Origin of the sequence: Dyella sp. (assembly GCF_035486915.1) — a bacterium.
Lineage (GTDB): Bacteria > Pseudomonadota > Gammaproteobacteria > Xanthomonadales > Rhodanobacteraceae > Dyella_B.
The window spans coordinates 1-43,073 of the sequence record NZ_DATHMR010000133.1 but is presented as its reverse complement, the minus strand read 5'-3'; the positions used below and the strand labels follow the sequence as shown (position 1 = coordinate 43,073).

General features: G+C 59.9%; 48 protein-coding genes, 2 tRNA genes and 1 pseudogene. 28 read left to right on the top strand and 23 right to left on the bottom strand.

Annotated features, from left to right (window positions below; translation table 11 throughout):
• A partial coding sequence (locus tag VK725_RS10705; RefSeq protein ID WP_325318037.1) for a cytochrome c biogenesis CcdA family protein occupies positions 1 to 414 on the top strand: 414 nt, incomplete at its 5' end.
• 57 nt (positions 415 to 471) lie between these two features.
• On the opposite strand, the gene VK725_RS10700 is transcribed toward VK725_RS10705, so the two are convergent.
• Positions 472 to 888 (bottom strand): PepSY domain-containing protein, encoded by a 417-nt coding sequence (locus tag VK725_RS10700; protein WP_325318036.1) that lies wholly within the window; start codon positions 886 to 888, stop codon positions 472 to 474.
• Between the two features lie 296 nt (positions 889 to 1,184).
• Positions 1,185 to 1,409, bottom strand: a complete 225-nt coding sequence (locus VK725_RS10695; RefSeq protein ID WP_325318035.1) for a hypothetical protein — start codon at positions 1,407 to 1,409, stop codon at positions 1,185 to 1,187.
• 712 nt (positions 1,410 to 2,121) lie between these two features.
• On the opposite strand from VK725_RS10695, the gene VK725_RS10690 reads away from it, so the two are divergent.
• Entirely contained in the window at positions 2,122 to 3,240 is a 1,119-nt protein-coding gene (locus tag VK725_RS10690) for a hypothetical protein (protein WP_325318034.1), read from the top strand.
• A gap of 93 nt (positions 3,241 to 3,333) precedes the next feature.
• Here VK725_RS10690 and VK725_RS10685 read toward each other — a convergent pair.
• From VK725_RS10685 to ftsY, 5 genes are all read right to left on the bottom strand, one after another.
• Positions 3,334 to 3,409, bottom strand: a tRNA-Phe gene (locus tag VK725_RS10685).
• A 70-nt stretch (positions 3,410 to 3,479) separates the two neighbouring features.
• Positions 3,480 to 3,758 carry an oxidative damage protection protein gene (locus VK725_RS10680; RefSeq protein WP_126673221.1) on the bottom strand — a complete coding sequence of 93 codons (279 nt, stop codon included), beginning with the start codon at positions 3,756 to 3,758 and terminating at the stop codon, positions 3,480 to 3,482.
• Positions 3,755 to 4,816, bottom strand: a complete 1,062-nt coding sequence (gene mutY / locus VK725_RS10675; RefSeq protein WP_325318033.1) for an A/G-specific adenine glycosylase — start codon at positions 4,814 to 4,816, stop codon at positions 3,755 to 3,757. The genes VK725_RS10680 and mutY overlap by 4 nt, the downstream gene beginning before the upstream one ends.
• Positions 4,813 to 5,901 (bottom strand): membrane assembly protein AsmA, encoded by a 1,089-nt coding sequence (locus tag VK725_RS10670; protein ID WP_325318032.1) that lies wholly within the window; start codon positions 5,899 to 5,901, stop codon positions 4,813 to 4,815. The genes mutY and VK725_RS10670 overlap by 4 nt, the downstream gene beginning before the upstream one ends.
• A complete protein-coding gene (ftsY, locus tag VK725_RS10665) occupies positions 5,902 to 6,972 on the bottom strand; it encodes a signal recognition particle-docking protein FtsY (RefSeq protein WP_325318031.1) in 1,071 nt (356 codons plus the stop codon). It abuts the gene before it with no gap.
• Positions 6,973 to 7,064: 92 nt separating this feature from the next.
• On the opposite strand from ftsY, the gene rsmD reads away from it, so the two are divergent.
• The 8 genes from rsmD (at position 7,065) to bla (ending at position 13,857) form a co-directional block, all read left to right on the top strand.
• Positions 7,065 to 7,622, top strand: a complete 558-nt coding sequence (gene rsmD, locus VK725_RS10660; protein WP_325318030.1) for a 16S rRNA (guanine(966)-N(2))-methyltransferase RsmD — start codon at positions 7,065 to 7,067, stop codon at positions 7,620 to 7,622.
• A gap of 45 nt (positions 7,623 to 7,667) precedes the next feature.
• Entirely contained in the window at positions 7,668 to 8,207 is a 540-nt protein-coding gene (gene coaD, locus VK725_RS10655; protein WP_325318029.1) for a pantetheine-phosphate adenylyltransferase, read from the top strand.
• The gene (locus VK725_RS10650; protein ID WP_325318028.1) at positions 8,200 to 8,706 is read left to right on the top strand and encodes a hypothetical protein; all 507 of its coding nucleotides are present in this window, start codon (positions 8,200 to 8,202) and stop codon (positions 8,704 to 8,706) included. Before coaD ends, VK725_RS10650 begins: the two co-directional genes overlap by 8 nt.
• Positions 8,707 to 8,882: 176 nt before the next feature.
• Positions 8,883 to 9,137, top strand: a complete 255-nt coding sequence (locus VK725_RS10645; RefSeq protein ID WP_325318027.1) for a YfhL family 4Fe-4S dicluster ferredoxin — start codon at positions 8,883 to 8,885, stop codon at positions 9,135 to 9,137.
• Positions 9,134 to 10,849, top strand: coding sequence for a gamma-glutamyltransferase (gene ggt / locus VK725_RS10640; protein WP_325318026.1), 1,716 nt, complete (start codon positions 9,134 to 9,136; stop codon positions 10,847 to 10,849). Before VK725_RS10645 ends, ggt begins: the two co-directional genes overlap by 4 nt.
• A gap of 77 nt (positions 10,850 to 10,926) precedes the next feature.
• Positions 10,927 to 11,778 carry an MBL fold metallo-hydrolase gene (locus VK725_RS10635; protein WP_325318025.1) on the top strand — a complete coding sequence of 284 codons (852 nt, stop codon included), beginning with the start codon at positions 10,927 to 10,929 and terminating at the stop codon, positions 11,776 to 11,778.
• 39 nt (positions 11,779 to 11,817) lie between these two features.
• Positions 11,818 to 12,870, top strand: a complete 1,053-nt coding sequence (locus VK725_RS10630) for a TMEM43 family protein (protein ID WP_325318024.1) — start codon at positions 11,818 to 11,820, stop codon at positions 12,868 to 12,870.
• A gap of 96 nt (positions 12,871 to 12,966) precedes the next feature.
• Positions 12,967 to 13,857: a subclass B3 metallo-beta-lactamase gene (gene bla, locus VK725_RS10625; protein ID WP_325318023.1), complete on the top strand. Its 891-nt coding sequence runs from the start codon at positions 12,967 to 12,969 to the stop codon at positions 13,855 to 13,857.
• Between the two features lie 5 nt (positions 13,858 to 13,862).
• Here the strand turns inward: bla and VK725_RS10620 are convergent, their stop codons facing one another.
• The 4 genes from VK725_RS10620 to cdd form a co-directional block, all read right to left on the bottom strand.
• Positions 13,863 to 14,435 (bottom strand): NUDIX hydrolase, encoded by a 573-nt coding sequence (locus VK725_RS10620; RefSeq protein ID WP_325318022.1) that lies wholly within the window; start codon positions 14,433 to 14,435, stop codon positions 13,863 to 13,865.
• A 21-nt stretch (positions 14,436 to 14,456) separates the two neighbouring features.
• A complete protein-coding gene (locus tag VK725_RS10615) occupies positions 14,457 to 15,362 on the bottom strand; it encodes a 5'-3' exonuclease (RefSeq protein ID WP_325318021.1) in 906 nt (301 codons plus the stop codon).
• A gap of 4 nt (positions 15,363 to 15,366) precedes the next feature.
• Positions 15,367 to 15,936: a nitroreductase gene (locus VK725_RS10610; protein ID WP_325318020.1), complete on the bottom strand. Its 570-nt coding sequence runs from the start codon at positions 15,934 to 15,936 to the stop codon at positions 15,367 to 15,369.
• Positions 15,937 to 16,013: 77 nt separating this feature from the next.
• Positions 16,014 to 16,427: a cytidine deaminase gene (gene cdd / locus VK725_RS10605; protein ID WP_325318019.1), complete on the bottom strand. Its 414-nt coding sequence runs from the start codon at positions 16,425 to 16,427 to the stop codon at positions 16,014 to 16,016.
• Positions 16,428 to 16,529: 102 nt separating this feature from the next.
• Between cdd and VK725_RS10600 the strand changes: the two genes are divergently transcribed.
• On the top strand, positions 16,530 to 17,630 hold the full coding sequence (locus VK725_RS10600) for an NAD(P) transhydrogenase subunit alpha (protein WP_325318018.1): 1,101 nt from the start codon (positions 16,530 to 16,532) through the stop codon (positions 17,628 to 17,630).
• Positions 17,631 to 17,890: 260 nt separating this feature from the next.
• Here VK725_RS10600 and VK725_RS10595 read toward each other — a convergent pair whose 3' ends face one another.
• The 3 genes from VK725_RS10595 to VK725_RS10585 are packed head-to-tail and all read right to left on the bottom strand — an operon-like array spanning position 17,891 to position 19,407.
• Positions 17,891 to 18,409, bottom strand: a complete 519-nt coding sequence (locus VK725_RS10595) for a DUF3106 domain-containing protein (RefSeq protein WP_325318017.1) — start codon at positions 18,407 to 18,409, stop codon at positions 17,891 to 17,893.
• A 3-nt stretch (positions 18,410 to 18,412) separates the two neighbouring features.
• On the bottom strand, positions 18,413 to 18,823 hold the full coding sequence (locus VK725_RS10590; protein WP_325318016.1) for a hypothetical protein: 411 nt from the start codon (positions 18,821 to 18,823) through the stop codon (positions 18,413 to 18,415).
• Positions 18,820 to 19,407: an RNA polymerase sigma factor gene (locus tag VK725_RS10585; RefSeq protein WP_325318015.1), complete on the bottom strand. Its 588-nt coding sequence runs from the start codon at positions 19,405 to 19,407 to the stop codon at positions 18,820 to 18,822. The genes VK725_RS10590 and VK725_RS10585 overlap by 4 nt, the downstream gene beginning before the upstream one ends.
• Before the next feature lie 153 nt (positions 19,408 to 19,560).
• Here VK725_RS10585 and VK725_RS10580 point away from each other — a divergent pair, with 153 nt between their 5' ends.
• Together VK725_RS10580 and VK725_RS10575 are read left to right on the top strand one after the other, a co-directional pair.
• On the top strand, positions 19,561 to 19,869 hold the full coding sequence (locus VK725_RS10580; protein WP_325318014.1) for an NAD(P) transhydrogenase subunit alpha: 309 nt from the start codon (positions 19,561 to 19,563) through the stop codon (positions 19,867 to 19,869).
• Positions 19,869 to 21,347, top strand: a complete 1,479-nt coding sequence (locus VK725_RS10575) for an NAD(P)(+) transhydrogenase (Re/Si-specific) subunit beta (protein WP_325318040.1) — start codon at positions 19,869 to 19,871, stop codon at positions 21,345 to 21,347. Before VK725_RS10580 ends, VK725_RS10575 begins: the two co-directional genes overlap by 1 nt.
• Here VK725_RS10575 and VK725_RS10570 read toward each other — a convergent pair.
• Positions 21,344 to 21,790, bottom strand: a complete 447-nt coding sequence (locus VK725_RS10570) for a hypothetical protein (RefSeq protein WP_325318013.1) — start codon at positions 21,788 to 21,790, stop codon at positions 21,344 to 21,346. The genes VK725_RS10575 and VK725_RS10570 overlap by 4 nt on opposite strands.
• 213 nt (positions 21,791 to 22,003) lie before the next feature.
• Between VK725_RS10570 and sufT the strand changes: the two genes are divergently transcribed.
• Complete coding sequence (gene sufT / locus VK725_RS10565; protein WP_325318012.1) at positions 22,004 to 22,561, top strand: putative Fe-S cluster assembly protein SufT; 558 nt, start codon at positions 22,004 to 22,006, stop codon at positions 22,559 to 22,561.
• 312 nt (positions 22,562 to 22,873) lie between these two features.
• On the opposite strand, the gene VK725_RS10560 is transcribed toward sufT, so the two are convergent.
• Both VK725_RS10560 and VK725_RS10555 read right to left on the bottom strand, forming a co-directional pair.
• Positions 22,874 to 23,368 (bottom strand): asparaginase domain-containing protein, encoded by a 495-nt coding sequence (locus VK725_RS10560; RefSeq protein ID WP_325318011.1) that lies wholly within the window; start codon positions 23,366 to 23,368, stop codon positions 22,874 to 22,876.
• Between the two features lie 60 nt (positions 23,369 to 23,428).
• Complete coding sequence (locus tag VK725_RS10555) at positions 23,429 to 25,072, bottom strand: acyl-CoA dehydrogenase family protein (protein ID WP_325318010.1); 1,644 nt, start codon at positions 25,070 to 25,072, stop codon at positions 23,429 to 23,431.
• A 111-nt stretch (positions 25,073 to 25,183) separates the two neighbouring features.
• Here VK725_RS10555 and VK725_RS10550 point away from each other — a divergent pair, with 111 nt between their 5' ends.
• Positions 25,184 to 25,969, top strand: a complete 786-nt coding sequence (locus VK725_RS10550) for a thioesterase family protein (protein ID WP_325318009.1) — start codon at positions 25,184 to 25,186, stop codon at positions 25,967 to 25,969.
• On the opposite strand, the gene VK725_RS10545 is transcribed toward VK725_RS10550, so the two are convergent.
• Positions 25,966 to 26,322 (bottom strand): DUF2069 domain-containing protein, encoded by a 357-nt coding sequence (locus VK725_RS10545; protein WP_325318008.1) that lies wholly within the window; start codon positions 26,320 to 26,322, stop codon positions 25,966 to 25,968. The genes VK725_RS10550 and VK725_RS10545 overlap by 4 nt on opposite strands.
• Positions 26,319 to 26,918 carry an NAD(P)H:quinone oxidoreductase gene (gene wrbA / locus VK725_RS10540; RefSeq protein ID WP_325318007.1) on the bottom strand — a complete coding sequence of 200 codons (600 nt, stop codon included), beginning with the start codon at positions 26,916 to 26,918 and terminating at the stop codon, positions 26,319 to 26,321. Before wrbA ends, VK725_RS10545 begins: the two co-directional genes overlap by 4 nt.
• A gap of 69 nt (positions 26,919 to 26,987) precedes the next feature.
• Here wrbA and VK725_RS10535 point away from each other — a divergent pair, with 69 nt between their 5' ends.
• The 3 genes from VK725_RS10535 to VK725_RS10525 are packed head-to-tail and all read left to right on the top strand — an operon-like array spanning position 26,988 to position 28,997.
• Positions 26,988 to 28,262: a YihY family inner membrane protein gene (locus tag VK725_RS10535; RefSeq protein WP_325318006.1), complete on the top strand. Its 1,275-nt coding sequence runs from the start codon at positions 26,988 to 26,990 to the stop codon at positions 28,260 to 28,262.
• Complete coding sequence (locus VK725_RS10530) at positions 28,259 to 28,726, top strand: TlpA disulfide reductase family protein (RefSeq protein ID WP_325318005.1); 468 nt, start codon at positions 28,259 to 28,261, stop codon at positions 28,724 to 28,726. The genes VK725_RS10535 and VK725_RS10530 overlap by 4 nt, the downstream gene beginning before the upstream one ends.
• 4 nt (positions 28,727 to 28,730) lie before the next feature.
• Entirely contained in the window at positions 28,731 to 28,997 is a 267-nt protein-coding gene (locus VK725_RS10525; protein ID WP_325318004.1) for an acylphosphatase, read from the top strand.
• Between the two features lie 19 nt (positions 28,998 to 29,016).
• On the opposite strand, the gene ppk2 is transcribed toward VK725_RS10525, so the two are convergent.
• From ppk2 to hemA, 4 genes are all read right to left on the bottom strand, one after another.
• Positions 29,017 to 29,796: a polyphosphate kinase 2 gene (gene ppk2 / locus VK725_RS10520; RefSeq protein ID WP_325318003.1), complete on the bottom strand. Its 780-nt coding sequence runs from the start codon at positions 29,794 to 29,796 to the stop codon at positions 29,017 to 29,019.
• 34 nt (positions 29,797 to 29,830) lie between these two features.
• Positions 29,831 to 31,933 (bottom strand): tetratricopeptide repeat protein, encoded by a 2,103-nt coding sequence (locus VK725_RS10515; RefSeq protein ID WP_325318002.1) that lies wholly within the window; start codon positions 31,931 to 31,933, stop codon positions 29,831 to 29,833.
• A gap of 170 nt (positions 31,934 to 32,103) precedes the next feature.
• Positions 32,104 to 33,183, bottom strand: coding sequence for a peptide chain release factor 1 (gene prfA / locus VK725_RS10510; protein WP_325318001.1), 1,080 nt, complete (start codon positions 33,181 to 33,183; stop codon positions 32,104 to 32,106).
• 72 nt (positions 33,184 to 33,255) lie between these two features.
• Positions 33,256 to 34,530 carry a glutamyl-tRNA reductase gene (hemA, locus tag VK725_RS10505; RefSeq protein ID WP_325318000.1) on the bottom strand — a complete coding sequence of 425 codons (1,275 nt, stop codon included), beginning with the start codon at positions 34,528 to 34,530 and terminating at the stop codon, positions 33,256 to 33,258.
• 74 nt (positions 34,531 to 34,604) lie between these two features.
• Between hemA and VK725_RS10500 the strand changes: the two genes are divergently transcribed.
• The 10 genes and pseudogenes from VK725_RS10500 to VK725_RS10455 form a co-directional block, all read left to right on the top strand.
• Positions 34,605 to 36,362 (top strand): tetratricopeptide repeat protein, encoded by a 1,758-nt coding sequence (locus VK725_RS10500; protein ID WP_414648483.1) that lies wholly within the window; start codon positions 34,605 to 34,607, stop codon positions 36,360 to 36,362.
• Positions 36,359 to 36,967: a lipoprotein insertase outer membrane protein LolB gene (gene lolB, locus VK725_RS10495; RefSeq protein ID WP_325317999.1), complete on the top strand. Its 609-nt coding sequence runs from the start codon at positions 36,359 to 36,361 to the stop codon at positions 36,965 to 36,967. Before VK725_RS10500 ends, lolB begins: the two co-directional genes overlap by 4 nt.
• A 59-nt stretch (positions 36,968 to 37,026) precedes the next feature.
• Positions 37,027 to 38,403, top strand: a complete 1,377-nt coding sequence (gene ispE / locus VK725_RS10490; protein ID WP_325317998.1) for a 4-(cytidine 5'-diphospho)-2-C-methyl-D-erythritol kinase — start codon at positions 37,027 to 37,029, stop codon at positions 38,401 to 38,403.
• 28 nt (positions 38,404 to 38,431) lie between these two features.
• Positions 38,432 to 38,508: transfer RNA gene (locus VK725_RS10485), tRNA-Gln, on the top strand.
• 51 nt (positions 38,509 to 38,559) lie between these two features.
• On the top strand, positions 38,560 to 39,498 hold the full coding sequence (locus tag VK725_RS10480; RefSeq protein WP_325318038.1) for a ribose-phosphate diphosphokinase: 939 nt from the start codon (positions 38,560 to 38,562) through the stop codon (positions 39,496 to 39,498).
• 334 nt (positions 39,499 to 39,832) lie between these two features.
• Complete coding sequence (locus VK725_RS10475) at positions 39,833 to 40,513, top strand: 50S ribosomal protein L25/general stress protein Ctc (protein WP_325317997.1); 681 nt, start codon at positions 39,833 to 39,835, stop codon at positions 40,511 to 40,513.
• Positions 40,514 to 40,569: 56 nt separating this feature from the next.
• Positions 40,570 to 41,151 carry an aminoacyl-tRNA hydrolase gene (pth, locus tag VK725_RS10470; RefSeq protein WP_325317996.1) on the top strand — a complete coding sequence of 194 codons (582 nt, stop codon included), beginning with the start codon at positions 40,570 to 40,572 and terminating at the stop codon, positions 41,149 to 41,151.
• Between the two features lie 82 nt (positions 41,152 to 41,233).
• Positions 41,234 to 42,325 (top strand): redox-regulated ATPase YchF, encoded by a 1,092-nt coding sequence (ychF, locus tag VK725_RS10465; RefSeq protein ID WP_325317995.1) that lies wholly within the window; start codon positions 41,234 to 41,236, stop codon positions 42,323 to 42,325.
• An 89-nt stretch (positions 42,326 to 42,414) separates the two neighbouring features.
• The gene (locus VK725_RS10460) at positions 42,415 to 42,912 is read left to right on the top strand and encodes a GNAT family N-acetyltransferase (protein ID WP_325317994.1); all 498 of its coding nucleotides are present in this window, start codon (positions 42,415 to 42,417) and stop codon (positions 42,910 to 42,912) included.
• Positions 42,913 to 42,952: 40 nt separating this feature from the next.
• Positions 42,953 to 43,073, top strand: a pseudogene (locus tag VK725_RS10455) (acyl-CoA thioesterase); the annotation flags it as partial.

The following is a 43,073-nucleotide window of genomic DNA, read 5'->3' as shown; positions in this document are numbered from 1 at the left end:
CTCGCGAGCTGGGCAGGGGAACGTCAGGCGCGATTGGAGCGATTCGGTTTGGTCGGGCAGGCGGGTATCGGTGTATTGCTTGGTCTGGTCTGGAGCCCTTGCGTAGGACCAACACTCGGTGCTGCGACAGTGCTGGCTGCGCAAGGCAAAAACCTTGGTGAGGTCGCTTTTGTGATGCTGGCTTTTGCACTGGGCATTGCAACGGTGCTGTTAGCGATGGCCATGGCGACACAGAAATTGATGTCGCGCTGGCGCGTCCGACTGATGAATGCGAGCACGCGTGGGCGACGTATATTGGGTGCATTGATGTTGCTGGTCGGCGTGCTGATCATCACCGGTACGGATCGCGCTCTGGAGGCAACCGTCATCGGCATCTTGCCCGATTGGGTCACCAATCTGACGACATCGTTGTGAGATGCAAACAACGCGGGGATCGGTCATCCCCGCGTTGTTAGGAAGTCCGGCAGGCGATCAATTGCTGCCGATGATTCGTCCAGTATCCGGATCGATCTGCAGCTTCACGTCCTTGCCGCTCTGGTTTTCCGCTTTGGCCGTCCAGACGCCATTATTGAAATCGACGTCGTGCACGCGCGTGTAGCCGTCTGTCGAAAGTTGTGCACGAACGTCGGCTTCACTCAGGCGGGAAATCTGCGAGTCGGGGAATGCGCGTCCGGTGGTGGGGTCAATGCGTAATTTCACTTTCGTGCCGTCGCCGCTTTTGGCGCGAGCCGTCCAGACGCCGTCATGAAAGTCCACATCGTGCACGTCGTTGTAACCCTGTTGTGCAAGGTCGGCGCGTACGTCCTGCTCAGTCATGGCCTGTTGCGCCGCGGCGACACCGCATCCCAGCGCTAGCGCGATGGTCAATGAAGTAATCGTCTTGTTCACGGACGGATCCTCGTGGCTTTTCGGAGCCTTGAGTCTTTGTCGCTCGATATCAATCCGAAGTGAAAATAGAACACCGCGATAGGCGTTTATTCATGCTTTGCTAACGAACTATTTATCGAGCCGTATCGTGCATGAACCTTCATGTTTTTGATGCGGACACAACACGTATGGCTTTACATCCACATGCGTCACTGAGGTAATACGTACCACGTGGCGCATGTGTCGCACGCGCTGTGCTCGATGATGTACGGATGAACAGTAGCGTCACCGGTACATCATCGAGATGGACGCCGATGTCATCCAAATCTGCTGAATTGCGGCACCCGAACACGAGCTGCCACAACGGGTTGTTCTTCAACAACCCCGGCCGATATCTCTGAAAGAACCGCGGCCGCCTGCGAGGCAACGCGTTGAGGCCAGCAGTCCTGAATATGCTCGGCAACAAGGCATGGTTCGCCCGCACCACACTGTGGGCAGGTTTTGTTGTGGAGCATCAGTTCTTCTACGACGGTTAAAATCATGGCACACCCCCTGCGATGGCCGCCCCCGGACTTCCCCAAGCCCGGGTGAGAATTGTTGAGTGTTTTATCGGCGAGGCTGGCGGTTACTTGAGCCCGGTCAGGGCAGACGCCGGTCGTCAGTGGCGAACCGTGGTGTTCCAGGCTGGGGCTTCATCGGCGGCCGGCACCAAGCGGCTATCAAACGCCCGCCACTGGCCGTCATTTCCCTCAATGCTGATTACTGCCGAAGGGTCCCCGGACGCCCGAGCCTCCCTGCATCGGTCAATAGCAAACACAAGCGCCTCGCGGCGGGAGTGAAAAAGCTGGGTCTTACCGTTCTCTACCACACGCCATTCCGCAGCCTGGCTTTCACAGTAGGGGATATAAAACGTGCTCATGACACCCGTCCGTCGAATCACACGATTGGGTGAATGTGAATTTTCCTATGTGTGGAATAGGTGCAGACGGCGTCAAGGAGCAGTAGATATGTCCTCGCGTTGGGATTCCCGGACGCATGCGTTTTGAGGTGCCCCGGCCTCGCGTACCGGGTCCGAAGATGCCGTTATGCAAGATATTGCGAACGAGCTCGCAAAAATGATCGGAACGGCATGATTTTACGATAAATTCTGTCGAAGCCTTCGCCTAGCTTTCATCGAAACTTACGCTATTCTTGCGTCAGGCTGACGACGCGACGGGGTGTCGGCTGCTTCCTTTTCAGCACGGGGAAATACGCGTGGCGCACGTTCTTCTTCACATCGGAAGTGAAAAGACTGGGACGACGTATCTGCAGCACACGTTGCATGCGAATGCGAATTTGTTGCGCAAGAAATATGGCGTCCTGTATCCAACAGACAGTTTGCTGTGTCAGCAAAGAGCGCATCATCCCATTGCGGCGGCATTTCTCTCCTCTGATCGATGCGATTTCATTGCGGCATCGTCACAGCAACCCGTTGCTGTGATGATGGATCATTTAAATCGCCATATCGATCGCACACGCAGCGACTGTGTCTTGCTTAGCGCCGAGCATATGTCGTCGCGCTTTGATCGCGCTGCAATACACGAATTGGCTGGGTATCTGTCCGCGCACTCGGTGCATGTCATCCTGTATGCGCGCAGGCAGGACGAGATGGCATTGAGCGCACTATCCACGGATTTATGCTGCGGCAGCCGCGACTGGATACCGATTGATCGTATTTCACCGGACGTTCGCCGTTTCAATCCGTTACAGGTTGTCGAGGATTGGCAGGCCGTATTCGGTAACGATGCGGTGACGGTCAGGTCATACGCAAGCGCATGTCGAAATAGCCTTACCGCCGATTTCTTGCGTTGCGCAGGGCTGGGTCATATCGATCTATCTGAATTCGAGTCGGTAGGTCGCATCAATCAGCGAATCAGCCTGTATGAAGCGCGGGTCCTTCATGGCATCAATCAATTTCTGCCTACGTGGCGCGAAGCCATGCGCGCAGGCGAACCAGACGCTTACCACGAAGCCAATCAGTTGCGCAGGAGTTTGCTTGCGTGGCTTCGGTCCGAGAACGCCGTATCAAGCGAGATAGCGCTGGAGAGTGCGTTGACGCTCCATGAGCGAACAACGTTGATGCAGCGCTTTGCTCACATCAACGACCGGCTTGTAGATACCTACGGTCTGGAAGCTCCCGATTTCGACATGCGATTCAATGAAGCCTCGACTACAACCACCGATGTATTGAAGCCCGAAGAAGAATGCATGTTGATGGCGCAGGTACTTCGCGTGATAAGCCAACGACTCATGCATAGCGAATCGCATGAATCGATCAGGTGGGGAGCGGCGCGCAAGATCGGTGCATGGTCCAGGCGATTGAGGACTCATTGAATTGGGTGTGTCCGACCGCACGACCTGCGATATCGATGAACAGCGAAAAAGAAAAAGCCCGCTTCGATAGGCGGGCTTTTTCATGGAATTCAATGGTGGCCGGGGACGGAATCGAACCGCCGACACGGGGATTTTCAATCCCCTGCTCTACCAACTGAGCTACCCGGCCAGGGTGGACAGCCGCATGGGCCATCGGTGTTGCGTGGAGCCGCACATTAAATCGGATGGGGGGCCTTGCGTCAAGACTTGGACTCGGGCGCCACGTAGCCTTCCGGGGTTTTCACGTCGCCGCCGAAGAAGAATTTTTCCATTTCCTCGCCCAGAAACTTGCGCGATTTGGGATCGAGCGGGTTGAGACGGTATTCGTTGATCAGCATGGTCTGGTGGCTCAGCCATTGCTGCCACGCGGGTTTGGAGATTTCGGCGTAGATGCGCTGGCCTAGTGGACCGGGCCAGGGGGCGAAGTCCAGGCCTTCGGCCTCGATGTCGAGTTTCGCGCAGTGAATGGTGCGGCTCATGATTGTTTCTCTTCTTCGGTGGCTTCCGGCAGCGCCATCAGCAAGGTTCGCACCGGGGCGGGCAGGCCGAGTGCGGGCAGATCGGCGATGGTGCACCAGCGCAGGTCCGCATTATCGGCGATTGCGTGTATTGGCGCTGCGCCGTCGAACAGCAACGGTTGAATCTGAAGCCGGTAGTGGCTGAAGACATGAACGAACGGCGTTAGTGACTGTGCATCGTCGATGCGCGCGTGACGCTGGGCTTCGCGCCATGCGTTGTCGATCTCGTCGGCTTCCGGCAGGCTCCAAAGGCCAGACCACACACCTTGTGCGCCGCGACGCCGCAGAAGCATGCGACCCTCCATGTCGCGCAGGATCAGCATGATCGTGCTGCGCGTTGGAATGGTTTTTCCGGGCTTGGGCGTCGGCAATTGCGTAGTGAGGTTTTCGCGGAACGCGACGCAATCGCCGCGCATCGGGCATGCGTTGCAGAGCGGGCGCGTGCGCACGCATACCGTGGCACCCAGATCCATGATCGCCTGGGTGTAATTGGCCGTGCGTTCTGCGGGCGTGTGTTGGTCCGCGCGAAGCCAGAGTTGCTTCTCGACCTCTCGTTCGCCGGGATGTCCAGCGATGCCGTGATATCGCGTCAGCACGCGTTTCACGTTGCCGTCGAGAATAGGAAAGCGCAATCCATAGGCCTGCGCGAGGATAGCGCCGGCGGTGGAGCGACCGATGCCCGGTAGCGCAGCAAGTGAATCGAAATCGCGCGGCAACTCGCCGCTATGCAATTCAACGCACAGTTGCGCGGCGCGATGCAGAAAACGCGCGCGCCGGTAATAACCAAGGCCGGACCACAACGCCAGGACGGTATCTTCGTCTGCAGCGGCGAGATTGCGCAGTGTCGGCAGTTTCGCCATGAAACGCTGGAAGTACGGAATGACGGTAGCCACCTGCGTCTGCTGCAGCATGATTTCCGAAAGCCACACGCGATACGCATCGCGCGGGTGCTGCCACGGCAAGTCATGACGACCATGACGATCGAACCAGGCGAGCACGGCGGCAGCGAACGCGGTCACTGCGGATTCGGTGCAACAGGTTTGGCAGGGGGCGCAACACTTTCCGCATCGGCAGGCACGGCATTGCCGGTTTGCACGCTCAATCCTTCGATGTGCACTTTGCCGATGTCGAGCGTGGCCATGTCGACTTGTCCATTGCCGGGCGGCGCAGAGAGCCTCGGCCCTTGCGGATTGGCCATCTGATTCCACCAGTGCGCCAATCCCAATGGCGGCAGCTCCAGATCGACATGGTTATTCGTGCCGAGCAGCTTCAGGTGAAGCAGCAAAGGATTGTCTTGGCTCGCCGGTGCGAGCATGACGGCCGCGTCATAGTTGCCTTCATCCTTCTGAGAGAATTTGCCTTGCAGCTCCAGCGTTGCGTTTGCCGCGCCTTTCCAGCGTGCATGACCCGCCAGATGCATCTCGGTGGCACTGCTGTCTGCGGCATGCACGGTGATGTTGTCGAGCAGCAAAACACCATTGTCGATGCTTGGCGTGCTCGAGAGTTGCAGTTGCAAAAGCGTGCCGTCGGCTTCTTTGCCGGACAGATTTATCCAGAATGTCTGATTCGGTGCGAGGCGGCCGGTATCGAGCGATACATCGTTCAACCACTCGCTGTTTCCTTCCACCAGGTTGCCATTGCGAATGCGAACACCTGTTGCAATGCGCGGTATCTGTTGGGGCACGCTGGTCGATTGCGGCGGTAGTGCGAGTAGCCATGCCTGCAACGCATCCAGATCGACGCGTGGCGAATTGATCTGCATACGCGAGATCACCACCGGACCGCCAAACAACGTGCGCCATGGAAGTACCAGTCGGCCGTTTGCAGCGAGCAAGATGGGCATGTTGGTGTCGCGAGAGCCCGTATCGGTCGCAATCAGCGTGATGCCTTCCAGCTGCAGTGCCGGGCGCGGAAACAGCGTAGGGCTGGCGGGACTGGATAGCGTCAGTTGCAGGCCAGCTTCCTTGGCCTGCTCCTGCAACATGGCGGTGAAACGATCGGGTTGCAGCAGCAGATATAGCGATGCGAGTACGCCAAGCGCGATCACACCGAACACGCCGCCCGTGATGATCAGCAACAATCGTAGCGGTCGCGGAAAGGTCATTTAAGTTTTTGCGAATTCGGCAGGAAGCAGACCATCGACATAGGCTTGCGCGTCGAACACGCGCAAGTCCGTCGCGGTTTCACCCAAGCCGACAAATCGAATCGGCAGGCCGAATTCGCGCGCCAAGGCGAATACCACACCGCCTTTGGCAGTGCCATCGAGTTTCGTGACGACCAAACCGGTGACGCCGACAATCTGACGGAACTGACGCACCTGATTCACTGCGTTCTGGCCGGTGGTGCCATCGATCACCATCAGCACTTCATGCGGTGCATCGGCGTCGAGCTTTTTGAGCACGCGCGCAATCTTGCCCAACTCGTCCATCAGGCCTCCTTGCGTGTGCAGGCGGCCGGCAGTGTCGGCAATCAACACGTCTGCGTTGCGTGAGCGCGCGGCTTGAAGTGCGTCGAAGATCACGCTTGCCGCATCGGCATCCTGTCCTTGCGAAATCACGGGCACCTGGTTGCGTTCCCCCCATGTCTTCAGTTGCTCGACGGCTGCTGCGCGGAATGTGTCGCCAGCGGCCAAGAGCACTTGCTTGCCTTCGTCGCGCCAGCGACGGGCGAGTTTTCCGATGGTGGTGGTTTTGCCGGCGCCGTTGATGCCGACCGTGAGGACCACGAAGGGTTTGCGACCTGCAATGTCGAGCGATGTCTGCACCGGCTTGAGCAAGGCGATCAGTTCCTGACGCAACGCTTGCAGTAACGCGTCTGCATCGGCGAACTCGCGCTTGTGCATACGCTTGCGCAACGTCTCCACGAGCGACGTACTCGCTTCGATGCCGACGTCAGCAGTGATCAACGTGGTTTCCAGTTCATCCAGCAAGCCGTCGTCGAGCTTGGGATGACGGGAGAACAACGTTGAAATGCCGCGCGAAAAAACACTGCCGGATAGACGCTCGCGCCAGCTGCGCCGGGCAGGTGCCTCGGCAGATGTTTCGGACGCTGCAACGGGCGCTTCCACGGGAGCGGGCGTTTCCTGCGCAATGGCTTGCGCTGGCGCCTGATCCGTCGCTTCCTCGTTTTCCCCGGCGCCGTTATCGGCAGGCTTCTTCTTCCAGAACTTGAGCATGAGGGGCGTGATTCGAAGACAATAGGCGCCATGCTATCACCCCGACCCGTACTGGCCGCTGAGGACGACCTAGCCGCTGAGGACGGCAGCGCATGACGCCTGCAGCCGGCCGAATCCGCATCATTGGCGGCCACTTGCGCAATTCCCGATTGAACGTGCCGGACCTTCCGGGGCTGCGGCCCACGCCCGAGCGCGTGCGCGAGACGCTGTTCAACTGGCTGGCGCCTACCATTGCGGGGGTGCGGGCGCTGGATCTGTGTGCCGGTACTGGCGCATTGGGTATCGAGGCGCTTTCGCGCGGTGCCGGAATAGTGCAGTTCGTCGAGCCCGATGGCGCTGCTGCGGAGTCACTCCGCGGCAACCTTGCAAGGCTCAAGGCGGAAGGCGGCGCTGTATCCGGCCTTGATGCCGCGCGTTATCTGCAAGGAACGCCGCAGCCGTTTGGACTGGTATTCCTCGATCCACCCTTCGCCTTGAATCTCTGGACGCCGCTGGCGCAGCAACTGGAGCTGCGCGGATGGCTGACGGCATCTGCATGGATTTACGTGGAATCCCCTCGCGCAATGGCACCCGTTGTTCCTGCCAATTGGATGCCGCACCGCGAGGGACAAGCCGGTGAGGTGCGTTACGCGCTCTATCGCCGGACCTAGACCATTCCGTTAAGCTAATGCTTTCCCCCGCGAAAGCCTTTTTTCGTGAACAAGCCACCGGTCAATACACGCCTTGCGGTTTATCCGGGCACCTTCGACCCCATCACCAACGGCCACGCTGATTTAGTGGCGCGAGCGTCGCCCTTGTTCGAGCGCGTTGTGGTGGCGGTTGCCGAAAGTCCGAACAAGGGCAAGGGTCCGGGCTTTACGCTGCAGGAGCGCATTTCGCTCGCGCGTCTGGCGCTGGCCGATCTGAAGAATGTCGAGGTGCGCGGATTCGATAGCCTGCTGGCGCAGTTTGTCGAAGAGATTGGTGCAGGCGTCATCCTTCGCGGTTTGCGCGCCGTGTCTGATTTCGAATACGAATTTCAGCTCGCGAGCATGAATCGGCATCTCATTCCGAAGGTGGAAACGCTATTCTTGACGCCAGCGGAGCAGTACAGCTTCATTTCGTCCTCGCTGGTACGCGAGATCGGTCGCCTGGGTGGTGACATTTCCGGTTTCGTGCATCCCGCGGTCCAACAAGCCATGCGGCAGCGCTGGCATAAAAAGCAACCCGAAACCGAAGGGGATAACTATGCGTAAACTCACTCTCATTGCCACTGCCCTAGCGTTGACCGGCTGCCTGGCTCTGTCCGCGTGCAACAACCAGAGCGACAATGGTCAACAACAAACGCAGCAGGCCCAGCAGCTCACCAAGCCTGCCGATGCGAACGACGGCAAAGCCTGGGGTGCTTACCTCGGCCAGATCGTCCAGCAGAACATGCAGGGCATGACCGCCAGCCAGCCATACGCCTTCATGGTGCCGGCCGGTGACGACGATGCCTCCAACGATTCGCGCGATCGCCAGCTGAGCAACGTACAAGACGATGTCGCCCGCGGCGTGCTGCCCGGCAACCTGCTTGCCTTCGGCGGCCCGAATTCGGGCAAGACCGCCGACTTCGTGACCGACGCCTTCAAAGGCGCCAAGCCCGGCTCCTTCAAGGGCGTTATCGTTTTGGTGATCGGCGATCAGGCCGATGAACAGCGCGTGGAACAGGCTCTGCAGCCGACCGGCGCCACCATCCGCTACAAGACGATGTAAGACATTGCGAAGGCGGCGAGGGCATCCTCGCCGCCTTCACAATACGCCCGGTCGTACTTCAGTACAGATATGCGGGCGATGTCTCCATGCTTTTTCGGCATTCCGCCTATTTGTTTGTGCTTATGCACTTTTGTTGCTTCGCACAATAAGCGCATGCCCGTGTAAACTTGTCCGGCATGTCTCTCAAGATCCTCGACACCTGCGTCAACTGCGACGTCTGCGAACCGGTCTGCCCTAACAAGGCGATTTCGCTTGGCGAGGAGTACTACGTCATCGATCCTTCGTTATGCACCGAGTGCATCGGTCACCATGACGAACCGCAGTGCGTGGTGGTGTGCCCGGTCGAATGCATCATCGTCGACCCCGCGCACACCGAAACGCACGAGCAACTGCAAGACAAATACACCCATCTGATGGAGAGCAAGGCATGAAGGTTGCGTTGCGCTGGCGCGTGTTGCTTACAGGTTTTGTTCTGACTACCGGCGCTGCATTCGCAGCCGACAATCCGACACCTTCCACCAAGGCAGCGCCGCTTGCGTCGCGTCCTGGTCATGCCGGCATCGCAAGCGCCAACGCGCTGGCTACGCAGGCGGGTTTCGAAGTGCTTGCCAAGGGTGGCAACGCCTTTGACGCGGCGATTGCGGTGGCTTCCACGCTTTCCGTGGTGGAACCGGAAAGCTCCGGCATTGGCGGTGGTTTCATGGCCACGATGCACGTGGCTGCCGGCAATCGCGATGTCTTTATCGATGCGCGTGAAGCGGCGCCGGCGGCGGTCAATCCCAAGGATTACCTCAATCCGGACGGCACGCCCAACCGCGATACGGCGTTGAAGGGTCCATTCTCCGCAGGCATTCCGGGCGAACCGGCGGGCTTGGTGTGGCTCGCCAAGCACTACGGCAAATTGACCTTGGCCGATTCGCTTGCACCCGCCATTCGAACCGCACGCGACGGTTTCAAGCCCGATAACCGTTTGCTTGGGTCCATTGAAGACGAACAGAAAAATCTTCAGCGTTGGCCGGCGTCGGCGACCAAGTTCCTGCCCAACGGCAAAGTGCCTGCAGCCGGTGAAATCTGGCGCGACCCCGATCAGGCGCACACGCTTCAATTGCTCGGGCAATACGGTAATGCCGGTTTCTACAGCGGCGAAACCGCGAAGAAGATCGTCGATGCCGTCCACGCAGCGGGCGGCAACTGGACGTTGAAAGATCTGTCCTCGTACAGCGTGAAGGAACGCTTGCCGATCACGCTCGACTATCGCGGCTATAAGATCATTACGGCGCCGCCACCGTCGTCCGGCGGTGTGGCCATTGCTGAAATCCTCAACATACTTTCCGGTTTCGATCTCACCAAACTCGATCAGGTGCACCGTGTGCATCTGGTGGTCGAATCGATGCGTCGCGCGTTTCGCGATCACAACGATTATCTGGGCGATCCGGACTTCGTGAAGATGCCGCTCAATATGTTGCTGTCGCCGTATTACGCCGACGGTTTGCGTCAGACCATCTTGCCCGACAAGGCCACGCCGTCATCGATGCTCGCACCGTCCAGCAGCGAAGATCCCGGCATGCACACCACGCATTTCTCGATCATCGATGCGGACGGCAACATGGTCGCGATTACCGCAACGGTGAACTACGTGCTTGGTTCCACCTTCGTTGCCGATGGCACGGGTGTGCTGCTGAACGATGAAATGGACGACTTCGCATTAGTGCCGAACAAGCCCAATGTCTATGGATTGCTCGGCAGCAAGGCGAATGCGCCGGAGCCGGGCAAGCGCATGTTGTCGTCGATGTCGCCGAGCATCGTCATTGGCCCCGATCGCACGGCGGTCATCGGCTCGCCGGGCGGCTCGACCATCATCACGCAGGTGCTGGAAGGCATTCTTGCCTTTATCGATGGTGGCGATGCGCATGATGTCGCCGCGCACAAACGTTTCCATCATCAATACATGCCCGACGTGGTCATGGTTGAGCCGGGTACCTTCGACGCGTCCACTAGCGATGCGCTAACCAAAATGGGTTATACGCTCAAGCAGCGCGAACCCTGGGGTTTCATGAACGTCGTGATTTGGGATCGCCGCACGAACAAGGTCGATGCAGCCAGCGATCCGCGGCGCGCCGATGGCTTGGGCAAAGTGCAATAACGCGCAGCTGCTTCAAACGCCTTTCGTCATCAGCGAAAGGCGCTTGAGCGCGACATCTTTGATGTGGGGAAGTGGTTATGCAGTTCTGGTCGATCGACGGTAATTCGCAGAAGCTCGATGGCGGCGCGATGTTCGGCAATGCACCCAAACCCATGTGGTCGCGCTGGATTGCGCCGGACGAACTCAATCGCATCCCGCTCGCATGCCGTTGCTTGCTGGTGAAGGATCTCGACGGGCGTAACGTGCTGTTCGAAACGGGCATCGGCGCTTTCTTCGAGCCGGCGTTGCGTGAGCGCTACGGCGTCGTGGAAAGTCATCACGTCTTGCTTGATTCGCTTGCCGAGGCAGGTGTATCCCATGAAGACATCGACGTCGTAGTGCTTTCGCATCTGCACTTCGACCACGCAGGCGGTTTGCTTGCGCCATGGGAGGAGGGCAGGACGCCGAGCCTGCTGTTTCCCCACGCCACATTTTTGGTCGGTGCCCAACACTGGCAGCGCGCGATGAAGCCGCATCCGCGCGATCGGGCTTCCTTTGTTCCCGAGCTGCAGTCGTTACTGCTTCAGAGTGGCCGTCTGGAGCTGGTGGCCGGTGAGCATTCGCAGACGCTGGGGCAGGCTGTCCGCTTCCATTTTTCAGATGGTCATACGCCGGGATTGATGCTGGCGGAATGTGCAGGCGTAGTTTTTTGCGCCGATCTGATTCCGGGCAAGCATTGGGTCCATTTGCCCATTACGATGGGTTACGACCGCTTCCCGGAAGCTTTGATCGAAGAAAAGCGCAGCTTCCTGGACGACAAGCTCGCGCGCAACGTAAGGTTGTTTTTCACGCACGACCACGCTTGCGCCATCGCCCGCGTGACACGCGACGAGCGTGGGCGTTATGGTACGTATGAAGAGCAGCCCCAATTGCGCGGAGCCCTGCTCTAGATAAAGACCGGTATCCCGCGACAACCACCCGGAGGTTCGATGAGCGGCGAGCGTAAGGCCCCTCCATCATTCCGTGAATTGTTGTTGCCCGCTTTGGGAGCGGTGATTCTTCTCATCGGTGTCGGTCTGGCTGCCGTCACCGAAAAAGGACAGATCGACTACCAGACGCAAATGCGCCGTCACGGTGGCGACGTTCTCGATCTGGGAACGGCAGGCCGCCCCGATAGGGACGAGCAGGGCTATATGGTGCGCGTGGTAGGCGATTTGCAGGTGGTCGAAGCACCGCTCGATCAACAATTCAATCAGCAGACCAATCAGCCGATACTGATTCGCCACGTGCAGATGTTCCAGTGGCACGAAACCCAATTCGGCGGGCCGCCCGCTTACGAACTCGATTGGGAAGACAAACCCATCGACTCCAGCCATTTTGTCCATCCCGAAGGACACACCAATCCGGGCCCGTTTCCGATTCAGAGCCAGCAGTTTTATGCGGGAGCCGTTCGACTCAACGACTTCGTGCTCTCAACGACGCTGCTGCACGTGCTGGAAGGTAGCCAGCCAGTGTCGCCGGATCTGCGCAATTTGCCGAGCAATCTCGCGGCGAGCTTCAGTTTGTACGACGGCCATCTCGTCACCAGCGCTGTTCCGTCCAATCCGCAGGTTGGCGACATTCGCGTGGGTTGGGAGGCCGTTCCGACACAAACCGTCACGGTCGTGGCCAAGGTGGATGGCAACAAGTTGATTCCTGCCAGCGATGCGCAAGACGGTGTCGGTTACGCCGTGCAAGTAGGCGATGCGCCACTCGGCGACATCTTTCCGGATTTGCCGATACCGCCGGAATTTCGCTGGCTGCGTGACGTGTTCGGGCTTCTGCTGGCTGTGACGGGTGTGGCATTGCTGGTGCGTTGGCATTACGAATGTATCGACCCGGTTCTGACACCTGCAATTGCCATGGTGGTTGTGGGCGCCGTGGCGGGTGTGATGTGGTTGGGCAATGACAGCACACTGGTGGGTGAGTGGGGCGGCCTGGCACTTGTAGGTGCCGTGTTGACCGCGTGGCGCGTGAAGGCGTTGAGAAGCCATTCGCACTGATGTGAGGTGGCGTCAGCCACGGCGTTGCCTCATTTACGCCCCTGCAAGGACCGCGCGGCGATGGACCATCGCCGCGATCCCACTATGGAGTTCGTCATGTCCGTTCGCTTTTCGCTCAGTGTTGCGCTTGCCTGTTGGGCGATGTGGTCATCGGTAAGTGCGGATGTAAGTGCGCAGGATCGCGCAACCTGGAACGCTCCGCAGACACCCTTCAAGGTTTTTGGAAACGTCTACTACGTTGGCCCGCACGGTTTGTCGTCGATCCTGATCGACACGCCACACGGCCTAGTGCTGATCGATGGCGATTTGCCCGAATCCGCGCCGCTCATTGAGGCTCATATCAAGGCACTCGGATTCCGCGTGAGCGATGTTCATTGGATTGTCAACTCTCACGCGCATTCGGACCACGCTGGCGGCATTGCTGCGCTTCAACACGATAGCGGTGCACAGGTATTGGCGAGTGCACCCGGCGCGCATGCATTGCAACTGGGCGGTGCCGATCCGGAAGATCCCCAATTCGGTCTTGCACCCACCTATGCGCCCGTACATGACGTGCGAACGGTGCGCGATGGCGAAGTGGTGAATTTGGGCGGTGTCGAGATCACCGGGCATGCAACACCCGGACACACACCTGGCAGCATGTCCTGGACGTGGCGCAGTTGCGAAGGAAATACGTGTCTGAACATCGTGTATGCCGACAGTCTCACGGCGTACACCAACAAAACGTTCCGCTACACCGATGATGCGAAGCATCCGCACCGCGTCGAGGATTTCCGTAAGGCCATTGCCAACGTCTCGGCGTTGCCATGCGACATTCTGCTGACGCCACACCCCGATCAAAGCAACTTCTGGGACAAAGTACGGCGACGCCAGAGGGGCGCTCAGCCCGACCCGCTCATCGATACCGGAGCGTGCAAAGCCTATGCCGCTTCGGCAGAGCAAGATCTCGATGCACAGCTGGCCAAGGAAAAAGCGAGACAGCCGTAATCGGATCAGCCGAACAGGTCGGCATGTTCGATAAACCACAGACCTGCGAACAGTTTCGGGTCGATGGAGAAGCCTTCGTTGGCGCGTGCGAGCAACCACGCGCCAGCTTCCTTGCGCGGTACTTCATGCACGATGATGCTCTCGCTTTCATCGCCGCCGCCTTCGCTGACTTTTACAAGATCATGCGCGCGTGCGTAGGCAATGATCTCGCTGCTCATGCCGGATGATGATGGGCCTTCGTGCACAAACGTCACGTTGCCGCAGCGATAACCGGTTTCTTCTTCCAGCTCACGCTGCGCGGCCAGCAACGCGCTTTCGTTGTGTTGGTCGGCAAGGTCGCCGACCAGGCCGGCCGGCATTTCGATGGTGAACTGCTGTACGGCGACGCGATACTGCTGCACGAACAGGATTTTGTCCTCGGGCGTGACGGCCAGAATGATGACCGCGCCGCCCGGGTTGTTGCGCTCAGCGTATTCCCAGCGCCCACGCCGGCGCATGCTTAGCCATCGTCCTTCAAACAAGGTCTCGACCGGGGCGTCAGCGTCATTCGGCTTGCGATCAGCATGCTTTGTCGACATGGTGAGGTATTTCCCTATGGATTAATCCTGCGCACTACACAGTGCACGCAGGCGATTGCGCGTGAGCGGACCGAAACGGAGCTGTTCGCATAGCGATTCAATTTTGTCGGCGTTGCGTTGACGCACTAAGGCTTCAGCGCTTGCTTCGACCGGTGCATCCAGCGCAATACGTGTCAATCGGCGATAAAGTCGCGCCGATTCAGCATGCTCGCGCAGTTTTGCGGCACAGCTTGCGGCGCCGCGTATGCGCAGAAAAGCGACTTCATCGATGCGATCGAGCAAGTCATCCATGTTGCCGAAATGCGCGAGCAGCGCAGCTGCGGTCTTTGCGCCGACACCGGGTACGCCGGGTATGTTATCGACCGCATCGCCGCATAGAGCGAGGAAGTCGGCGACCTGCTCGGGGCGTACACCGAGACGTTCGAATACGCCAGTGGGACCCCAGCGCATGTTGCGTGCGAAGTCCCATTGCTCGTCGTGCTCGCCCAGTAACTGACCGAAATCTTTGTCGGCGGAGACGATCACGCTGCGGAAACCATGCCCGCGCAAGCTCCATAGCATGCTGCCGATCAGATCGTCTGCTTCATACGTGTGATCGATCAGTACGCGTACGCCCAATGCGTCGGTAACCGCGCGGCACTGCACGAACTGCCGTTCCAGATCCGGTGGCGGCAATTCGCGATTGGCTTTGTAATGGGGATAGATCGCATTGCGAAATGATGTGGTCAACGATGCATCGAATGCCACCGCAAGATGCGAGGGTTTTTCGCGCTCCAGCAACTCGCACAGGAAGCGCGTGTAGCCATGCACCGCGTTGACGGGATGACCTTCCGCGTCGTGAAATTCGTCCGGCATGGAATGCCAGGCACGAAACACGTAAAGGCTGCCGTCGATCAGATGCGCAGTGGGATGGCTGGATGCAGGCACGTTGTCAGCCCTGCCACGGGCTTAGCAGATCGTCCACAGCAGGGCGATCGCGATCAGGAATTTCGGTCTGCGGTGTGCCGATGTGCACGAAGCCGATCACGCATTCGTTCTTGGCCAAACGCAACAGTGCGGCCACTTCAGGATCGTACGCGGCCCAGCCCGTGAGCCATTGCGCGCCAAAACCAAGCGCGTAGGTGCCAAGAAGCAGGTTGTACGCCACATTGCCGGCGCAGAGTTTCTGTTCGATTTCTGGAATGCCGGCGTCATCGTTCAATCGGGCCACCACCACGATCACCAGCGGCGCGTACGTGTAGCGATTGCGTTCTTTCTCGCGCTTGGAGTCGGCCAGATTCGGATCGCGGCGAATGGCGCGTTCGGCCAGTTGCGCGCCGAACTTCAGTTTTGCGTCGCCACGCAGTTCGATCAGACGAAACGGAACCAGCTTGCCGTGATCAGGCACGCGGATGGACGCTTCAAGCAATGCACGCAATGTCTTCGCATCGGGCGCAGGCTCGCCGAGCTGGCGGGAGGGCGCGGAGTGACGTTGTTGAAGCAGGGAAAGCGCGTCGTGCATGGGGAGGCCGTCGGGGGACAAACCGCTATCCTACAACCGGTTGCGGCTCCTCTCGACTTTGCTCCTCTCCAATCGGCTCAGCCAGAATGCTTCAGCTGGAACCCATCGGGAAGCAATGCGGCGACGGTCGTGAGCCGTGTGGCGCCGCTCACATTCGCCAGCAGCACCGGCATCGTGCCATCGCACAGTTCGGCAAGTGCCTGCCTGCACGAGCCGCAGGGTGTAACGGGTTCCGGCGTATCGGCGATCACAGCCAGGGCGGTGAAGTCGCCGGGTTTGCATCCGGCGGCAATGGCGCTGAACAGAGCGGTGCGCTCGGCGCAGTTGCATAAGCCGTACGCCGCATTTTCGACATTGCAGCCCGGAAACTGACGGCCGTCCCGTGTCTGCAGGGCGGCACCGACATGAAAGTTGGAATAGGGCGCGTACGCCTTGTCGCGTGTGGTCCGGGCAAGCTCCAGCAAGGCAGTGCTGACTGGCTGCGTCGACATCCGGAACTCCGTGTTGGCGGGCAGGCCAGTCTATCCCAATGGTAGTTCGCCTCGACACGGGCATCGGCTAGGATGCAGAAACGATTCCGCTGGGGAAAACCGATGTCGATCACCGTGTCTGCATTGCGTGAAACGGCCGCCGGCGAGCGGCGCGTGGCGATCACGCCCGAAGTCGCCAAGAAATTGCGTGGCAAAGGCATACGCGTGTTGCTGGAGCATGACGCGGGCAGCTCGTCGGGATTTCCGGATGCAAGCTACGCCGACGTCGAGTTCGCGGGCAGGGATCAGGTTTTGCAACAAACCGATCTGCTGGCATGCGTGTCACCTCCCGACGATGCGTCGATCGATCGCTTGCGCGAAGGCAGCATCGTGGTGGGGCAGTTGCGTCCGCATGGTGCAACAGCGCGAATCGAGGCGCTCGCGCAACGCAAGGTGACCGCGTTCTCGCTGGAGCTGCTGCCGCGTACCACGCGCGCACAGGCGATGGATGTACTCAGTTCGCAGGCCGCGGTGGCGGGTTATCGAGCCATGCTCATTGCCGCCGAGAACTCACCGAAGTTTTTCCCGATGCTGACGACCGCCGCCGGCACCATCCGGCCATCGCGTGTACTGGTCATTGGTGCGGGTGTTGCCGGGTTGCAGGCGATTGCTACGGCGCGCCGTCTGGGTGCGCAAATCGAAGGTTATGACGTGCGCCCGGAAACACGCGAGCAGATCGAATCGCTGGGTGCGAAGTTTCTCGACCTGGGTGTCAGCGCCGCAGGCAGTGGCGGTTATGCGCGCGAACTGACGGCCGAAGAACGCGCCGCACAGCAACAGGCTTTGGCCGATCATCTAAAAGTCTTCGACGCCGTTGTCACCACTGCGGCCATACCGGGTCGTGCAGCGCCCAAAATCCTAACCAAGGTCATGGTGGATGGCATGAAGCCAGGCGCGTTGATTGTCGATTTGGCAGCCGATAGCGGTGGCAATTGCGAACTGACGCAGCCGGGGGAGCGCGTCGAGCACGGTGGTGTGACCATCCTCGGCCCGTTGAATCTTGCCGCGGGTGCGCCACTGCATGCGTCGGAAATGTATGCGCGCAACATCTACAACTTCGCCGAGCTGCTCATTCGCGATAACAGCCTGCAGCCTGACTTCAACGACGAGCTTGTCGCAAAGAGCTGTGTGACGCGTGGCGGTGAAAAAATCTTTGCCGCGTAACGCGGCCGCAGACGCGTTTCCACAAACACGATCACGACCGCGTCGCGGGCGATCAACAGTGGAATGCCCGACGGTGCCGTCGAAACAGCTGCTCTCTCTCGATGCGTAACGGGGTTGCGTTTGTTGCGGTGTCGTGGGCGATCGTGTGGGTGATGGATCGTCAGAAACAGTACGTGTAACTCCAAGACGCACACGCGCTCGCACGCGAACTCAACGCTGATCAGCGCTGAGCTTCAGAAGAGATTCGAGGATCGGAGTCGTCAGCGTCCTGGCATGCCGAAGGCATGCTTGCCGGGAAGCGTGGAATTGGGGCCGAGGTGCCTCAGCCATTGCTGCCTCTGCTCGGGCGACTGCTGCTGCCATTGACGGCGCAACGCGTCGCGCTGCGCCGGTGGCAGTTGCTGGAAGCGCTGGAAGGCGTCGTGCAGCTGTTGCTGCTTGTCAGGCGGCAGCGTTTCGTACAGATGCTGGTTCTGCTGTGCTTGCTGACGCTCTTCCGGCGTCATCTGTTGCCAGCGTTCGATGTTGTTGCGGATCTGCTGCTGACGTTCCGGCGGCATCGATTCCCAATCCCTTTCGCGATCGAGCAGGCGTTCCTGCCTGCGCGGGGGAAAGGAATCCCACTGCGACTGGAACGGGCCGAGCAGACTACGCTGGGTGGGCGTCAGTGAATTCCAGGGATGTACAACAGGTGCGTTCTGCGCATGCGACGGCGCCGCGGCCATGAAACCAAGGGTCAGGATGAACAGGGCGGGCAGGCGAAGTCGACGTGGCTGCATGGCTCAGTTTTTGGGCTGGCTACTGCTGCCGCCCTGATTGGCGGCCAACCAGCTATAGAAGTCGAGATTCTGGTACAGACCTGGATCGGCCTTGTCAGTACCCGGTGGCAATACTTCAGCATCCTGTTCAGAAGCTACGGGGGCGGATGTGACGGCAGCCTGCTGGCTGGACGCATCGTGCGGACCCGGTGTCGGTTGCCAGATCATCAATGCAGCCAGGGCCATGGCGGCCAGCGCACCAACGGGGACCAGCACGCGCGCACGGTGATGCGGCGACGCCTGGTTAGTAGCCGCTTCCAGTGCCGTGCGGCGCGCAGCGCGCAGGCGACCGGCCGTCACCGGATCAACGCGGTGAGCGGCTTCTTGATAGAGCGCGCGGGCGCGCTTTTCAAAATCTTTATCGGACGAGTTCATCGCCACTCCTCCAGTTCCTCTCGCAGGTGCTGCATCGCACGCGAGAGATGCGTTTTGACGCTGCCTTCCGAGCAGCCCATCGCCTGTGCGGTTTCAGCCACATCCAGGCCTTCCAATACTCGCAGCATGAAGGCCTCGCGTTGACGCTGCGGAAGCTTCTTCACGGCTGCTGCCATATCTGCAAAAGACTGTTCGCCGTGCAATTTTTCGAGCGGGTCCGGACCGGTATCGGCCGGTTCCCACACAGGTAGTTCGTCGCCGTCGTCGTCATGACCGCCGCCGAGCCAACCGACCACGATGGAGCGGACCTTGCGTCGGCGCTGAATGTCCACGATGCGCCGGCGCAGGATGCCCCAGAACAGTGGCGTCCATTCCTCTGCCGGTTTGTCACGATAATGCTTGACCAGCCGGAGCATGGCGTCTTGCACGGCATCCAGGGCATCTTCGCGATGGCCCAGGTGCAATTCGGCCATACGGAAGGCCCGGCGCTCCATGCTGGCCAGGAAAGCATCCAGGCTGGCGGGCACCGCCCGACCTTCCTGGACCAGGAGATCCGACTCAAACACTGCCGAGACGCTGTTCATGGCGCCAGTTTCCGAATCGTCTGGACGGGCATCCCGTGGCTCCATCTGTTCGACTCCCGTCATCAACGCGTGACGCGCACACGGGTTGACTTAGTGAACAGGGCGCAGACACCGTATGATGCGTCGTATCTGGCTGATTGGCGGGGGAAACACATGCTTGACGGGTTCCTGGCGCTTTACATCTTCATGTTGGCTGCGTTCACGGGTTACGAAATCATCGCGCGTGTACCTGTCATTCTCCATACGCCGCTGATGTCCGGGTCGAACTTCATACACGGCATTGTGCTGGTTGGGGCCATGATTGCGCTAGGTCACGCCCGTACGCCGTTCGAGATGTGCATCGGATTCGTGGGCGTTCTCTTAGGGGCCGGTAATGCGGCCGGTGGCTATGTGGTCACGGAACGGATGCTGGAGATGTTCAAGACCAGCAAGCCCGGCAAGGACAGCGGAGGGGCCAAGTGATGGCCTGGGTACAGACACTGATCGACGCCTGTTACTTCCTCGCGGCCCTTCTTTTCATCCTCGGCCTGAAACGCATGAGCTCGCCGCGCACCGCGCGGGACGGCATCGTCTGGGCAGGTTTCGGCATGCTGCTGGCGGTGATCGCCACCTTGTTTCTGCCGGACATGGAGAACCGGGGACTGATCATCGGCGCCGTGCTGATCGGCGTGGCGGCGGCGTGGTGGTCGGGTCGCCGGGTGGCGATGACCGCGATGCCGCAGATGGTGGCGCTTTACAACGGCATGGGCGGCGGTGCCGCTGCGGCGATCGGTGCATCGGAGCTGATCAGTCACGTGGGTGGCTTGGCGGTGGCAAACGGCGTGGTTGCGCCCAATACCTATCCGCTGGCGCCGGAAAGCTGGTCACCGCTGCATGGCATCGCCACGGTCATCGCGCCGTTGAGCCCCGTCGCGCTGGCGTTGGGTGTGCTGGGTGCGCTGATTGGTTCGGTGAGTTTTTCCGGCTCGCTGATTGCCTTCGCCAAATTGCAGGGCTGGATGGATCGGCGCTTCGTATTTCCAGGCCAGCGTGTGGTGAACATGCTGGTTCTGGCGGCAGCCGTGGTGGTTGGCGTGATGATCGCGACGGGGCATCTTACCCTTCCGCTCATCGGCGCTTTCTTTGTGCTCGCGTTGCTGTTCGGTTTACTGATGACGCTGCCCATCGGCGGCGCCGATATGCCGGTGGTGATCTCGCTATACAACGCGTTCACCGGACTGGCCGTGGCGTTCGAAGGTTACGTGTTGAACAACGAAGCGATGATCATCGCGGGCATGGTGGTCGGCGCTGCGGGTACGTTGCTCACGCAGTTGATGGCCAAAGCGATGAATCGTTCGCTTGGCAACGTGTTGTTCGGCAGTTTTGGTGCCGCGTCGGGTGCCGCCGCACAAGAGATAGGCGGAAGCCAGAAGCCGATCGAAGCGGCCGATGCCGCCGTTATGATGGCGTATGCCGAGCGCGTGGTGATCGTCCCCGGTTACGGCATGGCTGTTGCCCAAGCGCAGCACAAGGTATGGGAGTTTGCGCAGCTGTTGCTGGCGCGTGGCGTGAAGGTCAAATTCGCGATCCATCCCGTCGCCGGACGCATGCCCGGGCACATGAATGTGCTGCTTGCCGAGGCAGGTGTGCCCTACGACTTGATCGTCGACATGGAAGACATCAATCCCGAATTTCCCGCCACGGATGTGGCGCTGGTGATCGGCGCGAACGATGTGGTCAATCCGCTCGCCAAGACCGATCCATCCTCACCCATTTACGGCATGCCGATTCTCGATGTGGCCGATGCCAAACAGGTGATTGTGGTGAAACGCGGCAAGGGCACCGGTTTTGCGGGTATCGAGAACGCATTGTTCTACGCGGACAACGCACGCATGTTGTACGGCGACGGACAGGCGGCAGCGGGGCAGCTTGTTTCCCAAATCAAGGCGCTGGACAGCTAGCTGGCCGTCCGCTGCGGTTTGCGCGAGAGACGCAGTGCCACAAGCACTGCCACGATGATGCCGCCAGCGCAGTAGGCGATATCGCGTGAACCGATACCGAAGCGCGCCAGATCCAGCAGCATCGGAATGCCCGCGGTGTGTATGACGCCGATTAATCCATAGCCGGATGTCATCTCCCAGAGCGTGGTCGCGGCACCGAGCACATGAACGTATAACGTCGCGACAACGGTGGCGATGGAGGCGAGAAACGCCGCATTCCAGGCACGCTTGTGCACCCATTGGCAGATCGCATTGGCAAGCAACCAGCCGATGGGGATGGCCATCCATGGCATCTGCCGATGCAGGAAAAGGGTGGGTAGAAGCCAGATCGCGCCCGCAGCAAGGCCAAGCATCGCTGCGCAGAACAGGGCAAAGCATTCATCGATCAGATGGCGCAGGGTCATGACGGATAACGGCTGGCGAGAGGGTGCACGGTCACGCAAAGTCCAGTGGCATAAAGCGTCCATTTTACCTGCATATGCTGTCTTTCTCCGCGCCTCGTCCCTTGAGATTTCGTCGTTTCAGCCTGATGTGTAGGGGACAGGTCCCATAGGCCACCGGCATAATAGAGGGCCGGGCAAGCCGAGGCGGCTTTCCACAACGATCGACGAGATGGCATGAGCGGTTTCAGTCTAAGCAGCGAACCATTCACTCTGGAGCGGGACTGCAGCGCAGTCATGGTGCCCCAGGGCGAGAGCGTGGTTTTGCCGGCCGGTCAGGTTGGCTACATCACCCAGGCGCTGGGCGGCAGTTTCACTGTGTATGTGGAAGGCAATCTGTTCCGCATCGCCGGTAATGATGCCGACGCGCTGGGCAAGGAGCCGCCGCCGCCGCTGGAGCTTGCGGACGACGCAAGCGATGCCGATGTGGAAAAGCTGGTGTGGCAGCAACTGCGCACGGTGTTCGATCCGGAAATTCCGATCAACGTGGTCGAGCTTGGGCTTGTTTACGACGTGAGCCTGGAGCCGGCCGGTCCCGATCGGCGCAAGGTGTACGTGAAGATGACGCTGACCGCGCCGGGCTGCGGCATGGGCGATGTGCTGATTGACGATGCACGCACCAAGCTGGAATTCATTCCGACAATTGTCGAAGCGGATGTGGATCTGGTGTTCGATCCGCCGTGGAATCAATCGATGATGTCGGAAGTGGCCAAGCTCGAAACCGGGATGCTTTGAAGCTTTTAGTCCCTCTCCCTCCGGGAGACGGGTTGGGGTGAGGGTGCACATGTTCGGTAGCTTCCAATGTTTTCGCGAGAGCCGAACCCTCGTCCGCCTGCCGGCACCTTCTCCCAGAGGGAGAAGGATTCACCATCACGCGCCCGGTGTTTCCTCGAGGTGATCGTTATCGCGAGCTTTGAGCTTTAGCCCCTCTCCCTCCGAGAGGGGTTGGGGTGAGGGTGCGCCGTTTCGCCAGCTTCCAATGTTTCGCGAGACCCGAACCCTCATCCGCCTGCCGGCACCTTCTCCCAGAGGGAGAAGGATTCACAATCAAGCGTTCGGTGCTTCTTCGAAGCGGTTCGCATCGCGATTCTTGCGAACTTTCGCCGGGTCCCACACGCGGCCGTTCATGGCGATGTAAACGCCATCGGGCAAGGTCTGCACGGCGGCGACGGCGCAGCCGACGTTGAATACGGCATCTGAGCCCTGAAAGCGCGCGGGATTCAAAGCGCCCGTCAACACAATCACCTTGCCCTTGATCGACGAGAGTTCCTTGGCGGTATCCACCATGGTGTCCGTGCCATGCGTAACCAGTACGTGGCGATGCGGCTGCGCTTCGATCGTGGAGCGGATCAACGCGCGATCGTCTGCATTCATATGCAGACTGTCCTTGCGCAGTATCGGAATCACATCGAACTGAAACGCCACGCCGAGTTGCGTGAGTATCTCGCCAATCTGCGGTGCGCCGATCTTGTAGTCCGACTTGTCATCGAAGTAGATCTTGTCGATGGTGCCGCCGGTAGTGACGATGGTCAGATGCTGCATGATCAGGACGCCGTAGGGATGAGCCGATATTTTAGCCGGAGGATGACGCCGCTGTCGGCGCTACTCCGTCAGAAGACGGGTGTCTTCGCCGCTGATATCGGACAGGCGCAGCAGGCCATGGCCCAGAAAGCGACGCAAGGCGGCAGCCGGGCGTTCGTCGCCGCGTGCGGAAGACCATGCGGCCTGGCGTGCCATCAGGGCAGCGGCCGCACAGCGGGCGAGTGATATGGCAATGCCGCGGGCACCGGCTTCCAGCACATTGCGTTCGAGCTTCTGCGCGTCCATGTGTGTGGCGGTTGCATCGAGCGCTGCGTGCACGGCGAAGGCCGCCTGCGCGTTGTGCGCGTCCCCCAGCCATCCGCCGATCACCTTGCGCAGCGCCGCGAAGCTGTTGTTGCCGGCAAGCGCACGCAGGCTATCGAGTGACAGCACATTGGTGGTGCCTTCCCATATCGCATACACCTGCGCATCGCGCAGCAGTTGCGGCAGGCCCGTGTCTTCGATGTAACCGGCGCCGCCAAAGCATTCCAGCGCTTCGGAACACAGGTTTACGGCCATCTTGCCCGTCCACAATTTCGCGAGCGGCGTAAGCAGACGCAGCGATGCGGTTTCCTGCAACGTCGCAGCGTTCTGTTCGACGCGGCCGAGCAGATAGGCCACTTCGAAGGCCAGCGCGAAGGCGCCTTCAAATTCGGCCTGCATATCAGCGAGCGTTTGCGCGTGCAGGGGTTGTTCGATCAACGGACGGCCAAACGCCTGCCGCCGAGTTGCGTAATCACGCGCAAGACTGATCGCGCGCGACATGCTGGCGACAGCGCAGATCGCGTTCCAAGTCCTTGTCACGTTGAGCATCGGAGCGACCTGGCGCACGCCATGCCCAAGTTCGCCAAGCGGCCACGCGGGCAAACCGTCGAGGTGGATTTCCGCGGTGGGCAATTCGTGCGTGCCGAGTTTGTCCTTCAGGCGATCGATCATCAATTCCGGCTTGCGCTCGGCGCCATTCATCGTTTCGACGTAGAACAGGGCGAGCGCGGCCGCACCGCTTCCTGCGCCTTCCGGGCGCGCCAGCGCCAACGCCGCTTCGCCAACGACAGCGGAGCTGAACCATTTGCGGCCATACAAACGCCATTGGCCTTCGGCATCCTGCACCGCCACGGTTTCGGTGTTGCTGATATCCGACCCGCCCGCGTTCTCGGTCATCCATTGTCCGGACAACCAGAAATTTTGCGTGTCGCGGCTCAGGAAATGCGGCAACGCGCGATCGATAAGCGATTTGTTGCCCGATGCCTTGATGGCGGTCGCGGCGCCGTCCGTCATCGCCAAGGGACAGGTGTAGAACTCGCTCGCGAGGTGATAGACGTAAGCGCGCGCGAATTCTTCCAGTCGCGCGTATTCGTGATTTTCATGTCCCGACGCGAGAATGCTGTGGCGCGTGGTGAGCTGCGGACCTTCCATCCACGCAGTGGTCAATTCAACGCGATCGACACGACGGCCCCATGCGTCCCATTGCGTAAGGATCGGTTTGCGACGCGCGCTTTGGTTTGCGCGTTCCCATGCCATCTGTGCGTAATCGCCCAGCGCGTCGAGATCGGCATCCAGCGCCTTGCGGCGTTTGGACGGAAAGGCACGATCGAGCAAAGCGATCAACAACCGGTCGCTGCGGTGCGGATGAGCCAGTTGCGGAGCGTCTTGCAGGAATCCCATGACAGCCACCTTGCTCGAGCCTTTGTGGCAAGTATAGGCAAAGCGCCGCGTGCTGCACGCTGTCGCAATCATCCGTTAGCATGGTCGGATACGCGCGGAGGCAAAAAAAACATGCGATTTTCCGAAACGTTGAATAGCATCCGCCGCGACGGCGAAACGTGGACAGGTTCTCTCGACGAGGATTGGATGCAGGGCCGCAGTGCTTTTGGCGGCATACAAGCGGCGATGGCCTTGCGGGTCATGCGCTCGCTCGTGCAGGCGGAAGTGCCCTTGCGCAGCCTGCAGGTGGCATTTATTGCCCCGGTTCCGGCTGGTCCTGTGAAAGTCGCGGCGAAGGTATTGCGTCAGGGCAAAAGCGTGACGCAAATCGAAGCGCGTCTGCTCCATGGCGATGACACCGTGTGTCTGGTCGTAGGCATCTTTGGCGCGCCACGTGAATCGACGCTGCGCCTGCTGCCGTCGCAGCCCGCCGTAGAAGCGATGGCGAAACCGCATGTACTTCGTTACGTGCCTGGTTTGCTGCCGCAATTCACCCAGCAATTTGAAGCACGTTGGTTGCAGGGCGACATTCCTTTTTCCGGCGGCGCTAACACGGAGCAGGTGATCGAGATATCGCTTAAAGACGATGGCGTCGCCGACGAAACGCATGTTCTGGCCTTCGCCGATTTCATCCCGCCGATCGCCTTGTCGATGCTCGACAAACCTGCGCCCGGCAGTTCACTCTCGTGGATGCTGGAGCTGTTCGCCGACAGCCGCGGTTTGCCGCTGAGCAACTGGCGTATCGATGCAAAGCTGCAGGTCGCGCAAGACGGTTACACCAGCCAGCAGGTGATGCTCTGGGGCCCGGGTGGACAACCCATCGCACTCAGCCGTCAGAGCATGGTGGTGTTCGGTTAAGGGGCGCCTGCAGCAGATTTGCGTTTCACACCCGCGCCAAGCGCGCCGATGATCAGTAACGTCAGCAGAATTTCAAACAGCGCGAGCCACCGTTCCTGCGACGAGCTCCAGCTTTCCGCTACGCCGTGACAAAAATAGAAAAGGCTGAGAATGCCGACCCACAGCAAGGCGCGACGCACATTGCGAAGCGCCACGAGTGGAAGCAGCAATGGAACAACCGTGATGGCCAGCGCAATCGACACGCGCATGCTCTGCGGCGGGAACAGCCACGCGTACCAAGCACATTGCAGAACGATCAAAGCGGCCCACGCTGCGAGACCAAGACGATAGACCGTGATCAGTGGCGCACTCATCCGTTTGCAGCCAATTTACGCGCCGCCTCGGCCAGACGTTTACCGAGCGCGCGAGCGAGTTCGCGTTCGTGCTCGCTGATGGCGTTGTCGCCCTTTGTGCCAGTGACATGACTTGCCCCATAAGGCGTGCCGCCGCTGGTCGTATGACTGAGCGCCGGTTCCGTGTACGGAATGCCAAGCAGCAACATGCCGTGATGCAGCAGTGGCAGCGCCATGCTGATCAAGGTGGATTCCTGGCCGCCGTGCATGGTGCTGGTCGCGGTAAAAACGGCGGCTGGTTTTCCGACCAGTGCGCCGCTGGCCCATTCGGCGCCGGTGCTGTCCAGGAAATACTTCAATGGCGCGGCCATATTGCCGAAGCGGGTAGGGCTGCCCAGCGCGAGACCCACGCAATCGTGCAGATCCTGCTTTGTAACGTAGGGTGCGCCTTCCTCCGGCTCCGGTGGTTGGGCCAACTCGGTGACGGGCGCCACCGGGGGCACCTGGCGCAGGCGCGCACGCATGCCCGGAACCTCTTCGACGCCCCGCGCGATCAGCCGGGCGAGCTGTGCGGTGTGGCCGGACCGGCTGTAGTAGAGAACCAGAATGTCGCTCATGCGCTTTGGGCGTTCACATAGGATGGGGTAGTGTACGGGCGACACCAGGGAAGAGCATCCTTCGCACTTATGAATTTGCGCTTCAACCGCGATCGTACGCTGAACTTCGGCCATTTCCTCTGGCAGCGCTTTCTCGACGACAAGTGTTTCGAGACGGCCGGCGCGCTGTCCTACACCACGCTTGTTTCATTGGTGCCGCTGACGGTGGCGATGCTGGCGATGTTTGCGGCGTTCCCGATGTTTGAATCGCAACGCGACATGTTGGTCAATTTCGTTTTCAGCAACTTCGTCCCGACTGCAGGTGACGTGGTGCAGAACGCGCTCAATGACTTTTCGACCAATGCACGCAAGCTCACCGGCATAAGCATTCTGGTGATGCTGTTCAGTGCTGTGTCGATGATGACCAGCATCGAAGACCGCCTCAATCGCATCTGGCAGGTGCAACGTCACCGGCCTTGGGGGCCGCGCCTGTTGCTGTATTGGGCGGCATTGACGTTGGGGCCGATCCTGGTTGTAGGCGGCATCGCCGCCACGTCCTATGTGGCCGCCATTCCTGTGCTCGCCAACGCGGGACAACAGTTGGGAATCGTCCAGCAGTTGTTGAAAGGACTGCCATTTATCGTGACATTTTTCACGCTGTGGCTGATGTACACGACGGTACCCAATCGTCGAGTGAACAAAAAACATACGGCCATCGGTGCATTGCTCGGCGCGATTTTGTTCGAAGTGGCACGGTGGGGTTTCACCCACTATGTAATGCATGCGCAAAACTACCAGCAGATATATGGTGCGCTGGCGATCATTCCATTGCTGCTGCTATGGATCTATCTGTCGTGGATTATCGTGATTCTTTGTGCGTCGGTGGCGGCGTCCATTTCTGCGTTTGAATATCAGGCGCCTTGCGATGTGCTGCCGGAGGGTTCGGAGTTTCTGGGGTTGCTTGCCGTTCTGCGTCACTTCGTGGATGCCCAGCGCGCAGGCCTCAGCGTTGATGCGGTAACCATTCGTGCAGCTGAACCGAATTTGCGTAGCACGTCGATCACCGCTTATTTCGACGATCTGTCGCGCGCCGACTTGATTCGACGCAGTGAAGCAGGTGGCTGGCTGCTCTCACGCAGTTTGGATAGCACCGATCTGCTGCATGTGTATCGCCATAGTGGCTATCGCCTGCCGTTGAATCCGGTGGAGCAATTGGCGGCCTCGCACATCGAGCTTCCGCCGGAACTTCTTGCGCTGCTGACCAAACTGGCGCAGTCCCTCGACGCGACCTTGGGTGCACGGCTGGACAAGGTTTATCCTCTCCATGCTTCACCTGCTCCCCAACCCCAGGAAACTGAAACATGAAGTGGTTTTTGTCATCCTTGCTGCTGGCGGCTCTTGCGCTGGCATCCCCCGCTTATGCCGCCATGCCCGCGCAACCTTCACTCAAGGTGACGACGCTCGATGGCAAACCGTATGACTTGTCCACGCAGCGCGGTCATTGGGTCATCGTGAATTTCTGGGCGACCTGGTGCGTGCCTTGCATCAAGGAAATGCCGGACATCTCGAAGTTTGTGGCCACGCACCCGAACGTCACCGCGATCGGCATTGCCTACGACGACACGGAGGCGGCGGACATTCGCGCGTTCATGACCAAACATCCGGTGGTTTATCCCATTGCTCAGGTCACCATGGACAAGCCGTTGAAGGATTTCGACGAACCGCTGGGCCTGCCGACGACATGGCTGATTGGTCCGGATGGCAAGGTGGCCAAGCATTTCACGGGGCCGATTACCTCGGCGTTGCTGAGCGCCGCCATCGGTCATTGATGTCGTGACGGGCGCGCGTTTTCTCGTAACCGGCAAAGTGCAAGGCGTGTTCTTTCGCGCAAGCGCGCGCAATGAAGCGTTGAAACTCAGGCTTCGCGGCTATGCGAGAAATCTGCCGGATGGCCGCGTCGAAGTCGTTGCATGCGGCGACGCGGCCGCCGTGGACGAGTTGGAGCAATGGTTATGGCAGGGGCCGCCCGCTGCACGCGTCGATGACGTGGTACGTCACGAATGCGGCGAGGACGTTCCCGCGGGATTTACCGTGTCCTGATCCGACACCGTGAGTCATGTTACTCGCCGAACGCATCGGGTACCCACAGCGCTTTATCGTCGACATTCTCGTGCTTGGGCTTGCCTTTTAGCGGTTTAAGCTTGACACGCGGTATGGGCGTTTCGTGACGTGACACATGTTCCAGCAGGTGCTGAATCAGATTCACGCGCCCGCGCTTCTGATTGTTGAAGTCGACCAGAAACCACGGTGCATTGGAAGCATGAGTGCGCGCAATCATCGTGTTGCGCAGTTCGCCGAGCTCGACATATTTTGAGCGTGATGCGATGTCGACAGGCGAAAGCTTCCAGCGCTTGCGCACATCGTTGGCACGGTCGGCAAAACGCTTTTCCTGTTCTTTCTGATCGACGGTGAGCCAATACTTCAGCAGGATGATGCCGTCGTCCGTCAGCAACTTTTCAAATGCCGGCACGGCGTCGAGAAACGCTTCGTATTGCGCCTTGGTGCAAAAACCCATCAGCGGTTCAATCACGGCGCGGTTGTACCAGCTGCGATCGAACAGCACCATTTCGCCGGCAGCAGGAAGATGCGCAACGTAGCGCTGGAAATACCATTGTCCGGATTCCACTTCGTCGGGCTTGCCCAGTGCGGCGATGCGATAACCGCGCGTATCCATGCTTTCGGTGATGCGCTTGATCGTGCCGCCTTTGCCGGCTGCATCGCGACCTTCGAAGATCACTAAAAGCCGCTTGCCGGTTTCATGCAACCAGCGATTCAAACTGGCAAGCTCCAGCTGAAGCTCTTCCATACGCTTGTTGTAGTGCTTGTCCTGCTTGCTCATGGGTCTCTCCCAAAGCGACGCGTGCAGCCCAAGATTACACGTCCATATCGGTCGGCGGTCGGCCAATACGATGGCGCGCGCTGATGGCACGAACGGCCCGCCGAAAGTCTGCGGCAAATCCCCTCATGTCGAACAGTGCATTCTTCGAGCGCTGCTCAAGAAGGTGGTTGCGTACCGTCGCCAGCGCTTCCGGATCGGTGCCAAGTGCCGTCGCCATGCCGATGAAGGACACCGCATCGGCGGCGATCATTTCGGGTAGACCAAGGTGATGCAACATGCTGGTGACTGTGCGACCGACCATGGTCTCGCCCGTGCGCGTGAGCACCGGGCAGCCTGCCCACAACGCGTCCGATGCTGTGCCACGGAGGTTAATGGGCAGCGTATCCAGAAAAAGGTCTACATGCGCATAGCGCGCCAGATAGTCCTCGTACGGCATGCGCGGCATGAACACCAAACGTTCCGGCAAGATATCCAGCGCCTTGGCTGCCTGACGCAAGCGATCGTCTGCATCGGCGGGGCCGCTGAGCAACCAAAGCACGCTGTCGGGCACTTGCTGCAGGATCAACATGCAACGCGCAAAGACGGCGGGATTGATGCTGTAGGTTTCGCAAAAGCAGGCAAAGACGATGCCTGCTTCCGGCAAGCCACACTCCGCACGTGAGGGTGGCTCGGTGCTTGTGCGCGTTGGGTCGTTCGGTTGCGCACATCGTGGCAAACGGATCACTTTCTCACTGACGTGCTGGCGCAGTTCTGGCGGCAGCACGAGCGCGTCAGTCATCAGGTAGTCCGCCCAGCTGGCACCGGAACTCCCGGTATAGCCGAGCCAGTTCACTTGTACCGGCGCGGTGCGCAACGCCATCAGTTCGGAGTTGCCGCGGCCGTGATAGCCATTCAAATCGAACAGGATTTCAATCGCACTGCCATGCACAAGTTCGACGAACTGCTTACGGTTGAGTGCGGACACATCGTGAAGAGTCACCGCGGCAGACAGGCGTCGACGAATTGCGCTGCCGTCGTCTGGCGTTGTGGCGAACAGGTGGATGTCCAGATCGCTGTCGCCAAGCACCTCGATCAAAGTAACGATGTGGTGTCCTACGGCTGTTTCGTGGAAGCCGTCGGACAGCATGCCGACGCGGATCGGGCTGTCCGGCAGCGGTAGTGGGTAGCGCAGATTGAGCTGGTTGCGGAACGCGGCGACTTGTTCGTCGATCTTGTTCGCGTACGTCGTGGCGCAACGCAGCTGTTGTGCGGCATCACTCTCTTCGGCTTGAAACACAAATGGATGCACGCCGGGCTCGCCTTGGGCAACAGCACGCTTGACGCGTTCGCTGAGTCCGTCGATTCCCTTCCAGCGGCAGAGCCGGCGGCGCGTAAAAAGCAATTGACCCATGGTGGGGACCGAATTCGGCCCGCGTGCAAGCGAATCGGCGAAAGCGGCATTGGCGGCTGATAGATCGCCGGCCTCATCCAGCATCAATGCGGCCTGGAACATGTACTGCGGGTTCTTCGGCGCCAACTTGCTCGCTTGCAGCAATGCCGCCGCTGCGTCATGCGGCCGGTTCTGCATATGCATCATTTGACCGAGCATGGCGTGCGCAACGTCGAACGACGGAGCGTGTTGTAGCGCCTCTCTTACCTGTTTTTCCGCCTCTGGCATGCGACCCAGTTCCATCTCCGCTGTAGCCAGGTTGAGCCGGATAGAGGGATGTTGCGGAAGACTCTTGGCAGCCAGTGCGAACGCATCGCGCGCCTGGACAACCTGGCCGCTTGCCATGAATGCTGTGCCCAGTACCTGCAGGACCGCCGGGTGACCGGGCGCCAGAGCGAGTGCTTTTTGAAGCCGCTCGATGGCCGCGCCGGATTTGCCGTCGGCCAGTGACAGACTGGCCAGGTTGCATTGCAGTTCGATGTTGCCGGGTGCAAGTTCCGCGGCGCGATTCATCGCCAGCTGTGCGTCGCGCCGGCGGCCCAGGCGCAAAAGCGCGATGCCGTGCAAGTGAATGAGTTCTGCCGAGACGGGATACAGGCGCCGCGCACCTGCCGCCAGTTGGGCCGCTTCTTCATGGGCGTCACGCTGCAGCAGTTCATTGAGCCGTTGCAGGGTTGAAGCGATGTCGTTTGGCGGAGCGTCAGTCATTTCAGGAAACGAGTGAGAAAGTCATGGCGAGCACGGCACGAACGTCTCGAAGGACCTCACACTCGCTCCCTCACCCCGGCATATGCCGGAATGGCGGATCAGACAAGGTGACTCGATTCCCCCTACAGACGCTTCAAGAGTACCGCGCTCAAGGACTTCTTACTCGCTTTTTAACCGCCGGACAGTGATTTCAGTTCGTCTGCCTGATGTTCGCGGGCCAGGGTCGCCAAAAGGTCGTCCAGGTCGCCTTGCATGATTTCCGGCAGGCGGTACAGATCCAGGCCGATGCGGTGATCGGTGACCAGGCTGTCCTTGTAGCGATACGTGCGGATGCGTTGGCTGCGGTCGCCCGTGCCGACCTGCAAACGGCGCGACTGCGCCTGTTCGGCGGTCTGCTTGGATTGGGCTTCGTCGAGCAGCCGGGCTTTGAGCAGACTCATCGCGCGGGCCCGGTTCTTGTGCTGGCTGCGTTCGTCCTGGCATTCCACGACGATGCCGCTCGGCAGGTGGGTAATGCGGATGGCCGAGTCGGTCTTGTTGACGTGCTGACCGCCCGCGCCGGAGGCCCGGAAGGTATCGATCTTCAGGTCGGCGGGAGAAATCGCGATTTCTTCGATTTCATCCAGCTCAGGCAGCACGGCCACAGTGGCGGTGGAGGTGTGGACGCGGCCCTGCGATTCGGTCACCGGCACGCGTTTTACGCAATGCACGCCCGATTCGAACTTCAAGCGCGAGAAGGCGCCTTTGCCTTCGATGCGCGCCACGATTTCCTTGTAACCGCCGTGTTCCCCCGGATTTTCGCTGAGCACTTCGACTTGCCAGCGCTGTCGTTCGGCGAAGCGGGTGTACATGCGGAACAGGTCGCCTGCAAAGATGGCCGCTTCGTCGCCGCCGGAACCGGCGCGCACTTCGAGGAACAGGTTGGCCTCGTCGCGGGGATCTTTGGGGATCAGCAATAGTTGCAGCTCGTTGTCCAATTGCGTCGCGCGTGATTCCAGACGGCTGATGTCGTCGGCGGCCATGTCGCGTAAATCAGGATCGTCGAGCATGCTGCGCGCATCGTTGAGCTCGCGTTCGATGCGTGTCTGCTCGCGCATGGCATCGGCCACCGGCTCGATCTGTGCGTATTCGCGCGAGAGATCGCGGAAGCGATGGGTGTCAGCAAGCACGTCAGCCTGACCGAGCAGCAGACCAATCTCTTCATGGCGCTCGGCAATGGCTTCGAGTTTGCGGCGTATGGAAGGGGTCATCGACAAAAGCAGTGCCCTAAACGGAACGAGTGATAGCGGCCCATGATAACGGGCAAGTGGCGTTGCGCCTCGCTAGTTGTCGTTCGTCTCAGGCTTTTCGTCGAAACCGTACAAACGGCCGGCGGCGTGGAGCAGATCGTGATCGCCGCTCAACGTTGCTTCGCGCAGACGTGCGCTGGGGTGATGCAGCAGCTTGTTGGTCAGCGTATTGGCGAGGAACGCCAGTGCTTCGTCGGGCGATTTGCCGCGCGCAATCATCGCACGCGCTTTTTCGAGCACTTCGTCACGATACGTTTCGGCATGCAGGCGCAGGTCCACGGCGGGATTCTTCACCGTGAGCGCGCGGCGCCACGCCATGTAGCGTTCGACTTGCAGATCGATGATCGCATCGGCTTCGCGCGCGGCGTTTTCGCGTGAGCGGCGATTGTCGTCGATCACCTGACGCAGGTCGTCGATACCGTAGAGATACACGTCGTCGAGTTCGCCGACGGATGGCTCGATATCGCGCGGTACGGCGATGTCGACCATGAACATCGGTTTGCGGCGGCGCGCGGCAATTGCTTTCTCGACCATCGCGCGCGTTAGCACGGGTTGCCGCGCGGCGGTGGATGAAATCACGATGTCCGCTTCGGCAAGGTGCTGGGGCAGATCGTGCAGCGCGATGGCATAGCCGCCGTGACGGCTCGCAAGCTCCTGCGCATTTTCAAGCGTGCGATTGGCGACGATCAGGCGACGAACCTGCTTCTCGGCCAGGTGGCGTACGGCCAGCTCGATGGTGTCTCCGGCGCCGATGAGCAGCACGCAGGCCTGTCGCAAATCCGTAAAGACCCGCTCGGCCAGCCGCACCGCCGTAAACGCCACCGAAACCGTGTGCGCACCGATGCGGGTGTCCGTGCGTACACGCTTTGCCACGGCAAACGTATGTTGCAGGAGGCGGTCCATCGAGGTTTTCAGTGCATGGGCTTCGCGGGCCTGCTGGTAGGCGTCTTTCACCTGGCCGAGGATTTGCGGCTCGCCCAGCACCATCGAGTCCAGACCGGTGGCGACCCGAAACATATGCCTCACGGCCGCTTCGTCATCATGGCGATAGAGGAACTCGTCAAGCTTGCCTGGAGTCAGATGATGGTGACGATTAAGCCATTCCTGCGGCACGTTCTCGGCGCCAGCCGTTACGCTTACGTAAAGTTCGGTGCGATTGCAGGTGGAGAGGATCATCGCTTCTTCGACACCGGGCTGGATCGCCAGGTCGCGCAGCGCCGCATCTGTGGCATCTTCATCGAACGCCACCAGTTCGCGCAGGCTGACCGGCGCGGTGAGGTGGTTAAGCCCGAGGGCGATCAGCTTCATGACGAGATGCGATGGGAGTCGGCAGGCGTTGGCCGGCGTAAAATAGGCGTGGCCGGAATGACCGGGACCGTCGGATGAGATGGAGAGATAGTGTGCTGAGCGGGACGGTCAAGTTCAAGCAAGTGCGGCACTTTGTTGCTGGCGGGTTGGTTGTGCTAAGCATGGCAGGCTGCGCCTCGCTACAGGGCCGAAGCGATGTCGTATCAAGGACTTCGCCGCAACCCCTGGCGCGCGTGGACCTGCCCGCACCGGATCCGGACCACGATCTTCTTACCCAAATGTTAGCGGGTGAATTGGCGTTGTCCGACTCTGATCTCAAGGGGGCGTCGCAGGCCTATGGCAAGGCGATGGTGGTATCCAAGGACCCCGATGTCGCCGGCAAGGCCACGGCTCTGGCGATCGCGACGCATGATCCGAATGCGGCGCAAAACGCCATCAACCGCTGGCAGGCACTCGGCGCCTCGGCCTCCCAATTGGCGCAGGCACGCGCCGAACTGGCGATAGAGCAGGGCAAAACCGACGAAGCGCGCCATCAACTGTCGACGCTGCTTGCCAGCGGCGACAAAGACGCCTGGCGCATGTTCGGCCGTGTATTGATCGGCAGCCGCGATCCCGCGCTGGCGGCCAATCTGCTCGAGTCCTTGGCAACACCCGACAAGCTTCCGGCCGATCCCAAAGCATGGCTTGCCATGAGCCAGCTTGGGGAGCAGTTGGGGCGTCACGTCTACGCGCAGCAGATCGCCGACGGAGCGATGAAGCGTTTTGGCACGGCCGAAACGTACGCATGGGCGGCGCAGTTGAAGCTCGACAATGGCGATAAGACCGGCGGTCTCACGCTTTTGCGCGAAGCGCAGGGGAGGGACCCCACCAACATAGGGCTACGTATAACGTATGCCTCACTGCTTGGTCAGAGCGGCCAATATGCACAGGCAACGCAATTGCTGGAAAAAGGTCCGCAGAACGCGCAGACCTATGCGATGCGGGCGGCACTGGCGGCGAATGCCAAGGACGATAAAACGCTCGCGGAAGTCTACAAGCAGCTAACGCAAGCGCCCGCCAATGTGCGCGATTCCAGCGCTTATTTGCTCGGTCAGCTCGCCGAAGTACTCGATCGCAAGGAAGAGGCGCTGAAGTGGTACGACCAGGTTCCCGATGACGACGATCACGCGTTCGATGCCGATCTTCGCAGCGCGATCCTGCTGCAATCGTTGGGGCGTAGCGCTGAAGCGCATCAACAATTGGCGGAAATGCAGACCGATTACCTGGATCAACCGGCGCAATTGCGGCGTGCTTACGAGGTAGACGCCGATCTGTACATGCGTGAAAAACGCCACTCGGAAGCGATCAACGCATACACGCATGCGTTGCAGGTTGTGCCGGACGATCCGGATCTTCTCTATGGTCGTGGCCTGGCCTACGCCGAGATGGGCAAGATCGATTTGGCGGTCGGCGATTTCCGTCGCCTGCTGCAAATCAAGCCCAACGATATCGACGCCAGCAATGCGCTGGGTTTCACGCTTGCCGATGCCAACCGTGACTTGCCCGAAGCCGAGAAATTGATCTCCATGGCGCGTGCGGCAAAACCGAACGATCCTTCCATCGCTGACTCGTGGGGTTGGCTGCAATATCGGCTTGGTCATTTGAATCAGGCCGCGGAAGTGCTTCGCAGTGCGTGGCAGAGCGGCAAAGACGCCGATGTCGGCGTACACCTTGGTGAAGTACTCTGGAAAGAAGGGCAACACGAACAGGCGCAACACATCTTCGATGAAGTGCGACGCATCGATCCGCATAACGCCAACCTTCAAGAAACCATCAAGCGCCTTCAACCATGAAATATTCCCTTCGTTTTCTTGTAGCGGTTGCGCCGCTGCTGTTGGCTGCGTGCGTGCCGCAACAGGTTGTTCGAAACAAAGGCGATCCGGCGTCGATCGCACAACAGGAAGCTCGGGAGCAGCAGTTGGCCAGCGCAAATCACTGGACGTTGGTGGGGCGCTTGGTGGTGTCGACGGGCAATGATGCGAATGGCGGTAACCTGACGTGGATGCAAAATGGCGATCACTATGAGTTCGAGTTGCGTGCCCCGATCACCGGAAAGAGCTTTCGCCTCTCCGGTGGACCGGATGGTGCCGTGTTAGAAGGCATGAATGGTGGTCCGCAGCGCGGCCCGAATGCCGAGGCGCTGATGCAACGAACGCTGGGCTGGGATGTGCCACTGGACGAGCTTCGCGCATGGGTGCTCGGCGTGCGCGCGGGCGGTTCGAACGCCGACATGAGCTTCGGCAACGATCATCTGCTTTCGATGCTGCAGCAGGATGGCTGGAGTGTCAGCTACATCACGTGGGACGCCACGCAGAAACCACCCTTGCCAACCTTGATCCGCGCTCAGAAGTCTCCTTTCATGGTGAAGCTTGTCGTCCAGTCGTGGAATTTGCAGTGACGCGTGCCGATGCTTCGCTGCTCGTCATTTTCGCGCACTAACAGGCTGCGATCGCATCCATGTCATTCCAAATCGAACGAGCTGCTCCGAACCAAGTCGATGCCATCTGTGCCATCGAGCGCAAGGCTGTGCAGATGTTTCGCGATCATCCTGCGTGGCCGTTTTACGCAGCGCTGTCGATTCCGCCGGAAATGCTTCAGGAAGCGATCCAGCGTGGACTTGTTTGGGTCGCGCTGGTTGCCGAAAGTGACGATCCCGTCGGTTTTGTCTGGTTGGACACCGAGCATGGCGGCGATGTCATCGGCATCGCTGAAATCGATGTGCTGCCTGCCTATAGCAAGCGAGGTATCGGTGCGGCCTTGTTGGAGCGTGCGTGCGAGTGGGCGAGGTCGGCGGGTTATCGCCGCGTCGATCTGGGCACGCTCGCGGATGTGCCGTGGAACGCGCCGTTCTACGCAAAGCACGGCTTTGTCGCTGTCGAAAAACGAGATCCACGATTTGCGTATGCGCGTGATAGAGATCATGAGAACGGGTTTCCGGATGCGTTGCGCGTCTTCATGACGCGCCAATTGTCGCCGCCTGCAGCGCATGAGTGGACCATTTGGCCAGCGCCCGCGAAGCTGAATCTGTTTTTGCGAAGAATTGGTGAGTACGAGGACGGTCATGACGAATGGCAGAGCGTCGTGCGTTTGCTCGATTGGAGCGACGAGATTCGGTTGCGTGCGCGTGGTGAGGATCAGATTCGTTTGACATGTTCTGATGAAAAAGAACATGACTTGATTGTTCGTGCTGCAGCATTATTGCGCGCACATACGGACATTCACGCGGGCGTTGATATCGAAGTCGAGCCGCGTATTCCGCACCATATCGGGCTGGGAGATGAGAGTTCAGTAGCCGCCACGGTGCTAGTGGGGCTCAATTACCTCTGGAAGTGCGGCCTCGATACAAACGAGTTGGTAGAACTTGGCAGAGCGCTGGGCAACGACGTGCCCGTATTCGTGCGCGGACGCTCCGCATGGATGACAGGTGCGGGCGATCGCATCAAATCGATCACCTTGCCCAAGCGTTGGTATGTCGTACTTGACTCACACGCAAACGTGTCAACTGGCGAATTATTTCAAGCAACTGAATTGACACGCATTGCGCCCCCGGCGACAATTTCATCCTTTGCTTCCGGCGAAACGTTGGAAAACGTGTTCGAGCCCATTGTTCGCGAGCGCTACCCTCGGGTCGCCGCCGCCCTCGATTGGCTCGGCAGTCACGGCCACGCGCGGCTCTCCGGCAGCAGTGGTTGTGTTTTCCTCGAAACGACAACTCCCGAGCGGGCCGAGGCCGTCGTAAGACGCGCCCCAGCCGAGTTCACAGCCTGGGTGGCTGAGGGCGTCGGGGTGTCACCGTTGCATCGGGCGCTGTCGCGCCATGGTGCGACGGATTGATTAGGAAGCAAACTACAACGAGTAACACTGGGGCGTCGCCAAGCTGGTTAAGGCACGGGATTTTGATTCCCGCATGCGTAGGTTCGAATCCTACCGCCCCAGCCATTCATCAAATGGCTAGTTTCTGAGGAAACAACCGTGGATACGTCCAGCCCGATGCTCTTTACCGGCAACGCTCACCGTGCTTTGGCCGAAGATGTTGCTCATCGATTGGGCGTGCCGCTGGGCAAAGCGCTCGTCGGCAAGTTCAGCGACGGCGAAGTGCAGATCGAGATCGAAGAGAACGTCCGCCGCCAGGAGGTGTTCGTCCTGCAGCCCACGGGCGCGCCCAGTGCGGAGAATCTGTTCGAGCTGCTGGCCCTGGCCGATGCATTGAAGCGCGCCTCGGCAGCCAGCGTCACGGCGGTCATTCCTTATTTTGGCTACGCCCGTCAGGACCGCCGCCCGCGGTCCGCGCGCGTGCCGATCACGGCCAAGCTGGTGGCCAAGTTGATTGGCAAGGCCGGCGTCGATCGCGTGCTCACCGTCGACCTGCATGCCGACCAGATCCAGGGCTTTTTCGATGTGCCGGTCGACAACGTGTACGCCTCGCCGATCCTGCTGGCCGACATCTGGCGCAACTACAGCATGGACGATGTGATCGTCGTCAGTCCGGACGTCGGCGGCGTGGTGCGCGCTCGCGCCATCGCCAAGCGACTGGACGATGCCGATCTGGCCATCATCGATAAGCGCCGTCCGAAGGCCAACGTCGCCACGGTGATGAACATCATCGGTGAAGTCGAGGGCAAGACCTGCGTGATGGTGGATGACATCGTCGACACCGCCGGCACACTCTGCGCCGCTGCTGTGGCCCTCAAGGAGCGCGGCGCCCGCAAGGTGGTTGCTTACTGCGTGCATCCGGTGCTCTCCGGTGCTGCCATCCGCAATATCGAAGGCTCCCAGCTCGACCAGCTTGTCGTCACCAATACCCTTCCGTTGCGCGATGACGCCAAGGGCTGCGCCAAGATCCGCCAGCTGTCAGTGGCTGAACTGCTGGCGGAGACGATCCGCCGTATTGCTTTCGGCGAGTCGGTCAGCTCGCTCTATATCGACTGATTCTGCGTTCCCCTCCTTCTGTCTGAGGAGGAGAGCTTGGTCATGCGTTCTCTCTCCCTCCGGGAGAGGGTGCCGGCAGGTAGGTGAGGGTACGCTCGGAGTGGAAAATCCAACTTCGCGGGAACCCCGAACCCTCACCTCAACCCCGAACCCTCACCCCAGCCCCTCTCCCGAGGGGAGAGGGGTTAAAGCCGCCAGCCTCGGCCCCATGCGGCATTTTCTTGTATACTTGAACACTTTTCCGTCCGCGCGAGCGGGCAATCGGGCTCTTCTGGTCGCGGGAGAGTCAATTCAGTCGCCGCGAGGCGGCTTTCCAAACCAAGGCAATACTGACATGGCTAAGACTCATGAGATTCTGGCTCAGAGCCGTAAGGACCAGGGGAAAGGTGCGAGCCGCCGCCTGCGTCGTACGGCATTTGTGCCAGCCGTCGTTTACGGTGCGGGTGCCGCTCCGGAGAACATCCAGATCGAGCACAACACCATTCTGCTCGCCGCCAAGCACGAGTGGTTCTTCTCCTCGGTGCTCGACCTCAACGTCGACGGCAAGACCCAGAAGGTGCTGGTGCGTGACTGGCAGAAGCATCCGTTCAAGCAGCAGATGCTGCACATGGACTTCCTGCGCATCAACGAGAACGAAGCGATCCGCGTGAATGTGCCGATCCACTTCCTCAACCAGGACAAGTCCCCGGCCGGCAAGACGGCTGGCGTGGTCATCTCGCACAACCTCAACGAAGTGGAAGTGTCCTGCTTGCCGAAGGATCTGCCGGAGTTCATCGAACTCGATCTGGTCGATCTGAAGCCGGGCGACCTCATCCACTTGTCCGAGCTCAAGCTGCCGGCAAACGTGGAAATCGTTGCGCTGCATCTGGGTGCGGATCACGACGTTCCGGTGGTCACCGCTGTGACCGTGCAGGAAGAAGTCGACGAAGCACCGGCTGCCGAAGGTGTCGAAGGTGAAGCCGCCAAGGCGGCCGCCGACGCTGCTGCGGCTCCCGCCAAGGACACCAAGAAGTAAGCCGCTGCGTCTCGCGCCTCCTTACGGGGCGCGAGACGCATGGCACGCTTGGGCCTATGGCAGGCTTGCGACTCATTGTCGGGCTGGGCAACCCCGGTGCCGAATACCTCAGAACCCGGCACAACGCCGGGTTCTGGTTTGTTGACGCCTTGGCAAACCATCAGGGCGAACGTTTCGGACTCGACGGCAAGCTGCACGGCGAGACGTGCAAAGTGCGCATCGGTGGCGAACCGGTGTGGCTGCTCAAACCCGCCACGTTCATGAACAAGAGCGGCATCGCGGTCGCATCCGCGCTGCGCTACTACAAGATCGAACCAGAGGAATGCTTGATCGCGCACGACGATCTGGATCTTTCCGTTGGAACCGTGCGTATGAAGTTCGATGGTGGACACGGCGGCCAGAACGGCCTGCGCGACATCATCGCTCATCTGGGGCACGGCAAATTTCATCGCTTGCGGATCGGTATTGGCCATCCGGGGCACCGCGATCAGGTCACGCCTTGGGTGCTGGGTCGTCCTTCCGTCAAAGACGAAGACGCCATGATCGAGGGTGTGGCGCGCGCACTGGATGTGTTGCCGCTGGCGGTCGACGGACAGTTCGACAAGGCGATGCAACAACTTCACACAAGCAAGGAATAGTAGGCGCAGACGTTGATTGCATCGCGCGCCGCCTTACTATTCTCCTTTCACGATTTTCGCTTACCTCTTTCGGATTCACATCATGGGCATCAAATGCGGCATCGTCGGCTTACCTAACGTCGGCAAATCCACGTTGTTCAACGCGTTGACCAAGGCGGGTATTGCTGCGGCGAACTTCCCGTTCTGCACGATCGAGCCGAACGTGGGCGTGGTGCCAGTGCCGGACCCGCGTCTGAATGAGCTTGCCGACATCGTGAAGCCGCAGAAGCTGGTGCCGACGGCCGTGGAATTCGTCGATATCGCCGGTCTCGTTGCAGGTGCGTCGAAGGGTGAAGGTCTCGGCAACAAATTCCTCTCGCACATCCGCGAAGTGGATGCGATTGCGCATGTCGTTCGCTGCTTCGAGCACACCGACATCATTCACGTTGCCGGCAAGGTCGACCCCATCGCCGACATCGAAACCATCGATACCGAATTGGCGTTGGCGGATCTGGACTCGGTCGAAAAGGCGCTCAATCGCGCTGAGCGTGCTGCGAAAGCTAACGACAAGGAGGCGATGGCGAAGAAGCCGGTTCTGCAGAAGCTTGCTGCCGGTCTCAACGAAGGCAAATCCGCGCGTAGCCTTGGCCTGGATGATGAAGAAAAGGCGCTCATACGCGATCTTTTTCTGTTGACGCTCAAACCGCTGATGTACATCGCCAACGTGCGCGAAGATGGTTTCGAAAATAATCCGCATCTGGATGCCGTGCGCAAGCGCGCAGTGGCCGAGGGTGCCGAGGTGGTGCCGGTTTGCGCAGCGATCGAAGAAGAGCTTTCCCAGCTCGACGACGCCGATCGCGACGAATTTCTCAAGGATCTTGGCCTGGAAGAGCCGGGTCTCAATCGCGTGATTCGCGCGGGCTATAAGTTGCTTGGCTTGCAGACGTACTTCACCGCCGGCGTCAAGGAAGTGCGTGCGTGGACGGTGAAGGCCGGTTCCACGGCGCCGCAAGCCGCAGGCGTGATTCATACCGATTTCGAGCGTGGATTCATCCGCGCCGAAACAGTCGCTTACAGCGATTTCATCCAATACAAGGGCGAGTCAGGTGCCGCTGCGGCCGGTCGTCTTCGCAAGGAAGGCAAAGACTACATCGTCAAAGAAGGCGACGTATTGCACTTCCTCTTCAATGTTTGAGCAATTGCCAAGCTGATCGCTAAAAAAGCCCCGCAAAAATGGGGCTTTTTCGTGCGACGATATCGGCGACGTTGCCGCCAATCAGTCATATGTCCAAGCCGACATTGCGCATGCGCCTCGCACGCCCGGACGATGCACGGGAGATCGGCCTGTTGATACGTCGCCTCGTTCGGCGCTGGATCGTTCCGGATCAACCACTTCATGTTGGAAAGGAACTGCTTGCGCGCAGCAGGGCTGGGTCATTGCGCGAGAAAATCATCGAAGGACAGCGCTTTCATCTCGCCTATATCGACAATGTACTGGTCGGTGTGTCGGCGATGCGCGACGACTCGCATCTGGTCCAGTATTTCGTAAGCACGCGCTTTCAGGGGTTTGGCATAGGGCGTCGTCTGTGGGAGCGCACAATGCGCGATGCGATACGTCGAGCAGGTACGCGCCGCTTCACCCTCAACGCAACGCGTTGCGCCGTGCCCGTTTATCTGCGCCTCGGTTTTCGTGCGATCGGGCCCGAACAACCCTCGCCAATGGGGGTGCTGACGACGCCGATGGTGCTGACGTTGTCGTCCAGGCAACGTAAGAGCGCATAATGCCCGCCCTTGGATTCGCTGCTCGCATTTTGGAGATCGCATGTCAGGCCAGCAACACGAAGTGACGTTCCGCTTTATGGCGCAGCCCACCGACGTGAATTTCGGCGGAAAAGTGCACGGCGGCATGGTGATGAAGTGGATCGATCAGGCCGGTTATGCGT

Bases quoted from the DNA above. Each gene is read 5' to 3' on its own strand.
- VK725_RS10650 (WP_325318028.1), top strand. From the start codon at position 8,200: ATGCGTAAACTCACTCTCATTGCCACTGCCCTAGCGTTGACCGGCTGC.
- VK725_RS10460 (WP_325317994.1), top strand. From the start codon at position 42,415: ATGTCCAAGCCGACATTGCGCATGCGCCTCGCACGCCCGGACGATGCA.
- ggt (WP_325318026.1), top strand. From the start codon at position 9,134: ATGAAGGTTGCGTTGCGCTGGCGCGTGTTGCTTACAGGTTTTGTTCTG.
- ppk2 (WP_325318003.1), bottom strand. From the start codon at position 29,796: ATGAGCAAGCAGGACAAGCACTACAACAAGCGTATGGAAGAGCTTCAG.
- VK725_RS10645 (WP_325318027.1), top strand. From the start codon at position 8,883: ATGTCTCTCAAGATCCTCGACACCTGCGTCAACTGCGACGTCTGCGAA.
- sufT (WP_325318012.1), top strand. From the start codon at position 22,004: ATGAGCGGTTTCAGTCTAAGCAGCGAACCATTCACTCTGGAGCGGGAC.
- VK725_RS10560 (WP_325318011.1), bottom strand. From the start codon at position 23,368: ATGCAGCATCTGACCATCGTCACTACCGGCGGCACCATCGACAAGATC.
- VK725_RS10620 (WP_325318022.1), bottom strand. From the start codon at position 14,435: ATGTCGACAAAGCATGCTGATCGCAAGCCGAATGACGCTGACGCCCCG.
- VK725_RS10535 (WP_325318006.1), top strand. From the start codon at position 26,988: ATGAATTTGCGCTTCAACCGCGATCGTACGCTGAACTTCGGCCATTTC.
- bla (WP_325318023.1), top strand. From the start codon at position 12,967: ATGTCCGTTCGCTTTTCGCTCAGTGTTGCGCTTGCCTGTTGGGCGATG.
- VK725_RS10550 (WP_325318009.1), top strand. From the start codon at position 25,184: ATGCGATTTTCCGAAACGTTGAATAGCATCCGCCGCGACGGCGAAACG.
- rsmD (WP_325318030.1), top strand. From the start codon at position 7,065: ATGACGCCTGCAGCCGGCCGAATCCGCATCATTGGCGGCCACTTGCGC.
- hemA (WP_325318000.1), bottom strand. From the start codon at position 34,530: ATGAAGCTGATCGCCCTCGGGCTTAACCACCTCACCGCGCCGGTCAGC.
- lolB (WP_325317999.1), top strand. From the start codon at position 36,359: ATGAAATATTCCCTTCGTTTTCTTGTAGCGGTTGCGCCGCTGCTGTTG.
- VK725_RS10570 (WP_325318013.1), bottom strand. From the start codon at position 21,790: ATGACCCTGCGCCATCTGATCGATGAATGCTTTGCCCTGTTCTGCGCA.
- ychF (WP_325317995.1), top strand. From the start codon at position 41,234: ATGGGCATCAAATGCGGCATCGTCGGCTTACCTAACGTCGGCAAATCC.
- VK725_RS10670 (WP_325318032.1), bottom strand. From the start codon at position 5,901: ATGACCTTTCCGCGACCGCTACGATTGTTGCTGATCATCACGGGCGGC.
- VK725_RS10590 (WP_325318016.1), bottom strand. From the start codon at position 18,823: ATGAACTCGTCCGATAAAGATTTTGAAAAGCGCGCCCGCGCGCTCTAT.
- VK725_RS10635 (WP_325318025.1), top strand. From the start codon at position 10,927: ATGCAGTTCTGGTCGATCGACGGTAATTCGCAGAAGCTCGATGGCGGC.
- VK725_RS10680 (WP_126673221.1), bottom strand. From the start codon at position 3,758: ATGAGCCGCACCATTCACTGCGCGAAACTCGACATCGAGGCCGAAGGC.
- pth (WP_325317996.1), top strand. From the start codon at position 40,570: ATGGCAGGCTTGCGACTCATTGTCGGGCTGGGCAACCCCGGTGCCGAA.
- VK725_RS10515 (WP_325318002.1), bottom strand. From the start codon at position 31,933: ATGACTGACGCTCCGCCAAACGACATCGCTTCAACCCTGCAACGGCTC.
- VK725_RS10480 (WP_325318038.1), top strand. From the start codon at position 38,560: ATGCTCTTTACCGGCAACGCTCACCGTGCTTTGGCCGAAGATGTTGCT.
- VK725_RS10610 (WP_325318020.1), bottom strand. From the start codon at position 15,936: ATGCACGACGCGCTTTCCCTGCTTCAACAACGTCACTCCGCGCCCTCC.
- ftsY (WP_325318031.1), bottom strand. From the start codon at position 6,972: ATGCTCAAGTTCTGGAAGAAGAAGCCTGCCGATAACGGCGCCGGGGAA.
- VK725_RS10475 (WP_325317997.1), top strand. From the start codon at position 39,833: ATGGCTAAGACTCATGAGATTCTGGCTCAGAGCCGTAAGGACCAGGGG.
- VK725_RS10545 (WP_325318008.1), bottom strand. From the start codon at position 26,322: ATGAGTGCGCCACTGATCACGGTCTATCGTCTTGGTCTCGCAGCGTGG.
- VK725_RS10500 (WP_414648483.1), top strand. From the start codon at position 34,605: ATGAGATGGAGAGATAGTGTGCTGAGCGGGACGGTCAAGTTCAAGCAA.
- cdd (WP_325318019.1), bottom strand. From the start codon at position 16,427: ATGTCGACGCAGCCAGTCAGCACTGCCTTGCTGGAGCTTGCCCGGACC.
- VK725_RS10585 (WP_325318015.1), bottom strand. From the start codon at position 19,407: ATGAACAGCGTCTCGGCAGTGTTTGAGTCGGATCTCCTGGTCCAGGAA.
- ispE (WP_325317998.1), top strand. From the start codon at position 37,027: ATGTCATTCCAAATCGAACGAGCTGCTCCGAACCAAGTCGATGCCATC.
- wrbA (WP_325318007.1), bottom strand. From the start codon at position 26,918: ATGAGCGACATTCTGGTTCTCTACTACAGCCGGTCCGGCCACACCGCA.
- VK725_RS10600 (WP_325318018.1), top strand. From the start codon at position 16,530: ATGTCGATCACCGTGTCTGCATTGCGTGAAACGGCCGCCGGCGAGCGG.
- VK725_RS10555 (WP_325318010.1), bottom strand. From the start codon at position 25,072: ATGGGATTCCTGCAAGACGCTCCGCAACTGGCTCATCCGCACCGCAGC.
- VK725_RS10695 (WP_325318035.1), bottom strand. From the start codon at position 1,409: ATGATTTTAACCGTCGTAGAAGAACTGATGCTCCACAACAAAACCTGC.
- VK725_RS10530 (WP_325318005.1), top strand. From the start codon at position 28,259: ATGAAGTGGTTTTTGTCATCCTTGCTGCTGGCGGCTCTTGCGCTGGCA.
- VK725_RS10630 (WP_325318024.1), top strand. From the start codon at position 11,818: ATGAGCGGCGAGCGTAAGGCCCCTCCATCATTCCGTGAATTGTTGTTG.
- prfA (WP_325318001.1), bottom strand. From the start codon at position 33,183: ATGACCCCTTCCATACGCCGCAAACTCGAAGCCATTGCCGAGCGCCAT.
- VK725_RS10575 (WP_325318040.1), top strand. From the start codon at position 19,869: ATGGCCTGGGTACAGACACTGATCGACGCCTGTTACTTCCTCGCGGCC.
- VK725_RS10595 (WP_325318017.1), bottom strand. From the start codon at position 18,409: ATGCAGCCACGTCGACTTCGCCTGCCCGCCCTGTTCATCCTGACCCTT.
- VK725_RS10580 (WP_325318014.1), top strand. From the start codon at position 19,561: ATGCTTGACGGGTTCCTGGCGCTTTACATCTTCATGTTGGCTGCGTTC.